Below are 55,514 nucleotides of genomic sequence, written 5' to 3' on the forward strand. Positions count from 1 at the left end.
GCACGCCCGGGTTCAGGTATTGGTACGGATGGCCCCACGGGTCTTTGGGCAGGCGTTCCAGATAGCCGCCGCCTTTCCAGTTGTTGGGGATGGGCTCGGTGGTCGGCTTGGTGACCAGCGCGCTGATGCCCTGCTCGGTGGTGGGGTAGCGGCCGTTGTCCAGGCGATAGAGCTTGAGCGCCTGCGAAATGGAAGCGATGTCCTGCTTGGCGGCGATGATGCGCGCCTCGTCGGGGCGGCTCATGATCTTCGGCACCACCAGCGCGGCGAGGATACCCAGGATCACCACCACCACCATGATTTCGATCAGGGTGAAGCCGCGCGCGGCATGTCGGGCGAGGGCACGCTGGCGGAAGGAGGAGCGAAGTTGGCCTTGCATCATGGCGACAGAGTTGGCAATAAGGGGAAGAGACACAGTATATCCGTGAGATATGACCATATATTGCGCGGCAGGGTCATGCTGTGTTGGCTCTAGAGCCGCCCCTCCAAGCTGTTCACCGAACCGGCATGAAGGGCGGATAGAATCGGCGTATTCCTACGGTGCCTCGCCCCATTTCATGAACGCTCGACAGTCGTCCCGCCTGCTCAGCCTTGTACTGTTTGCTGCCCTGTGTGCGCTCCTGACGCACTGGGTGCTGACGCTGTCGTCGCTGCGCTCGCTGGGCGCGCCGCGTGAGGCCCGCGTTGCGCAGACCGATGCGCTGGAGACCGGCGCGGCCGTCACGCTCTTCGGCGGTGGCCCGCAGAACGGCCCGCGCGATGTTCAGGTGATGGGCGTAGTGGCCGATCTGGCCGATGGTTCGGGCGCGGCCATCGTGTCGGTGGATGGCGGCGCACCGCAGGCCGTGCGGGCCGGCAAGTCGCTGTCGTCCAATCTGAAGCTGGTGGAAATCAAGGCCCGCTCGGTGGTGATCGAGCGTAACGGCGCGCGCCAGGAGATTCCGCTGCCGGCCAGCGCCGTGGCAGGCGTGTCCCCGGCCAATCGCAATGCGCCGACCATGCCGCTGCCGCCCGCAGGCGCCGCAGCACCGCTGTCCACGCCGCCAGCGCCTCCCGCACCGGCGGTGGCCAACAACCCGGCCAACACCGCCATGCCGGGCGCCATGCTGCCCATCGCGCCCGCACAGATCAATACAGGTGACGAGCCTGCCAACCAAGGCGGCGGCATCGTGGGCCCGCGCCACCGCGCAGCGGCCGCTGCACGCAAGGGCGATACGCCCCCGCCGGGCGCCGACCAATAAGCATGGCGCCCGTGTCCTGACCGGCCATGCGCGGGCGGGCGCATATTACAGCGGGTGTCAACGGGGTAACAGCGTGTAAAAGCCGGCAACGCGCCGGCATTGTCGGGTTCTAATCGGCTACACAGTCCATGTGAAAAGGAGCTGACCATGACCAACAAACGTGCTGTCCAAGCCTTCCTCGCCACCTCGGCCCTGTTCCTGGCCATGTCGGGCATGAACGCCCGCGCCCAGGATGCCAGCGCCCCCGCCGCCAGCGCACAAGCGCCGGCCGCCTCGGCACCGGCCGCGCCGCAAACGACCGCCCGCGCAGGCAAGCCGGGCCACCACGGTGGCTTCAAGGCCATCGACACCAACGGCGACGGCCAGATCTCGCGTGACGAGGCCAAGGGCCATGCGTGGCTCGAGAAGAACTTCGACCAGATTGACGCCAACCACGACGGCCAACTCAGCAAGGACGAGCTGGCGGCGTGGCACAAGGCCCACAAGGGCGAGATGCATGAAAAGATGGCGCAGCGCTTCGACGCCAAGTTCAAGGCGGCCGACAAGGACAACGACGGTAGCCTGACCAAGGACGAAGTGCAGGCCGGCATGCCGCGTCTGGCCAAGAACTTCGACCAGATCGACGCCAATCACGACGGCAAGATCACCGAAGACGAGATCCGCGGCTACATGAAGGCCCGTCACGACGCCCGCAAGGCGCAGATGAATACCCCAGCGGCGGCAGCCATGCCGGGCGGCCCGTCGGCGACCAAGGGCGAGTGACGCCTCGTTTGAATTTCCGTACGCAAGCGGCGCCTTCGGGCGCCGTTTTTATTGCCTGTGCCCATCCGTATCCTCAATGCTTCGCAAGACCGGTGTGGGTCGGTTTGGCGACGGGGCCATGTCAGTGCCGCATGCGCGCATGCCGCAATGCCCATAAAAAAACACCCCGATGGCGAACCATCGGGGTGCGGGTACAGCACGCCTGAAGTTTGAGGGTCTTCAGGCCGGCTGATCGTCGGCCTTGAGCACGCCGCGGCGCATCTGGTCGAGTTCGATCGACTCGAAGAGCGCCTTGAAGTTGCCCTCGCCAAAACCTTGGTTGCCCTTGCGCTGGATGAACTCGAAGAAGATCGGGCCAAGCTGGTTTTCCGAGAAGATCTGCAGCAGCAGGTCGCCCGGCGCGCCATCGATGAGGATCTTGCGCTTCTTCAGTTCCGCCACGTCTTCGCCATGGCCGGGGATGCGCTTGTCGACCAGTTCGTAATACGTGTCGATCGTGTCGAGCAGCTTGATGCCATTGCTGCGCAGCGCATCCACCGTGTTGAACAGGTTGGTCGAACCCAGCGCGATGTGCTGGATGCCCTCGCCGTGGTACATGTCCAGATACTCCTGGATCTGACCGGCCTTCTCCGTCCCTTCCTCGTTGATGGGGATGCGGATGTTGCCGCACGGGCTGGTCATCGCCTTGCTCTTCACGCCCGTGACCTGGCCTTCGATGTCGAAGTAGCGCACTTCACGGAAGTTGAAGAAGCGTTCGTAAAACTCGGCCCATTCCTTCATCCGGCCACGGTAGACGTTGTGCGTCAGATGGTCGATGTAAGTCAGGCCGTGCCCGGTGGGGTTCGGGTTGGCGCCCGCGATGGGCACGAAATCGACGTCGTAGATGCTGATGTTGCCGATGTCGCCGGCCTTGGCGTCGTTCTTGCCGGTCCAGCGGTCGACCAGGTAGATCAGCGAATCGCCGATGCCCTTGATGGCCGGAATGTTCAGCTCCATCGGGCCGCTGTGGGTGTCGAAGCCCCAGGCGCCCAGTTCCAGCGCGCGCTTGTAGGCGAACGCGGCGTCTTGCACGCGAAACGCGATCGCGCAGATCGACGGGCCGTGCAGGCGCGCAAAGCGCTGCGCGAACGAATCCGGCTCGGCGTTGATGATGAAGTTGATCTCGCCCTGGCGATACAGCGTCACGTTCTTGTGGCGGTGCTTCGCGATGGCGGTAAAGCCCATGTTCTCGAACAGCTGGCCCATGGCAACGGGGTCCGGCGCGGCATATTCGATGAACTCGAAGCCGGCGGTGCCCATCGGGTTTTCCCAAGGCGTGAATTGCATGGTGAGTCTCCTGCGGGGCGGGCGCCGTTAGGGCGCTCAGGTCTTTGACGATCCTCGCAGTGTAGGAGTGTCCGTCCAAGCAAAAATTGCGAAGTTGTGCCCACCTTGCTAAATTTGCGCAAGAAAATTGCCGAATTAATTGGTGCGGAGCAACAAAATGAATAAAGTGGAACTCGACAAGATCGACCGCAAGATCCTGGAAGTCCTGCAGAACAACGGCCGCCTCACCAATCTGGAAGTCGCCGAGCGGGTGAATCTGTCGCCCAGCCCGTGTTTGCGACGCATCCGGCGCCTGGAAGAGTCCGGCGTCATCCGCCAATACGCCGCGCTGCTCGACCCGACCAAGATCGGGCTGGGGCTGTCGGCGTACATCAACGTTCGGCTGGAAAAGCAGGGCGGCGCGCCCAAGGGCAAGGGGCCCTCAGACATCTTTCGCGCCGCAGTGGCGACATGGCCCGAGGTGGTCACGTGCTACGCCATGACCGGCGAGATGGATTACCTGCTCAAGGTGTTCGTGGAAGACATGGAGCACTTCGCGCGCTTCATCCGCGACCAGCTGCTCGCCCACCCGGCGGTGATCGATGTAAAGAGCAGCTTTGCGTTGGAGCGGATCAAGGATACGACGGCGTTGCCGGTGGTGGTTTGAGGGATTGCCCTCCGATTAGCGCTTCCTGAGAGGCGGGCGTCGGTGCCGAGTTTACGGAGCCTGTTCGTAGAAAGGCTTCAACGCGTTGTGTACATGAGAAGCGACGGTCGGCTCCGCACTCACATACTGCGTCCCTTGCCGATAGCGCGCCACCAAGGTAAGCGTTGCGCGCAGTTTTTCCGGCTCCAACCCTTTGTCGAGAATGCCAGCCAGACCGATGACATCGCCATCAAGGCCGCTTTCTAACTGCTGGACGGCTTTTTTGATGTCGGACGCTTGCAGGGCTTTGAGGACATAGACTCGTGTTCTTGCCTCAGCCATCAGGCTGGATTCATAGGTGCTTTGGATAAACATCAAGCCGAACGTGCAGACGGTCCAAGCGCCCATCGCCAAGCCGATGACGAGCGTCGACAGAGCTAGGAGAATCGCGTTCCGTTTGGTCATGCTGTGGCCTCGCTCATCACCAAATTCGCATCCCGCACCAACCGCCACTTCCCATCCGCCTCTTTCCGCAGAATCGTCAACGTCTGCCCCGAGCGTCGCACCTCCTTTCCATCCGGCATCGTGATGACGATGCGCAGCGCGTTGCGCAAGTAAGCGATGTCACCAAACACCTGCACCTCCTGAATATCGCTCGTGCCATCCATGTGCACGTCCTTCATATCGCCCGACATCTTGGCGAAGGCCTCTTTGCCGAAGGGCGGCTGGCCCGGCGTGAGAAACAGCACGTCGTCGGTCATCAGGCCGAGCACGGTATCGATGTCGCCGGTTCTGCTGGCGGCGAGCCAGGTGTCCACCACGTTGCGGATGGCGCGTTCGTCGTCGGTCATGGCGATGCGGGTGTCGGTGAAGGAGGCGGCTTTCACTCTACACCGCAGGTTCGACCGGTGGCGCCACGCGGCGCTTGATGAAGACGGCGGGAGATAACACCGGAATATGCCGAGCCCGCAGCGTGACGAGCCAATCGCCTACCGCGTCTTCGCAGGTGACGCGGAAGTGATTCGCGTCGATCCACTCCACCTCATTCAGCCAGAACGTGTAGTACGCCGCGCCGATGGTGCCGGTGCTGATGGCACGTGAAAGGTCGGGGGCGACGAGGGTGATGGAGACGGCCTCTTCAAACGGGCAGTCGTAATTGGTGATGAGGACGAAGCCGAGATTCGTCTGATATTGCCGCAGCAGCTCGTAGCCGGGGATGGCGAGCGTGGGGTGCGGCACGCCGTCGACGATCACACGCGTGCGCATGGGCCACTGCTCATACGGGCCGCTGTGTTTCTCCAGGGCGAAGCGTTGGAGCGGCTGCATGGCGGCGGCGCGTTGGCTGCGCTATTCCTTGCGCATGCCGCACAGGGCGATCTGGCGGGCAGGGTCGGCGGAATCCTTCCAGCCGGGTTCTTCGCGCTTCTGGTACGCCTCCATCGTGGGGTAGCCCTTTACGCTCCACGAGAACTCGCTGTAGCGCGAGACCTCGATGACGGCCAGGCCGCAGCGCTTGCGGTGGTCTTCAATCTTGAACGCCGCGTGCGGATGCTCGCCTGACAGGTCTTGCTCGATCACCTTGTAGCGCGTGGGGCCGCACTTGAAGAAGCTGGCATTCCACTCGATGGTCTTCGGGCGGACGAACAAGGCGCCGTAGCAGGCACGGCCATCGCCGCGGAACGTTCCGGTCAATGCATCTGAGGCCATGGCCGATTGCGCGGCCAGCAGCGATACGGCGATGAGGAGGCGGCCTACTTGCATGCGGCGGTTCCGATCTTCGGGATGAGCGTGAGCACGTAATCGAGTTTCCGGATGTACGCCACGTCGCCGTGGTTGTACAGCACGGCAATGTTCTGCGTCGTCACGGGCCGCCAGCCGGTAATCACCTTGCGCATGGCGGCCTTGCGGTATTTGATCACCTGTCCGGGTTTGAGTGTTGCGGCATTCGGATTGAGCGCGCGCATCTCCGCCAGGGTCGAGCCTTGCGCGCGGGCGATCTTGTCAAAGCTGTCACCTGCCTTGACGGCGACTTCGTAGACCTTGTCGTCGGCATCGCGCACGCTCCGGACGTCGAACTTGGCCATGCGCGTGAGCAGGTAGCCGACGCCGGCGCGAATGTTCCACGCCGGCACCGTTCGGGCCAGGCCGGCGTTCAACCGGGTGCGGATGGCTGGCGGAACGATCAGGTCGCTGCCCTCTTCGCCGCGCAGCAGGGTATTCAAGGCGGGGTCGCCCAGGTTGCCGATCTGCATCGGCCGGGTGGACCACGCTTCCGAATCGGCTCCGGTCTCGACCCACACCATCGCCTTGACGATCTGCCAGTCCAGCGGCAGATAGCCGGCGCTGCCCATCAGGTGGCGGTTGTATTCCGCCACCGCCGCCTGGATGTCGCAGTCGTAGCCGTTCCAGCGGTCGGGCTGCTGGGCCGCGGTGTTGATGTAATCCTGCCAGCGCTCGAAATCGGTTTTGGGCTTCGCCTGGGCCTTGGTGACCATCTGCCCCTCCGTGGTTGCTTGACCTGTGGAGGGGCATGGTAGCCAGCGCCCGTCGGCGGCGTGTTAACGGCTGTTTATGTACCTTGCCGGCGGCTGGCGATCATCGACGCTGGCGCGTCAGGCTTCACTGCTTGGCCGACGGATCGTCCTGCGGGTTGACGTATTTGACGTCCAGCGGCCCCGTGCCATGAATCTGCACCACCGTTGCCGTCTTGGTGAAGGCGTAGTGATGCATGCCGCCTGGCAGGTTGTGAAAGCCGCCGGTCTTGAGCGCATGCGCGGCGCCCATGTCCATGGTGTCGCCGCTGCCCAGATAGAGGGTGCCCGAGATCACCGTGAGGTTCTCCGTCTGGGTGTGCCAGTGCGGCGGCACCTTGTAGCCGCCCGGCGCTTTCAGGCGGACGACGTAGGGGCCGTCTTTGCCCGGGTCACCGTAGAGCACGGCCAGCTTGGCGCCCTTGGGCAAGCCGGGCGGCGCGTCGACCCACTTCAGGGCCGATGGGTTGATCATCATCATGTCGCCCATGGCGGCGTCCTGTGCGGCAGCGGGCGCAGCGCCCAGGCAAAGCAGCATGGCCGTGGCCAGCAGCATCGATTGCGCGGATGGTGTCTTCATCGTCGTCTCCTTCTTGCCTCGGCATCGGCTCGCGGGCGACGCGGATGGCCGCCACATTGAGGGCGAGCGTGCCTTGGAAATCAGCGTAGTGAGGCGTGCGCCAGGCTGACAAGGAGGCAATCGCTCTAGGCGGGACGCGGGTTTGTGTCGGGTGAAGCAGACTTGCGCAGGGGGCCGATCAGTCCGTCGTGAAGCGGTACAACCGGTACGCGCGCGGTGCGAGGGTCGACAGGTAGCCGTGCACGGCGTTGCCGACCAGGCGCCGCAATGCTGCGGCATCCAGATGTCCGGGCATGGCCATCAGTGCTTGCGACACCAGGCTGTAAGCCATGGCGTGTGAGGCGAACGCCGCCTGTTCAGCATCGGCGCCGGCAGGCCAGTCGGCGCCGGCGGAAAGCGCTTCGGCCCACAGCGCCACGAACTCGCCGTACATGTGCCGGAAGGCCTCGATGCCCGACACCTTGCGTTCGACCAGGAACAGCGCCGCCCACTGTTCGGGTTCGGTCAGCGCTGCGGCGGATTGCGCATCGAGCAAGGCATCGACGCGTGCCGGCAGAGGCTCGGCACGGTGGGCGTCGATGCTCGCGCGCATGTCTGCCGCAATGGCCTTGATGCGCAAGTGAATGCACACCGCCGCCAGCGCTTCCTTGCTCGAAAAATATTCGTAGAAGCTGCCGATGCCCACGCCCGCCAATCCGATCACTTGGCGGATCGAGACCTTCTCGTAGCCCTTTTCAACCAGCAGTTGGACGAACGCCTCGCGGATGGCGTCGGCCGTGGCGCGCGCTCGGGATTGTGCCGGCCGGCGGCGCTGCGTCTTCGTCGTCTTGAGGGCGGAAGCGGGGGTGTCCTTCATGTCTCCAAAATCCGAACACCTGCGGGCGGGCTCATTTTTATACTCATTGCGACCAGCAAAAACCGGCTTTGCCTGCCGCCACACACGGATGTCGCTGCACGTGTAGAGCCGTTGCCTCAATCAAGGAGACACGTCCATGAACTGGAGCACGCACGACGTCACAAACGTGGTGACGGAGTTGCAGGACTATAACCTCTACACCACCGACCACGCGCTGCAGGAGGCGGTGCGGCGGGCCGGTGGCGCCGCGCACGAGGCCGAACTGGCCAGCTATGGCGCGCGCCTGGGCAGTGCAGAGACCATTCGCATGGCCGAAGAGGCCAACCACTTCAAGCCCGAGTTGCATACCTTCGACCGCCAGGGCCGCCGCATCGACCGCGTCGAGTTTCACCCGAGCTGGCATGGCGTGATGCGGATGGCGCGCGAGCAGAACCTGGTGGCGCAGCCGTTCTCCGATTCGCGCCCTGGCGCCTGGGCGGCCTATGCAGCAGGCTTCTCCATGCACGGCCAGATCGAGGCCGGATCGCAGTGCCCGAACTCCATGACCTTCGCCTGCATTCCGGTGCTGCAGCGCGAACCCGAACTGTTTGCCGCACTTGCGCCCAAGCTGTACTCGCGCACCTACGATGCGCGCGACATTCCGCTGGAGCAGAAGGATTCCATCCTGGTCGGCATGGGCATGACCGAGAAGCAGGGCGGCTCCGACGTGCGCGCCAACACCACGCGTGCCGAGCCTGTGCGCGGCGAAGGTCGCGGCGGCGAATACGAGATCACCGGCCACAAGTGGTTCTTCTCGGCGCCGATGTGCGATGCGCACCTGGTGGTGGCTCGCACCGAGAGCGGCCCGGCATGCTTCTTCGTGCCGCGCTACCGGCCCGACGGCACGAAGAACGCGGTGCACATTCAGCGCCTGAAAGACAAGGTCGGCAACCGCTCGAACTCCAGCAGCGAAGTCGAGTTCCAGGGCGCGTGGGGCCGCATGATCGGCGAGGAGGGGCGCGGCATTCCGACCATCATCGAAATGGCGACCTTCACCCGGCTGAACTGCGTGATGGGCAGCACGGGCCTGATCCGCCAGTGCCTGGTGCAGGCGATGCACCACACCAGCAAACGCCACGCCTTCGGCAAGCGCCTGATCGAACAGCCTCTGATGCGCAACGTGCTGGCCGACATGGCGCTGGAGTCCGAAGCCGCGACCCAACTGATGATGTGCCTGACCGAGGCGTTCGCACGCGCCGACGAAGACCCGCTGCAGCGCGCCTACAAGCGCATCGTGACGCCTGCGGCCAAGTTCTGGCTGGCCAAGCGCAGCATCGAGCTGTCCGGCGAGGCGATGGAAGTGTTCGGTGGCAACGGCTACATGGATGAGGGCCCGATGGGCCGTCTGTACCGCGAGACGCCGGTCATCTCCATCTGGGAGGGCTCGGGCAACGTCATGGCGCTCGACATGATGCGCGCCATCGGCCGCGAGCCCCTGGCCATGCAGGCACTGCTGGACGACCTGACGCCGTTCTGCCAGAGCGACGCCCGCCTGCGCGAGCCGGCTGCCGCGCTGACGGCAGGGCTGCGTGCACAGGGCGACGCCTCGGAATGGCTGGCACGCCGCCACGCGCAGCAACTGGTCTTGCTGGTGCAGGCGCGCCTGCTGCGCGAGCACGCGCCGGCAGCCATGGCCGACGCCTTCATCGCCAGCCGCTTCGACGGCCAATGGGGCCGCGTATTCGGCCTGCTGCCGGACGGCATCGACCATGCCGCCATCCTGGAGCGTGCTTGGCCGACGTAAGCCATCGCCATACCGCGCGGCGGCCTCGATGCCCCCGCGCGTAACGACAAGATCTGTTGGAGACGACCCGCCATGAATATCGTTGCGCTGCTGGACAGCAACGTTCGCAAGACCCCGGACAAGCCGTTCCTCCGGTACGCCGGCCAGTCGATCACCTATGCCGAAATCGATGCGCAGTCGCGTCGCGCCGCCACCGTGTTCGCCGCGCACGGCGTGCAGGCGGGCGACCGGGTCGCGGCCATGTGTTTCAACACGCCCGGCTTTGTAGCGGCAATGCTGGGTGCCTGGCGCCTGGGTGCAGTCGTGGTGCCCATCAACCACAAGATGCAGGCGCCGGAAGTTGACTACATCCTCGCGCACGCGGTCGTGAAACTGTGCGTGTTCGACGGCGATCTGACGCCGATCGTCACCCGTCTGCAGACGCCGGTGACTTTGCTGAGCATCGGCGCTGCCTCGCCAGGGGTGGCCTCGTTCGACGCGCTGCTGGCATCGGCCGCGCCGCACGATGCTCCGCCTCCGGCGGACGACGCGCTGGCCGAGATTCTCTATACCTCCGGCACCACCGGCCGGCCCAAGGGTTGCCTGCTGAGCCACCGCAGCGTGTGCATCGCCGCCATGACCTCGGCACTGGCGCTGTCCATGCACCGCGACGAACGCACCCTGATGGCGATGCCGCTGTGGCATTCGTCGCCGCTCAACAACTGGATGCTCGGCACGCTCTATGTGGGCGGCACGGTCATCCTGCTGCGCGAATACCATCCGCTGCATTTCCTGCAGGCCGCGCAGGACGAACGCGCCACGCTGTACTTCGGCGCACCGGTGTCGTACCTGCTGCCGCTGCAGATGAAGATTGACGTGGCGGCGTTCGACCTGAGTTCGGTGCGCGCATGGATTTACGGCGGCGGCCCCATCGGCGCCGATACCGCACGACAACTCGCCGCGCTGTACCGCAGCGACCGCTTCTATCAAGTCTTCGGCATGACCGAGACCGGCCCCTCCGGCACCGTGCTGTATCCGGAGGAGCAGATCGCCAAGGCCGGTTCGATCGGTCGCGTGGCCACGCCCGGCGTGGACATGCGCGTGGTCCGCGAGGACGGCGCAGACGCTGGCCCCGGCGAGATCGGCGAGATCTGGCTCAAGGCCGATTCCACCATGCAGGGCTATCTGGACAACGACGCGGCCACGCGCGAAGTCCTGCGCGACGGCTGGTACCGCAGCGGCGATCTGGTCCGACGCGATGCCGACGGCTTTCTGTTCGTGGTCGATCGCACCAAGGACATGATCATCACCGGCGGCGAGAACGTTTATTCCAAGGAGGTGGAGGACGTGCTGGCGGCGCACCCCGACATCCAGGACGCCGCCGTGATCGGGCGCCCGCACGACCAATGGGGCGAGACCGTGGTGGCCGTGCTGGTGGCCAAGCCCGGCACGCAGCCGGACCCCGAAGCCATCAAGGCGTTCGTCGCCGAACGCCTGGCGCGCTACAAGGTGCCGCGCGAATTCGTGATGCGCGATGCGCTGCCGCGCACGCCGACCGGCAAGCTGATGAAGCACGTGTTGCGGTCGGACGTGACCTAGCGCGGCAGCGCGCGCGTGCTGCCTCCTGCGCCGATGAGCTCGCGCGCCGTCTCGCGGTCAGTGCGTAGCGGCAAGATGAATGCAGTGACGACGATCAGGCCCACGTCGATCATTAACGAACCGTTTGGCGGAGATTGAGCGAACTATATTGAGTTGCGCAAAAACGCCCGGTCAAAGCCGGGCGTTTTTATCTGGGTGCTGTGCAATCAGACCGTGCGCTTTTGCGGCACCAGTGAGCGCCAGAAGCGCTGGCCGAAACGGCGCACGTCACGCAGGTTGCGCTTGAGCATGTAGTCGAGATCGGCGACTTGTTCGTCGATGGCTTCGGTCAACAGGCTCATCGTGTCGGCGGGCGGCAATTCCAGATAGGCATCGGCCTCTCCGTAGGCGTATTGCACGCGCATGCCGGCTTTCTTGGCGATGTGCATCATGGCCGCGTTGCGCGACAGGCAGTGCATGTACAGCGTGCGCACCTTGGTGTTCTGGCCATGCATGGCGGCACGCTGGAACAGCGCGCTGCCCACGCCCTTGCCGCGCGCCGATTCCGACACCGACACGCCGAACTCCGCCACGCGCCCTTGCGGGTTGTCGCGCAGGTAGGCGAGGTGGCCCACGCCGGTCAGTTCCAGACGCTCGTTGTAGACGCCGAAAACCTTGTCGTGGTCGAAATCGATGCTGTCGACGTACGCCTCGATGACGTGATCCCGCACCACCTGGCCGAAACGCAGCAGGCGGTCTTCCTCGCCCAGGGCAAGCAGGTGTTTGAGCAGGCGCGACCGGTGATGCGCAGCAAGCTCGCGCACCAGTACGGTGGAACGCGGCGCGCCTTGCGCAGCTTCCGTTTTGTCGATGTCGTCCTGGGTGACGACGCCGATGGCCTTGCTCAGTTCGAGCGGGTTCACGACACGGTTCCTGTTCTGATCGCGCCCGTCAGTAGAGGGCGGCAAAGTGGTGAGTCGGAGGTGCGGATGGCGCCTCCGGGGCACTCAATCGGGTGCAACTGAGTGTTGTGCAATGCACCATGCTATTGTAGTGCAATCAGGGTTTCCCCGTAAGTCTGGCGTCAGACTTTCCACAGGATTTCCCGATAAATCATTGATTTAGCGCAGCCGGGCGCAGCTCTCGGGGTTGTGGCGTCCTGACAACGCCGATGCTGCGTCGCGCAAAAAGAGCGCAAAGCAGCGCTTTGCCACGTGCCCTCCCCGTGGCGGTACCGTGCCAGCCGCCGTCCCGCCCCTAACGCCCGAAACGCCGCTCAACAATAGCCGTGCGAAGATGCGCCATCAAGCCGCCCCAGCCTCCTGATTTTCCATGACGTCCTCGCGCATTCTTGTGATCTACGCGCATCCTGCGCCGCGCCGTTCACGCGCCAACAAGCCGTTGGCGCGTGCGCTGGCCAGTCTGCCCGGCGTGGCCATGCATGATCTGTACTGGCATTACCCCGATTTCGACATCGACGTGCGCGTCGAACAGGAGGCGGTGGAAGCGGCGGAGCTGATCGTCTTTCAGTTTCCGGTGCAGTGGTACGCCACGCCGTCGCTGCTCAAGGAGTGGATCGACGTGGTGCTCGAGATGGGCTGGGCCTACGGGCCGGGCGGCACGGCCCTGCGCGGCAAGCATCTGATGGTGCTGGCCACCACGGGCGGCCGCGCACATTCCTATAACGCCGACGGCATTCACGGCCACACGTTCGACATGTTCCTGCTGCCGCTGCAGCAGACGGCAGCGCTGTGCGGCATGCAATGGCAGCCGCCGCATGTGCTGCACGACGCCGACGATGCATCCGCCGAGACCATCGACGCCCATATCGCGCAGGTCCGCGCCGGGCTGCAACCCTGGCTCCCGACCGACGCCGACGCCTGACGTTTCCCGATCTCTTCCCTGCCCATGCAATCGCACGATCTGCTCGTTAATTTCGTCATCTACCTGGCTGCCGCGGTGGCGGCGGTGCCGCTCGCGCGTCGCCTGGGGCTGGGTTCGGTGCTCGGGTATCTGCTGGCCGGGGTCATCGTCGGGCCGTGGGGCCTGCGGCTCATCACGAATGTGCAGTCGATTCTGGATTTCTCCGAATTCGGCGTCGTGCTGATGATGTTTGTCATCGGCCTGGAGCTGGAGCCGGCGCGGCTGTGGTCGCTCCGGCGCAGCATCTTCGGATACGGCGGGCTGCAGCTCGTGGTGTGCGCACTGGCCGTGGGGCTGGCAGTCATGGCGGTGGGTCATCCCTGGCGTGCGGCGGTGGTGGCCGGCCTGGGACTGGCGCTGTCGTCCACGGCCATCGCGCTGGCGACGCTGACCGAGCGCAATTTGATGCGCACGCCGGCGGGCACGGCCAGCTTCGGCATTCTGCTGTTCCAGGACATCGCGGCGATTCCGATGATCGCGCTGCTGCCGCTGTTGGCGACGGACGCCGGCGATGCCTCCGGCGGCCATAGCTGGGTGGCGGCGGCCAAGGCGGTGGGCGTGGTGGCGGCCGTGATCTTTGGCGGGCGCACGTTGCTGCGGCCCGTGCTGCGCGCGATTGCCCGCACCAACATGCGCGAGATGTTCACTTCGTTCTCGCTGCTGCTGGTGGTGGGGATTGCACTGCTGATGCACAGCGTCGGCCTGTCGATGGCGCTGGGTGCCTTTATTGCCGGCGTGCTGCTGGCTGATTCGGAATACCGTCACGCGCTCGAAACCGACATCGAGCCGTTCAAGGGGCTGCTGCTCGGCTTGTTCTTCCTGGCCGTGGGCATGTCGATCGACTTTGGTGTGCTGATGCGCCAGCCGTGGGCCGTGATCGGCCTGGTTGCGGTGTTCCTCGCCGTGAAGATCGGCGCGCTGCGTCTGCTGGCCACGCGCTTTGGCATTGCGCGCGGACAGGCGTGGCTGTTTGCCTTCCTGCTCTCACAGGGCGGCGAGTTCGCGTTTGTGGTGTTCGGCCCCGGCGTGGCCGGCAACGTGCTGGGCGACGAGACGGCCGCCGCCCTCAACCTCGTGGTGGCGCTGTCGATGGCCGCCACGCCGTTGCTGCTCCTGCTGCACGACAAGGTGCTGGTGCCGCGCATGATGGACGGCAAGAAGCGCGCGCCCGACGCCATCGAGCCGCAGGACAACCAGGTCATCATCGCGGGCTTCGGGCGCTTTGGGCAGATTGTCGGCCGCATGCTCTACAGCCAGGGCTATAGCGCTACCGTGCTCGATCACGATCCGGATCAGATCGACATGCTGCGCCGCTTCGGCTTCAAGGTTTTCTACGGCGACGCGACGCGCATGGACCTGCTGGAAACCGCCGGCGCGGACAAGGCCAGCATGATGGTCGTCGCCATCGACGACATGGAAACCAACCTGGAAGTGGTCGACCGCGTGCGCGAGCGCTTTCCGCACCTGAAGCTGTACGTGCGGGCGCGCAACGTGTCGCACGTCTACCAGCTGCGCGACCGAGGCGTAGAGGTGATCGAGCGTGAAATGTTCGAAGGCTCGCTCATGCTGAGCCGCCGCGTGCTGGAAGGCCTGGGCAAGGAGCCGTACGAAGCGCACCGCATCGCACAGACGTTCCGCCGCCACACGCTCAATTCAATGGAGCAGGTCTACCCGGTTTACCGCGATCAGAAGAAGCTCGTGTCGCTTGCACAGCAAGGGCGTGATGAGCTGGCCGAAATGTTCCAGCGCGACCGCATGCAGCGCAAACGCCTGCGCGAATCCGGCATGCCGTGGGGCGAGGGGGATGTCCATAGCGACGTGGAAGACGCCCAGCCCGATGGCGATCTTGCCAACGAAGTCGATGGCGGCGATGCGGAAACCCCCATCGATTGCCCGGCGCGCGCGGGCATCCGGCGCGACGGCTGAGCCGCTTCGATGACGAACGGGTTTTAAGGGCAGGCGCCGCCATCAAACAAAAAGGAGCGCTTTGGGCGCTCCTTGGGGCAGACGGGCAGGCTGCGTAGCCCCTATACAGCCACGCTCACATTGCGCCGCAGCTCGCAGGTGCTGAGCGAATCGGCTTCGCCGCGCAGCAGCAGTTGCCCGTTGCCGACCAGTTCGCGGCAGCGCCAGAAGACGAACCAGTCGCTCGCGAGCAGCCCGTCGATGGCGCCCATGATGCTGCCCACCACGTCGCGAGCGCTGGCCCAGTCGGTCGGAACGTGCTCCAGGATCACTTCATCGACCGTGCCGTACGACACCGGCACCAGCGTGTTGCCCTTCCACAGCCGCGTGTCGGCGTTCTCGCGCACGGTCTGCTGCCATTCGTAGGCCAGGCGGCCGATGCGCAACACCGACACCGGCGCGATGGTCGAAAACCGCCGTGCCAGCCGGGCGCCCGAATACATGCCGATGGTCGTCAGCGGGCCTTGACCGTTGGGGGCCTCAAGTTCGCGCACATCCATGCCGACTTCATTGATGCGCTGGGGCGATTGGTGCAGATGGAACGCCACCCGGCGCAGCATGAGCTGGTCCGACGCGCTTTGGCCGTGCCAGATGGCGACTTCCGTGGTGGCATCGCGCAGGTCGGCGAGCGACGCCAGTGCGTCGCGCATCTCGGCGGCGAAGTCGATGTTGCTGTTGGGCGCCACGCGCTGCCAGAAGCCGGAGCGGGCCATGGCGACACTGTCGACGTCGACCAGCGGCCCGACGGCGAGATCGTCGCGCAGTACGACTACGGAATCGGGGCGGCCAGCCTGTGCGAGCGCCTGCTTGAGCGTGGCGCCGGCAACATCGCCGTTGACGACATGGATGTATTGCATGGCAGCAATTGTAGCGAGAGTGTCAGCCCAGCGCTTTCGTTTTGCGCATCTCTATCAGTATTCCTTTGCGCGGTGTCATGCGCCTAGCCAAAGGGGGGATGGCCCTCGGGCAATCCTCAGGCGGGCGTGAGAAAATCGCCGATTTGTTGCAGACCATAACTAAGAACAGGTGAGGAAACATCCATGAGAGCCCCGTTGTTGCCCAAGGGCGTGCGCCCTGCAGTGCTGGCCGTTGTCGCATTGGTGGGTGCGCTGGCTGCAGGCCAGGCCGCCGCCGTGCCGCCGGCTGAAATCTACAAGCGCGCCCAGCAGGAAAAACCCGCGCTGATCGACACCATGAAGACTTTGGTCTCGATCGAATCGGGCAGCAAGGACATCGAGGGACTGGACAAGATCGCCGGCGTGATCGCCGAACGCCTGCGGGGTTTGGGCGGTGATGTCAAGCTCATCGACCCGAGCGACCACGCCTACCGCATGGCCGACACGCCCGAGAAGATCGGCAAGATGGTGCTCGCGCGCTTCAAGGGCGAGGGCAAGCGCAACATCATGCTGATCGCGCACATGGACACTGTCTACCTGAAGGGCATGCTTGCGCAGCAGCCATTCCGCATCGACGGCGACCGCGCCTACGGGCTGGGCATTGCCGACGACAAGAACGGCGTGGCGGTCATCCTGCACACGGTGTCGATTCTGCAGGCCGTCAACTTCAAGCAATACGGCACGCTCACGGTGCTGATCAACGGCGATGAAGAGATCAGCTCGCCCGGCGCGCGGGCCATGCAGGCCAAGCTGGGCGCGGAGCAGGACGCCGTGTTCTCGTGCGAAGGCACCCGCGTGACGTCGGACAAGCTGTCGCTGGCGACCAGCGGCATCGGCGCGATCCTGCTGGATGTGAAGGGCAAGGCTTCGCACGCGGGCGGCGCGCCGGAGCAGGGCCGCAACGCGCTGTACGAACTGTCGCACCAGGTGCTGCAGATGCGCGATCTGTCCAAGCCCGAAACGGGCCTGAAGGTGAACTGGACGGTGGCGCAGGCCGGCACCAACCGTAACGTGATCCCGGCGGTGGCCAGCGCCCAGGCCGATGTGCGCCTGCTGCGCGCGGCCGACGCCGACAAGCTGGAAGAAACCGTCAACGAACGCATCAAGAACAAACTGATTCCCGATACGCAGGTCACGGCCAAGTTCGAGCGTCGCCGCCCGCCGCTGGAAGCGACGCCGGCCTCGCGCGCGCTGGCCGAGCACGCCCAGAAGATCTACGGCGAACTGGGCAAGACGCTGGAGATTGACGACAAGGCCGAAGGCGGCGGCACCGATGCCGCGTTTGCCGCCTCGAAGACCAAGGCGCCCGTGATCGAGCGTTTTGGCCTGGCGAGCTTTGGCGCGCACTCGAACGACGCCGAATATGTCGACCTGAACTCGATCGTGCCGCGCCTGTACCTGCTGACGCGCATGGTCATGGACGTGTCGCGCGACCGCGTCGGCCTCACCAAATAACTGCACTGCAACGCGGCGCGTAAGCCTTACACGCGCCGCAGCACATCTCCTGCGCGAAGCCGCTGTCCTGCGGCTTCCCACTGCCCGGGTGCCGGGTATTCCGCTTGCTTTCCCCTGACGCATGTCCCCAGCGACGGCCGCCCGGCCGGTGGAGCGCGCGTCATGTCCGAACATCCCTCCGCAGCCCCAAACGACCCCTCCCGCGAATCGGATGGATCACCCGCCCGCCCCAGCCGGCGTGGCTTTTTGCAGAGCGCGGCGGCCGCGGCGTCGGCGTTGGCGCTCCCGCATGAAGCCGCCGGCGCACGCCCTCAGGCGCAGGGCGCGGCCCGCTCCGCTGCCTTGGCGCCGGCGCGGCCGGTCTCGCTCAATATCAATGGCAAGCCGTATGCGCTGTCGCTGGAGCCGCGTGTCACCTTGCTCGACGCGCTGCGCGAGGTGCTGGGGCTGACCGGCACCAAGAAAGGCTGTGACCGCGGCCAGTGCGGCGCATGCACCGTCCTTGTGAACGGCCGGCGGATCAACAGCTGCCTGACGCTGGCGATCATGCATGAAGGCGAGGCCATCACCACCATCGAAGGCCTGGCGCCCGCGCACGACGGCGTGGTCGACCGTGCGGCGCTGCATCCGGTGCAGGCCGCTTTTCTTGAACACGACGCGTTTCAGTGCGGCTATTGCACGCCGGGGCAAATCTGCTCGGCGGTGGCGGTATTGGAAGAGGCGCGCCGCGGCATGCCGAGCACCGTCACGTCGCCCGAGGCACTCGGCGCAGACGGCCCGGTTGCGCTGACCGAAGACGAAATCCGCGAACGCATGAGCGGCAACCTCTGCCGCTGCGGTGCGTACCCCAACATCGTGGCGGCGATCCGCGTGGTGGCTGCCAAATCCGGCAGCACGGTTTAAGGAGCCGCCATGCAATCGATTGCCTATGACCGCGCGTCTTCCGTCGAGGCTGCCGTGCGCTTGGCCCAGGAGCCGGGCGCACGCTATATCGGCGGCGGCACGAACCTGCTGGACCTGATGAAGGGCGGCGTCGAGCAGCCGCAGCGGCTGGTGGATGTCAGCCGCCTGCCGCTGGCGCAGATCCGCGCGTTGCCCGACGGTAGCCTGAGACTTGGCGCGATGGCACGCAATGCCGATACGGCGGCGCATCCGCTGGTGCGCTCGCGCTATCCGCTTCTGACTGAGGCGATTGTGTCGGGCGCGTCGGGCCAGCTGCGCAACATGGCCACCAACGGCGGCAACCTGATGCAGCGCACGCGCTGCCATTACTTCTACGACACGGCGTACCCGGCGTGCAACAAGCGGCAGCCCGGCTCGGGCTGCGCCGCGCGCGAGGGTTTCAGCCGCATGCACGCCATCCTCGGTGCGAGCGAGGCCTGCGTGGCGACGCATCCATCCGACATGGCCGTCGCGCTGGCCGCGCTGGACGCCACGGTGGTTGTGCACGGCACGCATGGCGAGCGGCGTATCCCGATCGAAGCCTTCCATCGGTTGCCGGAAGCGCATCCCGAAATCGATACGGCGCTCGGGCCTGGCGAGCTGATCGTCGCCATCGATCTGCCGCCGCCCGTGTTCGGCTCGCACGTGCATTACCTGAAGGTGCGCGACCGCGCCAGCTACGCGTTTGCGCTGGTGTCGGTGGCTGCGGCGCTGGCCTTGCAGACCGATGGGCGGACGATTAGGGAGGCGCGCATTGTGCTCGGTGGCGTCGCGCACAAGCCGTGGCGGGCGCATGCGGCCGAGCAGATGCTGGCGGGCCAGGCGGTGGATGCGCAGTTGTTTGCCCAGGCGGGCGCGCTGGCCGTGCAGGGCGCCCAGCCGCTGCGCGACAACGGCTTCAAGGTGCCGCTCGCACAGCGGGCGGTGGCCCGGGCACTCACCATCGCGGGCAATCTCGCCAATCCCGCGAATCCCGCCAACCCGACAGGAGGTGTGGCATGAGCAACGTCGGCCAACCGCTGGACCGCACCGACGGTCTGCTCAAAGTCACGGGCCAGGCGCGCTACTCAGCAGAGTTCCAGGTGCCGCGTCTGGTGCATGCCGTGCTGGTGCAGAGCACCGTGCCGGCCGGTCGGATCACGCGGGTCGATACCCATGTCGCGCAGGCCATGCCCGGCGTGCTGCTGGTGATGACGCAAGAGAACGCACCGCGCTTGCCCAACGGTGGCGAGCCCGCGCTGGAACCGCCGGCCGGGCGCGTGCTGTCGCTGCTGCAGGACGATCAGGTGCATTACAACGGCCAGCCCGTCGCGCTGGTGGTGGGCGACACGCTGGAACATGCGCAGGCCGCAGCGCGCATGGTGCGCGTGGAGGTTGCCCAGCAGCCGGCGCGGCTCGATTTCGAAACTGCCCGCGCCGATGCGCACTCGCCCGGCAAGGTGCAGGGGCAGTCGGCCGACACCACGCGCGGCGACGTGGTTGCCGGCATGGCGCGGGCGGCGCAGCGCATTGAGGCCGTCTACGGTACGCCCATGGAAACGCACAACCCGATGGAGCCGCACGCGACCATCGCCGTGTGGGAGGGCGATTCGCTCACGCTGTACGACAGCACGCAATACGTCTCGGGCGTGCGCCGCACCGTCGCAAAGACGCTTGGCCTGTCGCCGGACAAGCTCCGTGTGGTGTGCCCGTTCGTGGGCGGCGGGTTTGGCTGCAAGGGCTCGGTGTGGTCGCACGTGGTGCTGGCGGCGATGGCTGCTCGGCAGGTGGGGCGGCCCGTCAAGCTGGTCCTGGAGCGGCCGCAGATGTTCGGCCCCGTTGGCGGCCGCCCGCGCACCGAGCAGCGCATCGCCCTGGGCGCCGCCAGCGATGGCCGCTTCACCGCCATCTCGCATGACTCGCTGACCACCACGTCGATGATCGAGGATTGGACCGAGCCCTGCGCCATCGTCACGCGCATGCTTTACGACACGCCCAACCAGCGGACGACGCATCGGCTGGCGCGTCTGAACGTCGGTACGCCCACCTTCCAGCGCGCCCCCGGCGAAGCCACCGGCACGTTCGCGCTCGAAGTCGCGCTGGACGAGATGGCCTACGCGCTCGGCATCGACCCCGTGGAACTGCGCCTGCGCAACGATGCCGCCCAAGACCCGGAAAAACGCATCCCGTGGTCGAGCAAATCCCTGGCTGCGTGCTACCGGGCGGGCGCCGAACGCTTCGGCTGGGCGCGCCGCAACCCGCAGCCGGGCAGCATGCGTGAGGGCAACACACGCGTCGGCTGGGGCATGGCCACGGCCACGTACCCGGCCAATCGCAGCGCGGCCGCTGCCACGGCGCGCTATCTGCCGGACGGTACGGCGCAGGTCGAATCGGGCTCGCAGGATCTGGGCACCGGGACCTACACGGTGATGACGCAGGTAGCGGCCGACGCCATGGGCATGCCCGTCGACCGCGTGCACTTCAGCCTGGGCGATACGCGCATGCCGGAAGCGCCGGTGTCGGGCGGCTCGCAGAGCGTGGCTAGCGTCTCGCCCGCGGTGCAGGCCGCCGGCCAGCAGGCGCGCGATGCATTGATTGCCGCGGCCATTGCCGACGCCAGTTCCCCGCTGCATGGGCTGGCCGCTGGCGACATCACTGTGGCCGACGGTGTCCTCACCGCACGCAGCGGTGCGCGGGAACCGGTGGCTGCCGTGGTTGCGCGCCATGGCAGCCCCATCGAGGCGACCGCCAAGGTGCAGCCGGGGGAGGAAAAGCAGAAGTTCTCAATGCACTCGTTCGGCGCGGTATTTGTCGAGGTGCATGTCGATGCGGATCTGGGCGTGGTCCGCGTCCCGCGCATCGTCGGCAGCTACGGCGTGGGGCGGTTGCTCAATGCCAAGACGGGGCGCAGTCAGCTCATGGGCGGCATCGTCTGGGGGATGGGCATGGCGCTGTTCGAAGAGAGCCTGCTCGACACGCGCTACGGCCGCATCGTGAACAACAACCTGGCGGAATACCACGTGCCCGTCAACGCCGATGTGCCCGACATCGACATCCTCGTACTCGACGAGGCGGACGCGTACGTCAACCCGCTGGGCGCCAAGGGCATCGGCGAGATCGGCATCACGGGCGTGCCGGCGGCCATCGCCAACGCCGTCTACCACGCCACCGGCCGGCGCGTGCGCGAATTGCCGATCACGCTCGACAAGCTTATCTGAGCGCGCATGAAAAAGCCCCGCTGGCGCATCACCGGCGGGGCCCGAGTGGGCCAAGAGGCGGAAAACGGAGGATGCCTGGAGACCGGCCCGTAACTGATCAATGCGTAACGGCTGTGTGACGGCCGCGTGACGAACGCGGTGAATGCCGTTCAGCGCATCAATTCGGAACCGGATACCCGTAGACCGTACCGCCGCCCTCGCGGGCGCGGCCGGCCGGGTCGCTGCGCATGCCTTCCGAATACGGATCGAAGCGGCCTGCGCGCGCGCCTTCTGTATACGTATCGAAGCGTCCGGTGCGGGCACCGTCGCTGTAGACGTCGAACCGTTCGGCGCGTGCATCCTGCCCGAACACTTCCACGCGGCTGGCCTGCGCCCAAGCGCTGCCCGCCGCGAGGGCCCCGACCGCCAGCATGGCGGCCAACCCCATCTGCTTGAGTCGCATGGCGAACTCCTTCTTCAACTGATTTTCGGTGCTGTTTTTAAGCGTGGTCATTTGATGTCTTGCCACGGTCTACAGCCTAGGTCAGGGGGCATACCGTATCCACGGTGGTGCGACGAACGGTTCGTTGTCGGCGCTGAAATGATGCAAGTCAGCGTGAACGGCGCTGAAAAGCGCGCCAATGGCGTAACGCGTCCTGCAATCTCCCATCCTTTTTGTCTAATCAAGAGACGGGGTGAAAGCCGGCGCCCGGCGTTGATGCACCACAGCAGGGCGCCACGCGCCGGCAAGCCTTGCCATAGGCCGATTTGGTGCAGCGCATCAAAAGCGATGCGCGCTTACCACACTTGGTAGAACGATTCCGTGAATTGCTTTGCCGCGCATATGGGCTTTTGTTAAATTTGCGCGGCACTTCCGACACGGAAGTTAAGGAAACGGAGGAGCCCAACCTCATGCACACGGGGTCGGGCGGTTTGAGACAACTCTTTTTATTACGAGCCCACATGAAAAAGTCTGCCATTCTGGTTGCCGTTGGCGCCCTGTTCGCAGGTTCTGCCTACGCCCAATCGAGCGTGACGCTGTACGGTATTGTCGATACCAGCATTCACTACATCAACAACGCCAACCAAGCTGGCAACAGCGTGACCCAGATGGAAAGCGGCGCTGTGTCGAACAGCCGCTGGGGCCTGAAGGGCTCGGAAGACCTGGGTGGCGGCAACAAGGCACTGTTCGTGCTGGAAAGCGGCTTCAACTCCGACTCGGGCACGATGAGCAGCAAGGGTACGCTGTTCAACCGTCAATCGTTCGTGGGTCTGTCGAACAAGGACCTGGGCACCATCACCCTGGGTCGTCAATACAACTTCGGCTTCACGACGGGCGGCAACTTCGACCCGCTGGGCGTGGGTAACTACGACGGCAACTCGTGGATGTACTACGGCCTGACCGGTCTGCGTGAATCCAACATGCTGAAGTACGAAGGCAAGTGGAACGGCCTGTCGGTCGGCCTGGCCTACGGCTTTGGCGAAGTGGCTGGCGCTGCTAGCCAGAACTCGTACGTTGGCGGCACGGTGGCCTATGAATTCGGCCCGGCCTACATCGGCGCATTCGCACAGCAGCACAAGGACGTTGCTGGCAACAAGCAAACCGTTTGGGGTATCGGTGGTAACTACACCATCGCCGCAGCCAAGCTGTTCGCAGGCTACATCGACAGCAGCGACGCCACGGGTTGCGTGAACAGCTCGGCTAACTGCGTCGGCGGCAGCGCCTTCGGCCTGAACATCTACGGCAACGCCACCTCGGGCGCTGGCCTGACCCCGGGCGCCACGAAGCGTCGTGACCACGTCGGCATCCTGGGCGTGACGTACAACGTCACCCCGGCTCTGGCTCTGACGGGCGCGTTCTACTACGACAGCATCAAGAACGCTGCTCTGACCGCCGGCAACGACGGCAAGCGCTACACCGGCGTGCTGCTGGCCGAGTACGCCCTGTCCAAGCGCACGCAAGTGTACGGCACGGTCGACTACAACAAGGTCAAGGACGCAGCTCTGCCGGAACTGTCGGGTGGCGGCAACGCAACCGGCGTTGGCAAGTCGAACCAGACGAGCGTTGGCGTGGGTATCCGCCACATCTTCTAATCGACACTGTCACGCGATTGGGAATGGAAAAGGCGCCTTCGGGCGCCTTTTCTTTTGCCTGCTGTTTTTGTACGTCGCCGGGGCGAGCTTGCCTGGGCATCGGCCTACAATGTTCCTTTCCGTTTCTTCCCCCTGACATTGCGCCATGACTTCCGCACGTACCGCCCGCCGTCGTCTGATTGCTTCTGCCGTGATGCTGTGCGCCGGCCTGCCGCTGCTGGCCTCTGTGCCTGCCCAGGCGCAGGACTATCCGGCCAAGCCGATTCGCATCATCGTCGCGTATCCGACCGGTGGCATTTCCGACAATGTGGCGCGTGCGCTGGGTGAAAAGCTGTCTGCGCAACTGGGCCAGCCGGTGGTGGTGGAAAACCGCGCGGGTGCCGGTGGCAGCATCGGCATGGACGCCGTAGCCAAGTCGGCGCCCGATGGCTACACGCTGGGCTTCTCGTCGGTCAGCCCGCTCACGCTCAATCCGCATTTCGGCAAACTGCCGTATGACCCGCAGAAAGACATCGCGCCCGTAGCCAACGTGATGTACGCACCGATGATCCTGCTGGGCACGCCGTCGTTCACCGGCAAGAGCTTTGCCGACATGCTCAGCCAGTCCCGCACCAAGCCGGGTTCGATCCGCTGGTCGACATCGGGCCTCGGTACGGTGGGGCATCTCGCGCTGGAGCAGATCAAGTCGCAGGCGCGCGTGGATATCACGCTCATCCCGTACAAGGGCGGCGGCCAGCAACTGACGGATGCGCTGGGCGGCCAGGTGGAAGTCATGTCGACCAACGTCGGTCCGACCTTGATGCAACACATCACCAGCGGCAAGCTGCGCCCGCTGGCGGTGGGTGCGCCGCACCGGCTCGATGCGCTGCCGAATGTGCCGACCTTCACCGAACTCGGTTACGCCAAGGCGAACATGGCCTCGACCTTCGGCGTGTTCGCGCCCGCCAAGACGCCGGCCCCCGTGATTGCCCGATTGAACGCCGAGATCAACAAGGCGCTGGCTGCGCCCGATCTGCGCGAGCGCCTCACGCAGGCCGCCGTGGTGCCGGTGGGCGGCACAGCCGAGCAGTTTGCCGCGGCCATTCGCGCCGAATATGACAGCAACGGCCGCATCGTGCGCGCCGCCGGCATCAAGGAGCAGTGAACCGGCTTATGCCGTGAAGCGGTACCCGACGCCGACTTCGGTCAGCAGGTGTTCGGGGCGCGCGGGGTCGCGCTCCAGCTTGTGGCGCAGATGGCCCATGTAGATGCGCAGATAGTGGCTGCTGTCGGAATGCGCGGGCCCCCAGACTTCGCGCAGCAGCTCGCGGTGCGTCATCACGGTGCCGCGTCGGCCGAGCAGCACCGCCAGCAGCCGGTATTCGATCGGTGTGAGATGCACCGCTTCGCCGTTGCGGCTGACCAGGCGGCGTGCCAGGTCCACTTCCACCTCGCCGAAGCGGATGACGCTGCCGCCGTCTTCGCCGCGCTTGGCATGTCGCCGCAGCAGCACGCGCAGGCGCGCAACCAGCTCGCCCACGCCGAAGGGTTTGGTCAGGTAATCGTCCGCGCCCGCATCGAGCGCGTCGATCTTGTCGCGCTCATCCACGCGCGCCGAAAGCACGAGCACCGGCACTTCCGTCCAGGTGCGCAGCTCGCGAATCAGCTGCATGCCATCGCCATCGGGCAGGCCCAGATCGAGGATCACCGCGTCCGGCTGGCGTGTGCCGGCTTCGATCAGGCCGCGCTCGACGCGGTCGGCTTCATGGACTTCGCAGCCTTCCTCCTCCAGTGCGGCGCGCACGAAGCGTCGGATGTGCGGTTCGTCGTCGATGACGAGGACGGTGGGTGTGAATGTGAACGGCATGGCACGCATTGTAGAGCGAGTGCCCATGAAAAAACGGACCCCGCAGAGTCCGTTTTTTCATGGGTGCGATACCGTTTCGCTCAGGCCTTTTTGGCCCAGGCGCTGCACCAGCCCTTGTTGGCGACGTCCTTGCCGGCGAACAGCGGGCAACCGCCTTGCGCAGCCGCACCGCCTTGGTACAGGGCGCAGTTGCCGCAGTGCTGATCCGGCGTGTGCTTCGGGAACTTCGCCTTGTCGGCCTTGGTGGTGTCAGCCACGTAGCCCAGCGCCTTGGCTTGCGGGTCGCTTTCCGCCACCATCGGTGCAGCCAGTGCCAGGTCCGACATCGACATGACGGCGCCCGCGGCGGCCACGATGGGGATGCTCTTCAGGAATTGACGACGATTGGACATGCTGATTCCTTTTGTGGGAGTGTGTTGTGTGGCGTCCCGTGCCGCCCGCGCAGTGCTCAGGCTCGCCCTAGGGGACAGCGGACGGCGTCGGCGCGCCGTTTACCCGCTCGTGCATTCTGGCACAGCAATTGGCCGCCGGCATCTGCGTACGGTCAATGTTCCCCATACCTGCGCGCAGTAATCGCTGACTTTCGCGGCCCTCCATCCACATCGCGCCCTGACGCGCACGCACCGTGTGGTCGAGGCCTGCAGCAATCAGCGCGGGGCGCTGTCCACCGAACGACGGGCGGACCCCGGTGGCAATTTGCCGCAGACGCCCCCGTACTTATTTCAGCAGCCCACGCAGCGCATTTAAGAATGCGTCGCATTCATCGTCGGTGCCCACGGTGATGCGCAGATGCTGGTCGATGCGTGCAAGCTTGAAATGGCGCACGAAGATGGCCTGCTCTTTCAGACGCGCCGCCAGCGTGGCTGCATCGTGCGCCGGATGCCGCGCGAAGACGAAGTTCGCCATCGACGGCACGACCTCGAACCCGAGCGACTGCAGCGATTGCGTCAGCCGCGTGCGACTCGCCATCACGCGTGCGCACGTGGCGCGGAAGTACGCATCGTCTTCGTAAGCCGCTTGCGCCGCGGCCTGCGCGAGGCGGTCCAGCGGATACGAATTGAAACTGTCCTTCACGCGGTTGAGCGCTTCGATGAGCGCCGCGTGCCCAAACGCAAAGCCCACGCGCATGCCGGCCAGCGAGCGCGACTTCGACGTCGTGTGCACCACGAGCAGATTCGGATAGCGGTCGATGAGCGCAATGGCAGACTCGGCCCCGAAATCGACATAGGCCTCATCCACCACGACCACCGACGACGGATTCGCAGCGACGATCCGTTCGATCTCTGCCAGCGGCAGCGCGTGGCCGGTCGGCGCGTTCGGGTTCGGGAACAGCACGCCGCCCGCGTCGCCAAGATAGTCATCGGCGCGGATGGAGAAGTCGTCCGCCAGCGGCACCACTTCGCACTGCACGCCGTACAGCCGCGCGTAGGTCGGGTAGAAGCTGTACGAAATGTCGGGAAAGCGCAGCGGCTTGTCGTGCTTGAGCAGCGCGTGGAAGACGTGCGCCAACACTTCGTCCGACCCGTTGCCCGCAAAGACCTGCTCGGGCTTGAGGCCGACCTGCGCGGCGACGGTCTCGCGCAGCCGTCGCGACAGCGGATCGGGATAGCGGCGCAGGCTGTCGCCTGACGCTCCCAGCTCGGCAGAGATTGCTGCCACCACACGCGGCGACGGCGGGTACGGATTTTCGTTCGTATTCAGCTTGATGGGCCGCGCGATGGCCGGCTGCTCGCCTGGGACGTAAGGCACCAGCTGCTGAACGATATCGCTCCAGTAACGGCTCACGGTTCGACTCCTGATGGGGGATTGTCAGCGTGCCCGCTGCGCGATCGAGCAATCGAAATGGCAGGCACCAGAAATGGTTCGAAAACAGGCAAACCGCCACGTCGCGGCAGAAGCGCGGTTCTGGCAGGGAAAGCCGTGCAGGTTTGGGTGGATCTTCGATGTGTGGCGCGCCCGGCTGGGATCGAACCAGCAACCCCTGCCTTCGGAGGGCAGTACTCTATCCATTGAGCTACGGGCGCATATCGGCACAGAACGCACCGAAAGAGAAGCCCCGCAGGATAGCGCATTTGGGCGCAAGCGTCCATCGGGCGCCCGTGAACGGCCCGGTACGGGGCGTGCTGCTGCAACGTTTCGTTGGGTTTTTGACGCAGGTCGAAAAGCGGCGCCTAGGGCTGTCCCGCGTGTCAAAGGCCCAGGCATTGCGGATATAATCGCGCGTTATTTGCCAGAAGAAAGACGGGGACAGGTCTGTCTGGGCCGACGCGGCGACTCAATCGCCATGGTCTTCCTGCCCTCATCGCGATCCAATGCGGCCCCCATGCTCTGCCGGCGATGCTCGTGACCTTGCCGGCGGCGCTCCGAGGGCTCCAAGAGCGGTTCCACCATCCTGAGAGTTGAGCATGAGCGACGCGCAACACGACGAACACGAGCCTCTGATCAAGACCCCCAAGCAGCTGATCATCGCGGTGATCGCCGCCTTTGCCGTTCCCATCCTCATCATCATCCTGCTGGCCAATTACGTTGGCCTGGGCGCCAAGGAAGGCGCGGGCGGCTCCGGCATGTCGGAAGAGGCCGTCAACGATCGCATCAAGCCCGTTGCGCAACTCGAACTGAAAGATCCCAACGCACCCCGCGTCTACAAGACCGGCGAGCAGCTCTATAAGGAAGTCTGCGCGACTTGCCACGCAGCAGGCGTGGCTGGCGCGCCCAAGTTTGGCGATGCGGCCAGCTGGGGCCCGCGCCTGTCGCAGGGCCTGGATGGCCTGACGAAGGTGGCGCTGGCCGGCAAGGGTGGCATGCCCGCACGCGGCGGCACGTCGCCGGATGATGTGAGCGACTATGAAATTGAGCGCGCCATCGTCTACATGGCCAACTCCGCGGGCGGCAAGCTGCAGGAACCGGCCGCCCCGGCCGGCGCGGGCGCAGCACCGGCTCAGGCGGCTGCACCGGAAGCATCGGCCCCGGCGGCTGCACAGGCTCCGGCCGCTGCTGCGGCGGCACCTGCTGCGGCGGCACCGGCCGCGCCCGCCGTAGCGGCCGCACCGCAAGCAGCTGCAGGTGAGGTTGGCAAGAAGGTCTACGATTCGACGTGCCAGATGTGCCACGCTGCCGGTGTGGCCGGCGCGCCGAAGTTTGGCGACAAGGCTGCCTGGGCGCCGCGCATTGCCGAAGGCAAGGCCAAGATGTACGACATCGCGCTGCACGGCAAGGGCGCAATGCCGCCCAAGGGTACGTATGCCGGCTCCGACGACGACGTGAAAGCCGCCGTCGACTACATGGCCGCCGCTGCCAAGTAAGCCGCCCCCCATCCCGAAGAAGCCCGCCCTGTGCGGGCTTTTTTGTTGTCTGCCGGGGCAGCGGCGCACCCCGGGGCATGCCGTTTGCTACGTCGAGTTTTGATGTGCGGAGAACGATGCAGTGGTGCTGCCACGCCGCACATACGTCTGTGCAATGAGGCAAACGGAGGTTGTGATGCGAACGGAACGAACGACGCTGATCTACTGGGTGGCTGCTGCGCTGGCAATGGGCAGCTCGATGGCCATGGCGGCCGACAACTGGGTCAAGCTGGCCCCGCTGGCCAACAACAGCGGCTCGCTCTATCTGGACAAGGACTCCATCGAGCGCAACGCGGATGGCACCGTGCGCGCCACGACGCGCGACGCCTATGACGCGCCGCGCAAGCTCTCAGACGGCAAGGCGTATCAGTACGATACGCGCACGTCCGTCTACGACTGCAAGGCGGGGCGCATTCTGCCGGTCAGTGCGCTGATCCAGGATAGCCAGCACGGCACGGTGCTCACCAAGACCATCGACGGCCCCCGCTGGGAAGCCGTCGTGCCGCGCTCAGAGGGCGAGGCGATCCTGCGCGCCGTCTGCCAAAAGTAGTGCGCTGACGATGGCGTCACTGGACGGCCGCCGCCGGCGCGAGGTCGACGCGCAGCGTGCCGTCCGCGTCCATGCGCGTGGTGCCGCGCGCGGCGGCCTCGCGGTAGTGGTACAGATCGAAGCGCAGCGGCCCACGCGTTGACGTATCGGTCACGAGAATGCGGCTGTTGGCCACCAGCACGTTGTACATCTTCAGGTCGCCGGACTGGATCCAGATGCGGCTGGCGGCGTCGGTTGGCGCAGGCGCGCACATGGCGGGCGCGGGGCCGAAGCCGAGCACCAGCCCGTCGGGCGTGACACGCGCCGTCTTCATCTGACCGATCAGGCGCGGCGGCGGAAACACCGTGTATTGGTCCAGCACCATGTCGTTGCCGTCGAGCCTGGCGCCGGGGCGGTTGAGCGGCGCAAGCTGCGACAGCTCCAGGCCCATCCCCTTGAGCAGCGCCAGCGTCTGGATGCCCATCACGCGTGCCTCGGTGGGCGTGTAGACAAGGTAACGCGATTCCTTGAGCGCCAACGTGCCGCGCATGCCGAACGGCAGCCACACGCCGGGAAAATGATTGCGCAGCTTGAGCCCGCCCGACACGTCGAGCACGCCGTCGCCGGGTGTGAGCGACAACGCGTTGAGCGAGCGCGGCGAATAGTCGAGCAGATACCGGTTGAACAGCGCGTCGAGCGACTCCTTGGGCACCGTCACTTCGCCGCCAAGGATGCGGATGTCGAACTGGCCCGGGTCGTCCATGTCGACGGGCTGCCCCGGCTTGTGCGCCACGAGCTGCGCGGTCAGTTGATGCACGTGGAAACCGATGTCGCCGGTGATGCGGAAATCCACATCGCGCATCTGCACGACGGGCGGTGCGGTACCGGAATCGCGCGCGGCGGCCGGGCCGCTGGCGTTGGGCGCGCCCGAGGACGGGTCGCAGCGCTGTGTCCATTGCTGGCGCACCGTGGTCAACTCCTTGCGTTGGGCGTTGGCCATTGGCGGCTCCGCGGCGCGTGCGAGCGCACTGGCCAGAAGGCCGGTCAGGCCGAGCGTCACCAACGCCAGGCGCAACATCACAGCAGCGAAAGCGAAGGCGGGGGCGATCATGGCGCGGTCCTCTTGGCGAGTTGCAGGGCAGGCTTGCTCGTCTTGGCAACCGCAGTTGCCTTGGCGGCCTTGGCAGCGGCCAGCCTGTCGAACGACGGCATCAGCACGCGAATGCCGCCATCCGGCGAGAAGCGCAGCGACCCCGCCACGAGCTGATCGCGATAGCGGTACAGGTTGAAGACGAAAGGCTTGGCCGGGTCGGCCACGATGATATCGATGCGCGCGTTCATCGGCATCGAGCGCATGAAGCGGATGTCGCCACCGCGAAAGAGGATGTACGGGCGCTGCGCGTCGGCGGCGTTAGCCAGCGGCGGCATCTGCGGATTGCCGTCGCCGATCTGCATGAGCAGCCCGTCGCGCGTGACGCGGATGGCCGAGAGCTTTAAATCCAGCGCGGGCGGCGGAAACAGCTTGGGCACCTGCATGACGATTTCGCTGCCGGCCAATTGCACGGCGGGCGTCGATACCGGCAGCAGATCGGCCAGTTCGATATGCGCCGCGCCCATCAGCGCGCCGGCGTCCTGCCCGCGTACCTTGACCACGTTGGGGCGGAACACGATGGTTTGCGGATCGCGCAGCACCAGCGGGCCGCGCAGCTCGATCGGCACCCACGCGCCGCGCCGGCGCATCTCGGCACGCATGTCGAGCGTGCCGTCGTCGAGCGCGAAGCTGAAGCCGCGCAGCGGCGGATCTTGGCCCGGCCCGCGCGCAAACACGACGGTGTTGAACAGCGCGGCCATGCTCTCGGCTGTGACGCGCACCGAACCGCTCACCGGCTGCAGCGTGTACGACGACACATCGTCGAGCCACACCGGGTCGCCCGGTGCACGCGGCACCATGCGCAGCGCCAGCTGATCGACCAGAAAGCCCACGCCGCCGTCGAAACGAAAATCGACATGACGCAGATACGAGATCGCGTCGGGCTGGCCCGAATCGCGCAGCGTGGCGGGCCGCACCTCGCGCGTGGCGAGATTGCCCGACTGGAATGGCGCTCGCGCCTGCGCGCGTGCATCTTCCAGCTGCTTGGCTTTGTCGGCTTCGATGGCGCCGTGCCCGTCGCCCGCGGTGGCGCAACTCTGCAGCAGCAGTGCCGCCGCCAATGTCCCCGCAGCCCGAAGCCATGGAGCCGGCACCCGCGCACCGATGTTTTGGCCGTACCCGGCCCTAGATGGCGCCTTGGATTTTTGTCGCGGGGAGGAAAAAGAGGGGAGGCTGTTTGAGCGCAGCGAGTTTGCCTCTCCTCCCTCGCCGTGACGAAAATCCAAGGGGAAGTCGCCATCTCGGGCGCGCCTTTCTTTGCTTACCTTTCTTTGGCAAGACAAAGAAAGTAAGTCGGCCCCGGCAGGGGACGAAACAGGGGATAACCGAACAGCGTTCACAGACTGCCAGCCGCGCAGCCAACGCATCATCAAGTCCCACATCGACGGTCTCCTCGTCGTGAGAAACGCACCGGAAACGTTCCGGTCACCGACGCGGTCTGTCGCCGCGCTCGTGTAGAATTTTTTGCATGCCTGCCCGCAAACCAACCGGCGACGCCGGTCCGCCTGCCACTCTGCCCGCCCGCGAATTCACCATCGACGAACTCGCGCGCGCGGCTGAAACCACTGTCCGCAACGTTCGCTCGTATCAGGACCGCGGCCTGATCGATCCGCCCGAGCGGCGCGGCCGCGTGGGCATCTACACGCAGGCGCATCTGGGGCGGCTCAAGCTCATCAACCACCTGCTCGGGCGCGGCTACACGCTCTCCAACATCCAGGAGCTGCTCAAGGCCATCGTCGAAGGCCACGACCTGCGCTCCATCCTCGGGCTCGAATCGGCCATCGCCAGCCCGTGGTCGGACGAGTCGCCCAAGCATTACTCGCTCCTTGCGCTTGCCAAGCTGTTTGGCCGCGCCATGTCGCGTCAGGCGCTGGCACGGGCCATCTCGCTGGGCCTGCTGGAACCCGATGGCCTCGGCTATCTGGCGCGCAGCCCGAAAGCGCTGCTGGCCGGCGCGCAGATGGCGAAGGCCGGTTTCCCGCTCATCGAAGTGCTCGACATCATCGAGCGTGCCCGGCCGCATACGCAGGCGGTGGCCGACGATCTCGTCTCCATGGTCGTGCGCGAACTCGACAAGTACGGCAGCGATCTGCCGCCGGTCGAAGACGTGCCGCGTCTGGTCGACGTGATCTGGCGCATCCGTCCGCTGGCGCTGGTGGCGGTCGAAGCCGAGCTGATGCGCGCGCTTGAGACGGCCGCCAACAAATACCTGGGCGACCGCGTGGCGCAGGTCATCGAGCACATGCATGAACCGCCGGGCAGCGCGCCCGGGCCGGACAAAGGCTAGTGTCTCCGGCGCGCCCATGCGTGGGGCGCGCCTTATCTATTTCTAGTTTGATCCCGATACGACGGGTGCTGCAGGCGTTTTGAATGCCTGCTCAAGATCCGGCGGCACCCGCCGCCGACAGCTTGCGGCGGATCGACGGCGACGGCGCTTCGCCGTTCGCTGCCGCATACGCTTCGATTTCCGAGATCAGCTTGGGCAGGCGTTCAAGTGCGTCACGGTTGTCTTCATCCCACGGGTGGAATGAGGGCCGGAAGAAGTCGAAAAACTCCGGGATGATCTTGCGCAGCGGCGCCGGGTGAATCCACAGGAAATGGAACGCCTTACCGAGGCCGAGGAATTTATGCTTGACGGTGCGATCCGCAAAGATCAGCCGCAAGTGCACGTAGAACACCATCGCCCAGAAGGTAACGGTCGTCACCAACATCGTCAGCGTGCGCGTCAGGTAGCGGCCCACGCCCGGCTTGATGGCCAGGTTCCATACGTCGTAGCTGACGGCCTTGTGCTCGGTCTCTTCCATGGCGTGCCACAGCCAGACCTGGCGATAGCCGGGTTCCGAATTGCGGCCCAAGCCATCTTCATGTGAAAGCACCTGACCGGCCAGCATGGCGGTGTAGTGCTCGAGCGCCACGGTCACGGCCAACTGGTGCGACTTGGGCGTGTATTTCCGCAGCACGTTCAGGAACTTGCCAATAAACCGGTCGATGCGTGTGGCAGGCAGACCGGCGCGATCGAGCAGGTCGTTGTACAGCACGTGTTCGCGTGTGTGCATGGCTTCCTGCCCGATGAAACCGGCCACGGCCTGCTTGAGTTCGGGATCGGTCACCAGATGGCGGTAGTTGCGCACGCTGTCCATGAAGAAGCGCTCACCGGTCGGGAAGAAGATCGACAGCGCGTTCAGGAAGTGGGTCACGTGCGGGCCTCGCTCGTGCCAGTTGCTGATGCGATCAGCCGGCAGGTGAGGATGCACGTCGCGACGGACTGGCATCATGGGCGGTTCTCCTGGAATGTGGTTTCTGAAAGGCGCGTCGATGCGCGCCCCTGATCGAGGAATGCACAGAGGTCGGTCCCCACGCGTACGGGGTCTTCCTCCATCGGGATATGGCCGAGCGCCGGGTACATGCGCAGCGTGGCGCCGGGAATGCGGCGGGCGAATTCGCCGGCATGCGCGGGCGGGATCCACCGGTCGCGCTGGCCCCAGAGAATGAGCGTGGGCACTCGGATCGAGGCCAGCCCGCTGGTATCGACATCGTCAAAGCGGAACTTCGGCACCATCTTGCCGATGGCCTGTCGTGCGCCGTCGGCATAGAAGAAATCGGCGTAGCGGCGCAGCGTGGGTTCGGACACGCGCGACGGGTCGCCATACACATCACGCGTGGCGGCGCGGATGATCCCCTCAGGCAGCATCCACGGCGACGTCATCCGCACGCCAATGTGATTGAACAGATCGATGTAGATCGGCAGCTTCATCGGGAAGCCGGCGGAGTCGATCAGCACGAGCTTCTCGACGCGGCCCGGGTGCCGCACGGCAAAATCCCACGACACCATGCCGCCCAGCGAATTGCCGATCAGCGTGAGTTTCGACAGGCCGAGCGTGTCGACAAACGCGTCGATGAAGTCGCGGTACAGCGGCAGCTCCATCGTGCGCGGGCGGCCCTGTGCATCGCGCAACGGGCCGGTGATGCCGAACGGCGGCAGGTCGAGCCGGATCACGCGGTAGCGCCGCGTGAGCTGCGGCAGCACGCCGTCCCACGTATGCAGCGACGCGCCAAAACCGTGGATCAGCAGCAGCGTGCCTTCGGCGTTGGCAGCGCCTTCGTCGGTGTAATGCACGCGCGTGCCCATCAACGGCAGGTAGCGCGATTGCGGCTTGGCGTAGCGTGCGATCAGCACATCGCGGCCGATGCTGCGCAGGCCGATGCGGCCGGGGCGCAGCATGGCGCGTGCAACGTTGAGCAGGTTCGCGCGCGGGGGGCTGGCGAACAATTCTCCGGTGGTGGCCGTGTTCATCGGCGGCCTCCTACTTTGCGCGGGCGGTGGCCGGCGCCGTATCGTCGCGCAGGGCCTTCTTGCGCGAGCGGCGGGCTTCGCGCACGACCAGCGCCTGGTATGCGGCCGGCAGCAAGCGGGCCATCACATCGGCAGCGTGGGCGTCGGGGCCGATCAGCACGCGGCGCTTGTTCTTGCGCACGCCGTCCAGGATCACCTCCGCGGCCTTGTCTGCCGAGGTGATGAAGAATTTCTCGAACTCGGCCTTGCCCTGCTGTTCGTCGCGCACCAGGAAGCCGTGCATGCTCGGCGAGACGCGGCTCGACTTGGCAATGTTGGTCTTGATGCCGCCCGGATGGACGCACGTGGCCGACACGCCGCAGTTCATCAGATCCAGTTCTTGCCGCAGTGCCTCGGTGTAGCCGCGCACGGCGTACTTGCTGGCGTTGTAGGCGCCCATGCCGGGCTGCGCGAAGATGCCGAAGATGCTCGACGTATTGATGATGTGGCCGTTGCCGGTTGCTTTGAGCAGCGGCAGGAACGCCTTGGTGCCGTGCACGACGCCCCAGAAGTTGATGTTCATGATCCAGGCCAGCTCGTCGTCTTCCATGCCTTCGATCGTGCTGGACAGCGCCACGCCCGCGTTGTTGAAGATCAGGTTGACCTTGCCGTGCGCAGCGGCCGCTTCTTCGGCCCAGCGGTACACCGCGCCGCGGTCGGCCACGTCGACGGCATGCGTGGTCACGCGGATGCGGTCGCCTTCATGCGCGCGCACCAGTTGCAGCGTCTGCGCGAGCGCCGCTTCGTTGCGATCGGCCAAGGCGAGGTGGCAGCCTTCGCGCGCCAGCCGCAGCGCAAGCGAGCGGCCCATGCCCGACGCGGCGCCCGTGATGGCGGCAACCTGGTTGTTGAATGACTTCATGGCGTGGTCTCCGTGGGGCTGACGCGCGTCAGACGCGGTCGAGCGCTTCTTCGTTGGGGGTGTTTTGGGCGGCCGGCACCGTGCGGGCGGGTACGCGGAGCGGCACACCCTTCGGTACGGTCATCGGGCGCGTGCGGTAATCGGCCAGCCGGAAATGCGCGGTCGCGCGGCGGAACTGCCACGTAAATCCCGGCCACAGCGTCGTGTTCTTGCCGGTCTTCGGATCGAGGTACCAGCTCACGCAGCCGCCCGCAGACCAGATCGCATTCGACAGCCGCTTCTGGATGCCGTCGTTGAAGCGGCGCTGCACGTCCGGGCGTACGTCGATGGCGGCCACGTTGTGCGCACGCATCGACTTGAGCGCGTCGACGATGTACGCCACCTGCGACTCGATCATGAACACCATCGACGAGTGGCCGAGCCCCGTGTTCGGGCCCACCACCATGAAGAAATTCGGGAAGCCGGACACGGTAGTGCCCAGGTAGGCCTCGGCGCCGTGCTTGTCCCACATGTCGACAATGTCCACGCCCTGGCTGCCGAGCAGCACACCGCGCGGGAACGGGTCTGTTGCGTGAAAGCCCGTGCCGAAGATCAGGCAATCGACTTCGCGCCGCGTGCCGTCGGTGGTGACGATGGCGTTGGGCTCGACGCGTGCGATGCCCGAGGTGATGACGTCGACGTTGTCGCGCGTGAGGGCCGGGTAATAGTCGTTCGAAATCAGGATGCGCTTGCAGCCGATGGTGTAGTTCGGCGTGACCTTCTCGCGCAGCACGGGGTCGGCAATGCGGCGCTTGATGTGGCCGCGCGCCATGCGTTCCACCGCCTTCATCAGCTTCGGGTGGATCACAAAGCCCAGCACGCGCGACTCCAGCATCCAGTAGATGCCGGTGCGCATCAGCTTTTGCGTGAACGGCAGGTGGCGGAACAGCCAATGCTCGGCGCGCGAGACCTTGCGGTCGGGCTTGGGCAGGATCCACGGCGGCGTGCGCTGATACAGGTCGAGCCGGCCGACCTTCGGCGCAATCTGCGGCACGAACTGGATGGCCGACGCGCCGGTGCCGATCACGGCGACGCGCTTGCCGCGCAGGTCGTAATCGTGTTCCCAGAGCTGCGAGTGGAAGGCCTTGCCCTGGAAGGTTTCGATGCCGGGAATGTTCGGCCAGGCCGGACGGCTCAGGCCGCCCATGCCGGAGATCAGCGTGCGTGCACGGTAGCGGCGGCCGTCGGCCATTTCCAGGTTCCACACGCCTGCAGCGTCGTCGAACGCCGCGCGCGCCAGCTCGTGATGGAAGCGCACATGCGGGCGCACGCCAAACTCATCGGTGCAGCGCTCCAGATACGCGCGGATTTCCGGTTGCGGCGAATACATGCGCGACCAGGCCGGATTGGGCGCGAACGAAAACGAATACAGGTGCGATTGCACATCGCACGCGCAGCCGGGGTAATGGTTGTCGCGCCACGTGCCCCCGACGGAGCCCGCCTTTTCGAAGACGAGGAAGTTGTCGATGCCGTGCTGCTTGAGCTGGATCGCCATGCCCAGGCCGGCAAAGCCCGTCCCGATGATGGCGGCATCGATCAGGGGCGGGGCGTCAGGGCTGTGCGGGGCCGATGCAAAGGCGTCGGCGCGCGGGAAGTCGGTCCGTGCGTTCACGTGGTGTCTCCGTGGGCACCACTTGGGCGCCTCTTAATGTGACATTGGTCGATGTCATCGTAGGAGGCTGCCTAGACCGAGTCAATCGGCCGATTGGAACCGTTCATCTAAAAGCGGTGCATGCACCGCTTGAAACGGTTTTCCCTTATGAATCCGTCACTTGCGTGCGGTGCACAACGTCGGCGGCGCCGGATCCGAAGGCGCTTAGCAATCCGTTGATGTGCGTCAGAAGCCTCATCGTGCGCGCCCCGGCTGCGCGGATGGCGTTCGCACTGCCGTCCTCCAAGGCATGGCGGAAGGCTTCTGCCACGGCGTCCACGCCCGGGTTGTGCAACAGCGCGAGGGCGCCACCGGTGCGATGGGCCCACCGGCGCAGTGCTGCAAGGTCCATTGCATCCAGCAGCGGCTGGAGCCGCTGGGCGTCATCGGCCAGCGACGAAAGGAAGACCTGCGCCAAACCGACCGCGGCGGGGTCCGTTCCCAGGGCGGCGTGCAGGTCGTCGAGCGAGAGGGCGGGCGGCGCCTCCTCGGCAGCGCCGGCGCCTGCGGGGGCGTCGGTACTCCACAGCGCAGACAGCGCCTCCTGCAGCGTCGCGAGCGTCGTCGGTTTCAGCAGGCTGGCGTCCATGCCGACGGCGCGGCAGCGTGCGTGCTCCTCGGCCAGCGTCGTTGCGGTGATGGCGATGATCGGCAGGCGAGGGCCGTCGCCCTCTTCGTGGCGGATATGCCGGGCCAGATCGAAGCCGTCCATGCGCGGCATGTGGCAATCGGTGAGCAACGCGTCGAAACGGTGTTCGTGTAGACGTTCGAGCGCGACCACGCCGTCTTCCGCCAGCGTTACGCGATAGCCCAGCAGGCGGAGTTGCTTGGCGATCAGTTCGCGGTTGATCGGATGGTCTTCCGCCACGAGGATATGTGCACCGGGCGCTTCTGCAGGCGCGGCGGCCGGCGGTGTGTGGGCCGCCACGCTCGCCACGTGCGCATGCCCGGCTCGCCGCAGCGCGTGCTCGCACGCCCGCACGAATGCGTGCCAGTTCAGCGGATTGACGCTCAGCGCGTTGCCCGGTTCGTCGTAGCCGGCATCGGAGGTGATACGGACCGCGCGACCCTGCGCCTGCGCCGCCGCGGAGAGGAGAATGTCGGCGTCGGCAGCGGCTGCGGGCTGCAGCCCGGCGGCGAGCGCCAACTGCGTAAGGTTGTGCCGTACGGCCGCATCTTCCACGTCGATGGCAACGCTGTGCCCCGCCAGCTGCGGCAACGCATACCGCGCCTCCAGCACGGGCACGGCCAGCCGCAGCGTGACGGCCGTGCCGTGTCCCGGGGCGCTTTCCATGACGAGTTCGCCGCCCATCAGGCCGGCGAGCTGACGAGAGATCGCCAGCCCCAGGCCGGTGCCGCCGTAGCGCCGCGTGGTCGAGCGCTCGGCCTGCACGAACGGAGCGAACAGCGTGGCCTGCACCGCCGGCGAAATCCCGATGCCCGTATCCGTGACGGAGATGACGAGATGCGCCGTGTCGTCGGTGACGCGCGCGCATTCCGCTGAAAGGCGCACGCTTCCGGTGTCGGTGAACTTGATGGCGTTCGAGAGCAGGTTGAACAGGATCTGGCGTAGACGAATGCTGTCGACCGAGACGCTGGCCGGCACGTCGGCGGCCACCGTCACATGCACTGCCAGCGATTTTTCGTGTGCGCGGCTCGCCAGCAAGCCGACCGTGCCGTCAAAGACCGCGCGCAGGTCCGTGGCTGCCGGCGAGATGTCCAGCCGCCCGGCCTCGACCTTTGCGTAATCGAGGATGTCATCGAGGATATGCAGCAGCGCGCGCCCCGAATCCTGCACCAGCGAGACCATCTGCTTCTGCTCGCCTTCGAGCTTCGTCTGCTGCAGCAGTTCGACCAGGCCCAGCACACCGTTCATGGGCGTGCGGATTTCGTGGCTCATCATGGCCAGGAAGCGGTCCTTCGCGTGCAGCGCCGATTCCGCTGCGTTCTTGGCGGCCTCCAGCGCGTCGGCCTGCTCGCGCTCCGTGGTGACGTCGCTCAGGTAGCCGTTCCAGACCGTGCGCCCGTCGGGCTCGCGGTGCGGAATCGAACGTGCGTGCAGCCAGCGCACCGTACCGTCTTCGCAGATATGGCGGAATTGCTGGTCGAACGGTGTCAGCTGCTGCGCTGAGACGAGCACCGTGTCGAGCATGCGTTGCCGGTCGTCTTCGTGGATCAGCAGTGCGGGCGTAGACAGGTATTCCAGCAGATCTTGAGGCTGCGCGCCCAGCGTTTCGTACGCCTTGCCGGCCACGTAGGTGATGCGCCCTCGCGCCTGACCAGGTAGCAGTTCGAACTGGTAGACCAGCGCCGGCAGCGACTCGGTTACCTCCCGCAGGCGCTGCTCCAGGCGTTCGGCACGCGCCTGCGCTTCGCGGATCTCGCTGATGTCGACCAGCGAGGCGACGGTCCCGGCGGGTTGTCCATCCGGCAGGTGGAACGGCTCGATCCAGTACAGCACGTTGCGCGATTGGCCATCCGGCGTGTCGATGACGAGTTCTTCGCGCGTGCTTTCGCTGGTCTGCACGGCGCGCTGGTTGATCTCGGACAAAGGCGACACCTCGCTAACCGAAGACAGCCCGAGTTCCTGCGCCGTGCGGCCGAGCAAGGATGCGCGTGTCCGGCCGAACATGCTGCAGAACGCCGCATTCACCGCAACGTAGCGATGGCCGGCGTCTTTGGCGACGAGCGGAAACGGCACGGCTTCCATCAGCGCGCGCTGGAAGCTCAGTTGCCGTGCGAGCGTTTCTTCGGCGCAGCGGCGCTGATGATTTTCGCGGCGCAGCTGCATCTGCTTGATGAAGAGCGCCACGAGTGCCGCCAGTACCAGCGCCGCCACCGGCCCAAACTTGCCGAGCACGGCCGATGCCGACGGGCCGAGCTGGTAGCTGACCGACAGCCACTTGTTGCGGATGCTGACCTGCTCGCCTTCGGGCATGGCGAACAGCGCGCGGTTGATGAGCGGAACCAGCGCAGCGTATCGGGCCGACACGCCCACGCCGATGCTCTCGGTCGTGTTGGCCGAACCCGTGACCTTCAACTCGCCCGGAAAATGATGGCGGATCAGCGCGTCGGCCACCGGCAGGTTGATGATGGTGAAATCGGCCTCGCCCGCACCCACCATGGACAACGCATCGTTGACGGATCGGGCGGGCAGGATGCGGATCTTCGGGACGTTTTCGTGCAGCCGCGTGGTGAGCGTGTCGCTCGTCGGCAGCGCGACCGTCTTGCCGGAGAGTTCGGGCAGCGCTGCCACCGTGAGCGCGTCGCTGCGCCCGACGATCACCATCGGTGTGGCGTCGATCGGTTGCGTGAGCGTGAAGCCGGGCGGCTGGGAATCCTGGTCGGACATGCCGAGCAGGATGTCGATCTCGCCGTTGCGCGCCTTGGCCAGTGCGTCGGCCCAGTCGCGCACGGTCACACGCTCGAAGCGCAGGCCGAGCGTGCGAGAGAGGAAGTTCTGGTATTCGGGGAAGATGCCGAGAATCCCGCCGCCCGAGCCGTTGAAGGTGTACGGCATGTAGTCGGGATCGGCGGCGTAGCGCAGTGGCGGGAGCGAGGCCAGCATGGCGCGCTCATCGCCCGACAATTGCAGCCCGACGGAAGACGCGCCGCCTTGCGTGATCCACCGCGCGCGCAGCTCGCTCATGGTGGCGTCGGGCAACTGCGCGAGATGGCGGTCCAGATAGCGAATCAGCATCGCCTGGTCGTGCGGCGCGGCAAAGTGCAGGGCGTCGACCTGCTGATTCACCAACTGCACGATCGACAGGCGCCGGTAACGCGGCTGCGACATCAACTCCCGCGTCGGGTAGGTCACCCCTACGTAAGCGTCGGCCGCGTCGTGCAGCACGGCATCGAGGGCGTCGGCCGCCGTGGGCGTACTGATGAGGCGGATGCTCGGATATTGCGCCGACAACTCTTCTTCGAGCGAAGAGCCTTGCTCGACAGCGATGCGCGCGCCGGGGGCAAACGGATTCTGCGCCACCTGCGTGTTGTCGTTACGCGCGACCACCGCGGTGGGGCGCTCGAGGTACGGCGCGGAATAGAGCAGGCAGTGATCGTATTGCGAGCGGGGCGCCACGCTCATGATGATGTCGACATCGCCCCGGCAAGCTGCCTTGAGCAGGTCGTCACGTCGCGCAAAGACGTGCGGGATGACGCGTACCTGATCCTGCGGAATCAGATGCATCAGCAGATCGCCGGAGAAGCCGCTGAGCCGGTCGGCTTCCACGCCTTCCAGCGGTGCCATGGCGTCGCTGATGACGCCCACTGTCACCTTGGGCGGAAACTGCGTGAGCCGCTGAACCGAGCGCGCCGCGTCTTCTGCATCGGCATCACGCGAATCGCCCAGCCAGGCCAGGGCGGCCACGCAGGCAAGCAGCCCGGCACCGATACCGATGCGCAGACGTGCGGCCGCCGAAAGCGTGACCCTGGCCATCATGGCGTCAGGCCTCGCCGCTGCCAAGCAGCCCGTGGCGCACGGCAAAGTCGAACAGCGCCGCCTCGGTGCCGAGTTGCAGCTTGCGCATGGCGGTCTGCTTCTGTGCGCTGATGGTCTTGACGCTGCGGTTGAGCTGCTCGGCAATCTCGCTGACCGTCTTGCCGGTCACATACATGCGCAGCACTTCCAACTCGCGCTTGCCGAGCTTGTTGATCGGGTCGTCGGTGGGAAGCGGTTCGAGCGTGCGGCGGATCAGCTTGGCATCGAGTTGCGGCGAAAGGTAGATGCGATCGTTCACCGCCGCCAGCATGCCTTCGAGGATGTGTTGCGGCTCGTCGGCTTTGCTGACGATGACTTTGATACCCGCGCGCAGGATGTTGCTCACCAGGACGCGGGTCTCCAGCATGGTGAGCACCATCACGCGCAGATCGGGGTGGCGGCGCGCGAGGAATTCGAGCAGAAAGATGCCGTCGCCATAGCGGCTGCTGGGCATGGCGTAGTCGGTGATGGCGAGATCGCAGCGCACGCGGCCCAGCAAGGCGAGTAACTCATCGGCGTCGCCAGCCTGACCGACCACCTCGAACCCGTCGACCGACGAGACGAGATGCCGCACGGCGGCCACCACGCCGGGGTGATCATCTGCAATGACGAGTTGAATGGGGGCTTGCATGTCGACGTGTCTCCAGCGTGTAACGTGCGGCAACGTGTTTGCCGCATTGCTGAGAATCGCCGATGCGGAAAACGGAGAACATCGGAAAAGTCTTATTAATGCGCCCCGATCTGCGCTCTTCTGGTGCAAATTTGTCGCAGCGCGTTGTGATCGTGGCCATCGGTTCGAACCGAATCGGCGCGTCACTGCGTGGCACAATGCTCGCGATGTCTTTCCCCGCCTCAGCACTCCGATTTCCATGACGCCTACATCGCCGACAACCCTTTCTGCGGCCGCGCGCCAGCAGAGCGCCGAACGCTCCACGCTGGTGAGCGCGGGCGTCAATTGCCTGCTCTCGGCAGGGCAGATCGCGGCGGGGCTCTGGTCGCATTCGCAGGGCCTGGTGGCCGACGGGCTGCATACGCTGTCGGATTTGATCGCCGACGGCATCGTCTTCATTGCCAACCGCAACAGCCACAAGGGGCCGGATGAAGACCACCAGTACGGCCACGCGCGCTACGAGAACGCCGCGTCGCTGGGGCTCGGCCTGCTGCTGGTCGGGGCGGGCGCCGGCATGATCTGGGCCGCGGTGGAGAGCCTGCGCTCGCCGCAGGGGCCGGCGCCGGTGCATGGGCTGGCGCTGGTGGTGGCGCTGATCGCGCTGGGCGCCAAGGAGGGGCTTTTCCGCTACATGCTCGCCGTCGCCAAGCGCATCAACTCACGCATGCTGATTGCGAATGCGTGGCATGCGCGTTCCGATGCGGTGTCGTCGCTGGTGGCGGCCGTCGGCGTGGCGGGCAACCTGATGGGCTATCACTGGCTCGACCCGCTGGCCGCCTGCGTCGTCGGGCTGATGATCGGCCGTGTGGGCGTGCGTTTCGGCTGGGAAGCGCTCAATGACCTGATGGACCGCGCTTTGCCGCCCGCGCAGGTTGAGGCCATTCGCGCCAGCCTCGAAGCCACGCCGGGCGTGATCAACGTGCACGACCTGCGCACGCGCGTGACCGGAGACCAGGCATTGGTGGACGCGCATATCGAGGTGGATCCGCGCGTTTCCGTGAGCGAGGGCCATGCGATTGCCGTGCGGGCTCGCACCAACGCGCTGACGGCGCATACGGCCATGGCCGTGCTTGATGTGCAGATTCACGTCGACCCGCGCGAACGCATCGCAACCGATCCCGTGCCGCTGCCCGACCGCGACGCGCTGCACGCCGTGCTGGCACAGCTGCTGCCGCCCGGCACGCCGCTCGACGCGCGCCACTGCGTGCTGCATTACGTCGACGGGGCGGTGGAGGTCGACTTGATCTTGCCGCCCGCGCTGGCTGGCGAACTCGGCCGCATTGCCGATGCCGTCCACGCGCGGTGGGATGGTCTCGTGCGCCTGCGCGTGCTTGTTACCGACGCTTGAGCTTTCGCACTAGCGGCATTGATCGACCGCATTGGCGGGCTGCGTTTTTGCGGGGTCGAAGTGCAGTTGCTCCAGCCCCTTTTCCGTCAGCGACATCCAGTCGATTGCGCCCGACGTGCGCAGCAAACCGGTGCTGCCCACCGGGCGCCATTGCACGCGCTTGCCGTCGGTATTCAGCAGCGTGGCCGATAGCGTGAGCGAATCCGGCCCCGCCTGCAGTTGCAGCAGGCGGCCATCGGCGGCGGGCGTATAGGCGGTGTTCTGGTTCACGGTGATGCCCGCTTCGCGCACCGTTGCCGGCATGCAGGTAATGGACGCGCGCACCTTGCCCGTGGTGTCGATCAAATCGGCAAAGCCGTTGCCTTTGGCCACGCCCACCAGCAGATACCGCTCAATCGCCGGCATCCACGTGACGTTGTAGGTGTAGTACTGCAGATGCTTGTGCAGCAGCTGCTCGCCCGTCACGCGTCCGCTGACGGGGTCAAAGACGGCGATCTTCAGATTGGCTTCGGTCTGGCCCGGCACGAACTGCTGCCAGGCCAGCAGCGCGTTGGTGCTGCCGCCTGCCACCATGGGCCACCATTCGCGCCGGCCATCGGCAACATCGACGTTGTGCAGGCGGCGTCCGCGCCCGTCGTAGACCTTCAGGTAGACGCCGTTGCCGCTGCCGAGGTTGTCGACGCCGCCGCCGGTGACCCAGCCGTCGGAATAGAACACCACGAAGCGGTCGCCCACGGCCGTGATATGGCCGGAGTGCCCACCGGATTCCACCTGTTGCGGATACGGTTTGATGGGCCGCAGCGCGGCGTCGTAGATGCCGAAGCGCTGGTTCACGTTTTCCGGCGCATTCCAGCCGTCTTCAAACGACACCATCACCTGGCCCGCGCGGTTGCGGGCCACCGTCACGGGCTCCTGCGCTTCGGGCTTCTGGATGAAGACGCGCGGGGCATCGAGCACGCCCGTGTCGGCATGCCACTGCGCGACATAGACATCGTGCGGCCAGCTTCCGGTGCGATCGGCGCCGCGCGGAGGCAGACCCGAGCTACTGAAGAACACGTTGAAGGTGTTGGCCGTTGCGCCGGGCACCGCGCCGATGCCGTGCATGTATTGACGCGGGTCGGGCGCGCCGGCGGTGGCGACGGCGGGCAGGGCCAGCGCGCACGCGAGGGCCAGCACGGTACGGCGCAGCAAAGACAGTCGAGACACGTGACGTTCCATCTTCATCGTTAGCTAGGGGGCGGTTTCAGAACCGAATTGGGCCACAGGCACCCGCTGAAGTTGCTGCGCGAATGGGGGAAGCCGTTTGGCGGAGTCGCGGCGGGTGGCACCCCATCCGGGGCAACCGGTTTACCCCCCGCCGCGGCAATCAAGTTTCAGTTCCGTGTGCCGTTCTTCACAAGCAAGAGCGGAACCCATTCCGCCAATCCCTTCCCAGCGCGGCCAGAGTGGGCACAAGCCCGCCGCCCACCGCGCCAGAACCGACCCGACGAGAACAACATGACCCAGCGACTCGACGCCCGATGGCGAAGCGAAGTGACGGAGGCTCTACGTACCGTGGAGGCGCAGTTCGGCGTGGCACCGCAAAGCCTGCCGCGCGACGCGCTGATTGCGGCCCTGACCGACGCGATCTGGGCACAGCGTGCCGCTTATGCGCAGATGCGCCAGACGCTGGTTGCGTGTCGTGAGCTGGCAGACGAATCGATGTAACGGCGTGCCAGGTGCCGCCGCTGTTTTCAAGAAGGTGATGTGATGCGGTACTGCGGTTCGCTGGATCTGGACCATCTGCTGCGCCAGCCGTTTGGCCTCCTGGGCCGCCTGGTGCGCGATGAAGACTCGGGGCAGCACCTGCCTCCGGTGGAAGTCGCCGCGCGGGCGGTGTTGCTGCGCGCTGCCGGCTACGAGGTGATGCCCACCTGTGGGCACCATGACCGACGTGGCTTCTGTCTCGGCCATGCGGACCGGATCATCGGGATGTAGGCGCCGCGCCTACGACGCATGCGCCACCTGCGCGCAGCCTTGCGCACACGCTGTTGCGAACGCGCATCAGGGGTTGTAAAAACGGTGCGCGCGCGTGGTGCCTGAAGCACCTGTAAAGCGTTGACTGGCGCACCTTTGCGGGCAATCCGTTGCCAAAAAGCAAACGGTAAAAATGACTTACATTCCGGTCCTTTTTCGGCCCATGGTTCTGGTGCATCCTGAACCAAGATAGATCGCACGGATGGCAGATGTGCGACGTCGGACGCAACGTCAAGCCGGAAGTCGGAAGTAAATCGAATCGGCGACGCCTGCAATCTGGGGTCAGGGGAAACAACATGAAGACGCAATATCTCAGCAAGCAAGAAATCTACGACGGCGCAGTCCGTCATCTGTTCGGTCAGGGCGGCGCGGCCATCCTGCCGCGCGGCGGCGCTGCGTACCACGGCCAGGGCGGACGCTGCTGCCCCATCGGCAACCTGATCGGCGTGCGCGACTACACGACGTCGATGGAAAGCGTGCCGGTGCGCTACATCCTCAAGCCCACCAACGAGATTCCGCGCTACATGGATGCTGGCGTCATCGCGTTGCGCCGTGCGCTCAAGCGCGCGCGCATCGACGTGGACGACCGCGACACCGTGGAGCTGCTCTCCAAGCTGCAGAACGCGCATGACGTGTTCGGCACGTGGGAGTGGAAGGAACGCCTGCAGTCGATCGCACGCCAATTCGGCCTGAGCGGCGCTCTCGTCGATACATTCTGACCGACCGGCCGGTCACAGATCACCCTAAAGAAGGTGACGCCATGAAAGGGAAGGGGACGTTCCTCGCCATCGAGGACATTTTTGAACGCGTGCGCACGCACCTGCTCGCACAGCAATGCCGCTCCGAAGACGCCGACGGCGAGCCGCGCTACCGCGGCCTCGACAACCGCCGCTGCGGGGTCGGCATCCTGATCGACGATGCGTTCTATTGCAGCGCCATCGAGCGCCTGGGCGTGAGCCTGCTGCGCGTGCCGGGCGAGGATGCGCTCGCGCGTGCGCTGCGCAGCTCCGGCGTGAATGTCGACGACGATCAGGTGGTGGATCTGCTGATCGATCTGCAGGACATCCACGATCTGGCGGCCATCGAAAGCTGGCCGGCGGCGCTGGAAGACATCCGGCGCCGATTGCTCGCTACGCCGCTGGCAGCCTGAACCACGCATCCACCGCGAACCCGGCCCTGCGCCGGGTTTCGTCATTTCAGCGCGTCGAGTTCCGGATAGTGGCGGAAGATGCCCATCGTGTTGAACGGAATGCGACGCGGCGATTCCAGATACGCCGCGATGTTCGGCTGCGCCGCCACGCGGTCATGCAGCGCCGCCAGATGCGGCAAGTCGCGTTCGTAGCGCTGCATGTGGCGTGGGAACGCGTAGCGCAGCCCGGCCACGATCTGGAACAGCGACAAATCCACATACGTCAGCGCATCGCGCACCGCCCATGTGGGGCCGGCGGGGTTGCGGTCGAGCACGCGCTCGAAGTAGTGCAGGAACTTGGGCGCGCGATTGTCGAGAAAATCCTGCGTGCGGCGCTTGGCCTCGGCGCGCTGGTCTTCGTAGTACTCGCACGACGCGATGGGGTGGTGCGTGTCATGAATCTCCACCACGAAATCGGCAATCGTCAGTTGCAGGCCGTGCGTCCACAGGCCGCCGGCTTCGTCGTGCGGGGCCAGGCCGTAGTGCTGGCCCAGATAAAGCAGGATGTTGGCCGTCTGCGCGATCACCAGCTGGCCGGCCACCAGGAATGGCGGCGCGAACGGCGGCGTCGGAATGCCGGCATCGTCCAGAAACGCTTCGATGGCGGCTTCATCTTCGCGGCCGAGATCGGTATAGGGCACGGCGGCCTGCTCCAGCGCGAGCCGGACGAATTCGCCGCGGCCCTGGATTTCGGGCCAGTAATAGAGCGTGGTTTCCATGGTCGGGCGGGGGAACAAGGTGATGGCTGCGAAGCAAGGCGGATGCCGCATCGCAGCAGGAACGATGCCTGCGAACGATAATAGGCGCTTGCCTCTGCGCCTGTTCCAACCGCCCGCCGTGAACGCTCCGCTTTCTCCTTCGCCCGCCGTCGAACCCGCTGATCCGTCGCGCTGGCTGGTCCGTGGCCATCCCGGTTATCTGCGCGCCAATCTGGCGCTGTTTGCGGCGGGTTTTTCGACGTTCTCGCTGCTGTATTGCGTGCAGCCGCTCATGCCGCTGCTGGCGCACGACTTTGGCCTCACGCCCGCGCAGACGAGCCTGGTGCTGTCCGCATCGACGCTGCTGCTGGCCTTTGCGATCCTGTTTGCGGGGCTGCTGTCGGAGTCGATCCATCGCAAGACGCTGATGGGTGTGTCGCTTGTGCTCTCGTCGGCGCTCACATTGGCGGCGGCGGTGCTGCCGGGCTGGCACGGGTTGCTGGCCACGCGGGCCTTGCTGGGTGTGGTGCTGGGCGGCGTGCCGGCGGTGGCCATGGCGTATCTGGCCGAAGAGGTACACCCGCAGGGGCTGGGCATGGCGATGGGCCTGTACGTTGGCGGCACCGCATTCGGCGGCATGGCGGGGCGCGTGCTGACCGGCGCCGTGGCCGACCATTTCGGTTGGCGCGCCGCCATCGGCTTTACCGGCATGCTGGGTTTGCTCGCGGCGCTGGCCTTTCTGTGGCTGCTGCCGCCGTCACGCCGGTTTGTGCCGCGCAAGGGCGTGGCGCTGGGCGACCTGTTCGACACGCTGGGTGCCCATCTGCGCGAGCCGGGCCTGCGCGCGCTGTTCGCCATGGGCTTTCTGCTGATGGGCGGCTTCGTCACCATTTACAACTACGCGAGCTTCCACCTGCTCGACGCGCCCTACGCCCTCAGCCAGACGGCGGTGGGCGGCATCTTCATGGTGTATCTGCTGGGCATTGGCGCCTCTGCATGGTTCGGCCGATTGGCGGATCGCCATGGCCGGGGCCGCATGCTGCTGGCGGGCACAGCGCTGATGTCGACGGGCGTGCTGATGACGTTGGCGGGCCCGCTGGTGCTGGTGATTGGCGGCATCGCGCTGCTGACCTTCGGTTTCTTTGGTGCGCACGCGGTGGCCAGCGGCTGGGTCGGGCGCCGCGCCCAGCGTGCCAAGGGGCAGGCCGCGGCGCTGTATTTGCTGGCGTATTACCTGGGCTCCAGCCTGATCGGCACGACAGGCGGCAAGCTCTATGCGCCGTGGGGCTGGCCTGGCGTGGTGGCGTTGGTAATGGGCTGCATGGCCTGTGCGCTGGGCACGGCGGCTTGGCTCTGGCGGCGGGCTCCCATGCCGCCGGGCGCCAAGCGCTGAGGTTGTGCGCCCCGGGAATTCGCGTATCGTGCCGTGATCGATGTCTGCACGATCGCTTTCCCTGTCATGCGTACTCATTTCCTGTTCTGCACGCGGCGACTGTGGCCGCTCGCATCGTTCCTGTTTCTGCTGATGATCGGTATGGCCCGCGTGGCCGATGCCGCGCCGGTGTCGTTTGCCAAGCTGGCCGGGCTGCCGACTTCCACCGCCAGCGCATCGGCGCCGGCGGCGGACCCTGCGCAGACGCGCCAGTCGCTCGACACCGTCATCACGCTGCTCAACAACGACCAGCAGCGCACGGCCCTCGTCAATGAACTGAAGCAGCTGCGCGATGGCATGAGCGCGCAGCAGAAGGTACAGGCCGAACAGGCGCCGGGCCTGTTGGGCGCGGTGGCGTCGCTCATCGAGAACGGCTCGTTGCAGGCCGATGTGGAGGCCGGTGCGCCGCGCTACTGGCTGCGCCGCATCGAAGCCGCCAGCGGTAACGCGAGCCTGCTCGTGGCGCCCGAGCGGCGTATGCCGCTGGTCGCCGACTTTGCGAGCACGGTTGGCATCTGGGCCGCCATCGCCGCTGGCCTGCTCGGCTTGGGCTGGCTGATCCGCCGCATGTTTGGCCTCACCGCGGGCCTCGGGCCGCATCCGACCACGCGCGCGCTGTTGATCGATGCACTGCGCAAGATCGGCCCGTGGGCGATTTCCTTTGCCGTCATCATGTGGCTCGACCGAGACGCCTCGCCGGGTTTTGTGCTGGCGCTGGTGCTGGCCTACGCCATCGTGTGGGGCGCGATCATCACGGCGGGCGTGGCGATGCTGTTCTCGCTGTTTTCCGGCAGTGCGCACCGGCGCGTGGCGGTGGAATATCTGTTCAAGCACGGCATGTGGCCGATCTTTCTGACGGCCAGCCTGGGCGCCTGCGGCGATGCGCTGGTCGATCCGCGGGTTGCGTTGGTGCTGGGCGGCTCGCTCAGTCTGCTGCTGGCCACGGTGTGCAACGTGGTGTCTTCGTTGATGCTGGCGGTGGGCGCGTTGTGGGCGCGGCGGCCCATCGGCCAGTTGATCGCCAATCGCCCGCTGGAACTGCGCAGCGGCGAACACACGGGCAACCAGGTCCGCCGGCTGCTGGCGGCGTTCTGGCCGGTGCCGGTGCTGGTGCTGGCCGGCGCCACCGTCATGGCCACGTTGACGACGCCGGATAACGTTGACGTCGTGGCACGCCGTGCCGTGATGACGTCGCTGCTGCTGGTCGCGGCGTTCTTCCTGTCGGCCCTGGTCCGCCCCCGCGCGAACTGGCGCTCGCATCTACGTCTGGCGCGCAGCTCGCCTTATCTCGAGCGGCTCAAGCATTTCGTCGGTGCGCTGATCAAGCTCGTCATCTGGATCGCCTTTCTCGAACTGGTGCTGCGCGTGTGGGGCCACACGCTGGTGGAGGTGGCGCACAGTTCGGTCAACGGCAAGCGCATCGCCGATGCCCTGGTGGGCCTGATCGGCACCGTGTTTGCCACCTGGCTGGTCTGGATCCTGCTCGACACGGCGATCCTGCGAGCGCTGTCGCCGGCGTCGGCGCGGGCGCAGCCGAGCACGCGCGCGCTGACCATCCTGCCGCTGCTGCGCAATGGTCTGAAGGTGACGCTGGTGGTGACGGCCAGCATTGGCGTGCTGGCCAACCTGGGCGTGAACGTGACGCCGCTGGTGGCCGGCGCCGGCGTGATCGGCCTGGCGGTGGGCTTTGGCGCGCAGTCGCTGGCGCAGGATTTCATTACCGGCATCTTCATCCTGATGGAAGACACGATCAGCGTGGGCGATGTGGTGGACGTGGGGGTGGCCACGGGCTCCGTCATCAACCTGACCATTCGCACCGTGCGGCTGCGCGATGGCACGGGCGCGGTGCTGTCGATTCCGTTCAGCCAGATCAAGACCGTGCGCAACCTCTCGCGCGATTACTCGTTTGCCGACTTTGAAGTGCGCGTGGCGATGGAGGCCGAACCGCAGCAGGCGATCGATCTGGTACGCGCGGCGGCCGACCAGATTGCGGGTGAGCCGCGCTTTGGCTACACGTTGCTCGGCGGTGCGGAAATCTTCGGGCTGGATCGCTTTGAAGGTGGCGCGATGATCGTCAAGGGGCGGTTCAAGACGCGTCCGCAGAAGCAGGCGGATGTGCTGCGGGCGTTCAACGTTGTGCTCAAGGATGCGTTCGACAAGGCGGGCGTGCCGCTGGCGGCGCCGGGGACGGTGTTGCGGACTTCTGCGGCGTTGGAGGAGTGGATGACGCGGATTGGTGGGCCGGATGAGCGGAAGGTGCCGCCTACGGCCGAGCCACCCGCTGCGGGGGCGCCGGCTTAAAGGTGTGTTGCTGGTCCATCCCGCGTATCGTCCCCTGCCGGGGCCGACTCACTTTCTTTGCCTTGCCAAAGAAAGTAAGCAAAGAAAGGCGCGCCCGAGATGGCGAAAGACTCCTTGAATTTCTGTAACCGTGCGGAGAAGGAGGCAAACTCGCTGCGCTCAGACAGGCCTCCTTCTTTTTTCCGCCCGCTTACAGAAATTCAAGGCGCCATCTAGGGCAAGGAAAGTCAAAGGCCAAACCGGCTGGGCGCGGGTGTTGGCGCCCAGGCCGTGTCTCGTTTTAGAAACCGTGGCGCATGCCGACCATGACGCCGGTCTGCGAGGCTTTCGGCAGTGCGGCTGCCAGGACGGTGCCGGCGTCTTTCTGGTGGGTGTAGTCCATGCCGACGTACAGCCACGTGCGCTTGCTGACCACGTAATTCATGATCGCGTAGGCGGTGTAGCGCAGGCCGTCGGGGTCGCGCTGGCGCGTGGCCATGCCGCCCACCACGAGGTTGTACTGACCGCTGAAGTCGTACTTCACGCCGCCGAGGATGAGGTCGTTCTTGGTGGGCGTGCCGTCGCGGTAGTTGATGTAGCCGAGCATCAGTTTGGCCGGGCCGACCTGCACGCTGCCGCCGGTGGTCCACGTGCGGGTACCGACCGATTGCAGGTCTTTCTGCTGCTCCCACGCGCCGCCGAACGCGAACGGGCCGCTGGCGTAGTTGAGCGACAGCGCGCTGTAGTTGCCTGCAGAGAACGCGCCCGCCTGCTCGCCCATGCCGACCATCACGCCCGGGCGCCAGCCGTTGAAATCGCCCACGTACTTGACCGAGTTGTCGATGCGCACGCCGGTGGCGGTGACGTGCCACGCCGTTGCGCCGAGGTTGCCGATGGAAAGCGCGTCGTATTGGCCGGCCGTGTTGAAGACGAGGTTCTCCTGCCGGCCGAACGTGAGCGAGCCGAACCCGCCTTCCAAGCCGACATACGCCTGGCGCCCGAACAAGCGCGAGGTGGCGGGCGTGGTGGGTTTGTAGCCGCCCAGGCCCATGTCGTTGGTGGAGCCCACGCCGGTGTCCGGGGCGAAACCGCTGACCAGATGAAACACGGCCTTCAGGCCGTTGCCCAGGTCTTCCGAGCCGCGAATGCCGAAGCGGCTGCCGCTGTAGTAGCCGCCCGCCATCTCGGCCTTGCCGTGGCCGTCGGCGTCGTTGTTGGTGCTGTAGCGCAGGCCGGTTTCCATCACGCCGTACAGCGTGACGCTGGATTGCGCGTGCGCGGCGCCGCAGGCCAGCAGCGCCGACAGTGCAACGGCCGATAGCGGAATGGAACGGATCGAAGTGGTCATGTGGCTCCCTTATTGTCGTCACGACTGTTGTGTCGGCCGGAACGGGTTTTCCGGCCTGGCTCGGGGGCCGACTCTCAGGCAAGTCTGCGCTGTAAGGGTTGAAGTTACGCATGCACCGGCAAAGCGCCGCACACGTCGCGCCGGTTGGGGCATTGCCCGCTGAAGGGGCATTGCGCGTAAACCGCGGGCTTACAGATTCTTGGGGGTTTTCCCTCGGCCAGGCGGCGCGGGGCAGGGCTGCCGCTACACTGGCGACGCTGATTTCCGTTTGCCGCCTACGTACCTGCCATGCCTTCGTTCTCCGTTCCGCTGCTCAACGCCCTGCGCGACCAGCTGCCCGCGCTCTCGCCGGCGCAGCAGGGCGTGGCGCGCTTGATCCTGGAAGCGCCGGAGCTGTCGCTCGAACAATCCGTCGAGACACTGGCCGTGCGCGCCGGCGTGTCGATGCCGACCATCGTGCGGATGTGCCAGGCGCTCGGCTTTGAAGGCCTGCGCGAGTTCAAGGCCACGCTGGCCGCTGAACTCGCGCACGCGCAGCCGACGCCGCCGGGCCATGTCGGCCGGGCGGACCCGCCGGCGCTGGTCGCCAGCAAGGTGATCGATGGCGCCACGCGGGCGCTGGCCAAGCTGCGCGAATCGCTGTCCACCACGCAGGTCGACGCCGCCGCCGAACGCATCGCCCGCGCGCGCCGCGTCGATTGCTATGCGGCCGGCGCGGCCTCATCGTTCATGGCGAACGATATGCAGGCGCGGCTGATGCGGCTGGGGCTGGCGTCCAACGCCTACTTCGATGCGCATCTGCAGCTCGTGTCGGCGGCCATGCTGGGCGCGTCCGACGTTGTGGTGGCGTTCTCGCACGTGGGGCGCATGCCGTATCTGCTCGAGTCGATCGCCTATGCGGCCGAGCAGGGCGCCTGCGTGATCGCCATCACCCAGGCGGGCACGCCACTGGCCGAGCGCGCGCAGATCGCGCTGACGGTGGACGTGCCAGAAGATGCGGTGATGCGGGTCGGCACCGAGGCGTACCTCGTGCATCTGACTGTCATCGAGATCCTGATGACGTGCGTGGCGCAGCGCCGCGATGAGATGGTGCGCTCGCGCATGCGGGCAATCCAGCGCCTGCTGACCGAGCGCAGCGTCGATCGCCCGTAAGCGACGGCAACGAAGCCGCGAAGGCAAAAAAAATGGCGCCACGCGGGCGCCATCCACAACACATGCGGTGCTCAGAGCCGCGAGATCGCCAGCCCGATCGCCAGCAGACTTCCCAATCCGAAGATCGTCCAGCCGACCGTGCGGCGCTTGGTGGTCATCACCCACAGCCACAGGCCCGAGATCGACAGGAAGATCAGGCAGCCGGCCAGCGTATCCACCAGCAGAATCCACGGCACCGTCATGCCGACGCCCTTGTGCAGGTTCATCAGCGTGCCGAGGAAACCGTTGTCGGTCTGGCGGATCGCTACCGAGCGGTTGCCGGCCCAGTATTCGGCCTGGATTTGCGTGGTGGCGCTGCCAAAGTTGAAGGTCCATTGCTCGGGCTGCATCAGCGGCTTGGCGGCCGGTTCGCGCGGTGCGTCGACGTTCTTGCCGTCCTGGGCGCCTTCGCCCTTGGCCGGGCGTTCGGCCCAGGCCACGGGCTTGGCCTTCTCCACGCGCGTGCGGGTGGCCGGCTCCGGCGTGTTCAGCGTTTGCTGGAGCCACGCGGCCATCGCTTCGGGCGTGGCCGGCACGGGGTCGGGCAGGGCGATCTGCGTATTGATGCGCTGTTGCGCCACGGGCAGCTTCAACACCGCACGGTGGTTCAGCCAGATGCCCGACACGCCAAAGATCAGGCCCATCACGGCGCCCCACAGGCCGAACCAGCCGTGCGTCTTGCGCAGCCAGCGGACGATCGTGGCGCGGTGGTTGGCCGGGTGTTCAGATTTGGCCTTGGCCGGGCGTGCATTGGCGGCCGGCTCAGCCGAAAGTGGGGGTTGGGACAGGTCGGTCATGAAGCACAAGGCGGCGCAACGGCCGCCGGAGGGAGGCAAATCGACCGGCCAATATAGATGAGAATGATTCTCGTTGCAATCAGGTGCAACTTACAGCGTAATACGCTCCAACGCCCGCCGCGACGCCTCATCCGCCGGATAGAAACACTCGATGCGCATCTCCTGCAGCCCCGCATCGCGCGGTGTGCCCAGCGTGGTGAGCGTGGAGAACAGCGAGATCGTCACGCCGTCGCGCTGCAGTGAGATGGGCAGGAAGGGCGGCGGATCCCCGGCATCCTGCGCGGGCGTAGCGTGGGCTGCCGGCGCATCCGCCGCATCGAACAGCGCCGGTTGCATCGCGCGGATGTCGTGCAGCAGCCGCTGCGTCGCCGGGTCGATGGCTTGCAGGGCCAGTTCCTGCCGCACGCGCCGGGCCAGGTAGCGGCCGACGGCATCGCGGTTGGCGATGGCCGGCCACAGCGCGGTCGGGTCGAATACCAGCTTCATCATGTTGACGGCACCCGGCGCGCCTTCGGACCGGTCGTCGCCGATGGCCCAGCGCATCAGGCGGCGATGCGCGGCATTGGCGTCGAGCACGTGCCAGAAACGGTCCAGCACGATGG

The 55,514-nt window shown here is 65.9% G+C and carries 53 protein-coding genes and 1 tRNA gene (2 of these 54 only partly in view); 24 read left to right on the forward strand and 30 right to left on the reverse strand.

What is annotated here, in order from left to right; all coding sequences use genetic code 11:
* Window positions 1-382, reverse strand: the 5' portion of a protein-coding gene (gene gspG, locus R2676_RS22235) for a type II secretion system major pseudopilin GspG (protein ID WP_009239680.1). 89 nt of this gene lie to the left of the window's left edge; 382 of the gene's 471 nt are visible here — the first part of the coding sequence; its start codon is at window positions 380-382; its stop codon lies off the left edge, out of view.
* Window positions 383-557: 175 nt separating this feature from the next.
* Between gspG and R2676_RS22240 the strand changes: the two genes are divergently transcribed.
* A complete protein-coding gene (locus R2676_RS22240; protein ID WP_206272544.1) occupies window positions 558-1,241 on the forward strand; it encodes a type II secretion system protein N in 684 nt (227 codons plus the stop codon).
* Window positions 1,242-1,388: 147 nt separating this feature from the next.
* Complete coding sequence (locus R2676_RS22245; protein ID WP_206272543.1) at window positions 1,389-2,003, forward strand: EF-hand domain-containing protein; 615 nt, start codon at window positions 1,389-1,391, stop codon at window positions 2,001-2,003.
* A 219-nt stretch (window positions 2,004-2,222) separates the two neighbouring features.
* Here R2676_RS22245 and hppD read toward each other — a convergent pair whose 3' ends face one another.
* Window positions 2,223-3,329: a 4-hydroxyphenylpyruvate dioxygenase gene (hppD, locus tag R2676_RS22250; RefSeq protein ID WP_206272542.1), complete on the reverse strand. Its 1,107-nt coding sequence runs from the start codon at window positions 3,327-3,329 to the stop codon at window positions 2,223-2,225.
* Window positions 3,330-3,486: 157 nt separating this feature from the next.
* On the opposite strand from hppD, the gene R2676_RS22255 reads away from it, so the two are divergent.
* Window positions 3,487-3,975: an Lrp/AsnC family transcriptional regulator gene (locus R2676_RS22255; protein ID WP_027680403.1), complete on the forward strand. Its 489-nt coding sequence runs from the start codon at window positions 3,487-3,489 to the stop codon at window positions 3,973-3,975.
* Between the two features lie 51 nt (window positions 3,976-4,026).
* Here the strand turns inward: R2676_RS22255 and R2676_RS22260 are convergent, their stop codons facing one another.
* The 7 genes from R2676_RS22260 to R2676_RS22290 form a co-directional block, all read right to left on the reverse strand.
* Window positions 4,027-4,419: a hypothetical protein gene (locus tag R2676_RS22260; RefSeq protein ID WP_206272541.1), complete on the reverse strand. Its 393-nt coding sequence runs from the start codon at window positions 4,417-4,419 to the stop codon at window positions 4,027-4,029.
* On the reverse strand, window positions 4,416-4,805 hold the full coding sequence (locus R2676_RS22265; protein WP_206272655.1) for an SgcJ/EcaC family oxidoreductase: 390 nt from the start codon (window positions 4,803-4,805) through the stop codon (window positions 4,416-4,418). The genes R2676_RS22260 and R2676_RS22265 overlap by 4 nt, the downstream gene beginning before the upstream one ends.
* Window positions 4,806-4,842: 37 nt before the next feature.
* The gene (locus R2676_RS22270) at window positions 4,843-5,280 is read right to left on the reverse strand and encodes a hypothetical protein (protein WP_206272540.1); all 438 of its coding nucleotides are present in this window, start codon (window positions 5,278-5,280) and stop codon (window positions 4,843-4,845) included.
* 21 nt (window positions 5,281-5,301) lie between these two features.
* Entirely contained in the window at window positions 5,302-5,715 is a 414-nt protein-coding gene (locus tag R2676_RS22275; RefSeq protein WP_206272539.1) for a hypothetical protein, read from the reverse strand.
* On the reverse strand, window positions 5,706-6,449 hold the full coding sequence (locus R2676_RS22280) for a LysM peptidoglycan-binding domain-containing protein (RefSeq protein ID WP_206272538.1): 744 nt from the start codon (window positions 6,447-6,449) through the stop codon (window positions 5,706-5,708). The genes R2676_RS22275 and R2676_RS22280 overlap by 10 nt, the downstream gene beginning before the upstream one ends.
* A gap of 124 nt (window positions 6,450-6,573) precedes the next feature.
* Entirely contained in the window at window positions 6,574-7,065 is a 492-nt protein-coding gene (locus tag R2676_RS22285) for a cupin domain-containing protein (protein ID WP_206272537.1), read from the reverse strand.
* A 178-nt stretch (window positions 7,066-7,243) separates the two neighbouring features.
* Window positions 7,244-7,921 (reverse strand): TetR/AcrR family transcriptional regulator, encoded by a 678-nt coding sequence (locus R2676_RS22290; protein ID WP_206272536.1) that lies wholly within the window; start codon window positions 7,919-7,921, stop codon window positions 7,244-7,246.
* 136 nt (window positions 7,922-8,057) lie between these two features.
* Between R2676_RS22290 and R2676_RS22295 the strand changes: the two genes are divergently transcribed.
* Complete coding sequence (locus R2676_RS22295; protein ID WP_206272535.1) at window positions 8,058-9,704, forward strand: acyl-CoA dehydrogenase family protein; 1,647 nt, start codon at window positions 8,058-8,060, stop codon at window positions 9,702-9,704.
* A gap of 72 nt (window positions 9,705-9,776) precedes the next feature.
* The gene (locus R2676_RS22300) at window positions 9,777-11,282 is read left to right on the forward strand and encodes a class I adenylate-forming enzyme family protein (protein WP_206272534.1); all 1,506 of its coding nucleotides are present in this window, start codon (window positions 9,777-9,779) and stop codon (window positions 11,280-11,282) included.
* Here the strand turns inward: R2676_RS22300 and R2676_RS22305 are convergent.
* Both R2676_RS22305 and R2676_RS22310 read right to left on the reverse strand, forming a co-directional pair.
* On the reverse strand, window positions 11,279-11,395 hold the full coding sequence (locus tag R2676_RS22305; protein ID WP_206272533.1) for an adenylyl-sulfate kinase: 117 nt from the start codon (window positions 11,393-11,395) through the stop codon (window positions 11,279-11,281). The two genes, R2676_RS22300 and R2676_RS22305, sit on opposite strands and share 4 nt — an antisense overlap.
* A gap of 93 nt (window positions 11,396-11,488) precedes the next feature.
* Complete coding sequence (locus R2676_RS22310) at window positions 11,489-12,184, reverse strand: GNAT family N-acetyltransferase (RefSeq protein WP_027680412.1); 696 nt, start codon at window positions 12,182-12,184, stop codon at window positions 11,489-11,491.
* Window positions 12,185-12,593: 409 nt separating this feature from the next.
* Between R2676_RS22310 and kefF the strand changes: the two genes are divergently transcribed.
* On the forward strand, window positions 12,594-13,145 hold the full coding sequence (gene kefF / locus R2676_RS22315; RefSeq protein WP_206272532.1) for a glutathione-regulated potassium-efflux system oxidoreductase KefF: 552 nt from the start codon (window positions 12,594-12,596) through the stop codon (window positions 13,143-13,145).
* A 24-nt stretch (window positions 13,146-13,169) separates the two neighbouring features.
* Window positions 13,170-15,110 carry a glutathione-regulated potassium-efflux system protein KefC gene (gene kefC, locus R2676_RS22320; protein WP_102063940.1) on the forward strand — a complete coding sequence of 647 codons (1,941 nt, stop codon included), beginning with the start codon at window positions 13,170-13,172 and terminating at the stop codon, window positions 15,108-15,110.
* Between the two features lie 101 nt (window positions 15,111-15,211).
* Here the strand turns inward: kefC and R2676_RS22325 are convergent, their stop codons facing one another.
* Window positions 15,212-16,006 (reverse strand): DUF1835 domain-containing protein, encoded by a 795-nt coding sequence (locus tag R2676_RS22325; protein ID WP_009239689.1) that lies wholly within the window; start codon window positions 16,004-16,006, stop codon window positions 15,212-15,214.
* A 183-nt stretch (window positions 16,007-16,189) separates the two neighbouring features.
* On the opposite strand from R2676_RS22325, the gene R2676_RS22330 reads away from it, so the two are divergent.
* From R2676_RS22330 to R2676_RS22345, 4 genes are all read left to right on the forward strand, one after another.
* Complete coding sequence (locus tag R2676_RS22330; protein WP_206272531.1) at window positions 16,190-17,500, forward strand: M20/M25/M40 family metallo-hydrolase; 1,311 nt, start codon at window positions 16,190-16,192, stop codon at window positions 17,498-17,500.
* A 162-nt stretch (window positions 17,501-17,662) separates the two neighbouring features.
* A complete protein-coding gene (locus R2676_RS22335) occupies window positions 17,663-18,403 on the forward strand; it encodes a 2Fe-2S iron-sulfur cluster-binding protein (protein WP_206272530.1) in 741 nt (246 codons plus the stop codon).
* Between the two features lie 9 nt (window positions 18,404-18,412).
* Window positions 18,413-19,444 (forward strand): FAD binding domain-containing protein, encoded by a 1,032-nt coding sequence (locus R2676_RS22340; protein WP_206272529.1) that lies wholly within the window; start codon window positions 18,413-18,415, stop codon window positions 19,442-19,444.
* Window positions 19,441-21,639, forward strand: coding sequence for a xanthine dehydrogenase family protein molybdopterin-binding subunit (locus R2676_RS22345; RefSeq protein ID WP_206272528.1), 2,199 nt, complete (start codon window positions 19,441-19,443; stop codon window positions 21,637-21,639). Before R2676_RS22340 ends, R2676_RS22345 begins: the two co-directional genes overlap by 4 nt.
* Before the next feature lie 157 nt (window positions 21,640-21,796).
* Here R2676_RS22345 and R2676_RS22350 read toward each other — a convergent pair whose 3' ends face one another.
* Complete coding sequence (locus R2676_RS22350; RefSeq protein WP_027680419.1) at window positions 21,797-22,081, reverse strand: hypothetical protein; 285 nt, start codon at window positions 22,079-22,081, stop codon at window positions 21,797-21,799.
* Between the two features lie 500 nt (window positions 22,082-22,581).
* Here R2676_RS22350 and R2676_RS22355 point away from each other — a divergent pair, with 500 nt between their 5' ends.
* Both R2676_RS22355 and R2676_RS22360 read left to right on the forward strand, forming a co-directional pair.
* On the forward strand, window positions 22,582-23,712 hold the full coding sequence (locus R2676_RS22355) for a porin (protein WP_206272527.1): 1,131 nt from the start codon (window positions 22,582-22,584) through the stop codon (window positions 23,710-23,712).
* Between the two features lie 145 nt (window positions 23,713-23,857).
* The gene (locus R2676_RS22360) at window positions 23,858-24,856 is read left to right on the forward strand and encodes a Bug family tripartite tricarboxylate transporter substrate binding protein (RefSeq protein WP_206272526.1); all 999 of its coding nucleotides are present in this window, start codon (window positions 23,858-23,860) and stop codon (window positions 24,854-24,856) included.
* Between the two features lie 6 nt (window positions 24,857-24,862).
* Here the strand turns inward: R2676_RS22360 and kdpE are convergent, their stop codons facing one another.
* From kdpE to R2676_RS22380, 4 genes are all read right to left on the reverse strand, one after another.
* Window positions 24,863-25,567 carry a two-component system response regulator KdpE gene (gene kdpE, locus R2676_RS22365; RefSeq protein WP_206272650.1) on the reverse strand — a complete coding sequence of 235 codons (705 nt, stop codon included), beginning with the start codon at window positions 25,565-25,567 and terminating at the stop codon, window positions 24,863-24,865.
* Between the two features lie 71 nt (window positions 25,568-25,638).
* Window positions 25,639-25,950, reverse strand: a complete 312-nt coding sequence (locus R2676_RS22370) for a high-potential iron-sulfur protein (RefSeq protein ID WP_027680422.1) — start codon at window positions 25,948-25,950, stop codon at window positions 25,639-25,641.
* Between the two features lie 325 nt (window positions 25,951-26,275).
* Window positions 26,276-27,343: a histidinol-phosphate transaminase gene (hisC, locus tag R2676_RS22375; protein WP_206272525.1), complete on the reverse strand. Its 1,068-nt coding sequence runs from the start codon at window positions 27,341-27,343 to the stop codon at window positions 26,276-26,278.
* 163 nt (window positions 27,344-27,506) lie between these two features.
* Window positions 27,507-27,582: transfer RNA gene (locus R2676_RS22380), tRNA-Arg, on the reverse strand.
* 381 nt (window positions 27,583-27,963) lie between these two features.
* Here R2676_RS22380 and R2676_RS22385 point away from each other — a divergent pair.
* Together R2676_RS22385 and R2676_RS22390 are read left to right on the forward strand one after the other, a co-directional pair.
* Entirely contained in the window at window positions 27,964-28,860 is an 897-nt protein-coding gene (locus R2676_RS22385; RefSeq protein WP_206272524.1) for a c-type cytochrome, read from the forward strand.
* Between the two features lie 175 nt (window positions 28,861-29,035).
* Window positions 29,036-29,449, forward strand: coding sequence for a surface-adhesin E family protein (locus R2676_RS22390; RefSeq protein WP_027680425.1), 414 nt, complete (start codon window positions 29,036-29,038; stop codon window positions 29,447-29,449).
* 16 nt (window positions 29,450-29,465) lie between these two features.
* Here R2676_RS22390 and R2676_RS22395 read toward each other — a convergent pair whose 3' ends face one another.
* A complete protein-coding gene (locus tag R2676_RS22395; RefSeq protein WP_206272523.1) occupies window positions 29,466-30,539 on the reverse strand; it encodes a DUF2993 domain-containing protein in 1,074 nt (357 codons plus the stop codon).
* Window positions 30,536-31,672, reverse strand: a complete 1,137-nt coding sequence (locus tag R2676_RS22400; protein ID WP_316857557.1) for a hypothetical protein — start codon at window positions 31,670-31,672, stop codon at window positions 30,536-30,538. The genes R2676_RS22395 and R2676_RS22400 overlap by 4 nt, the downstream gene beginning before the upstream one ends.
* 374 nt (window positions 31,673-32,046) lie before the next feature.
* Between R2676_RS22400 and R2676_RS22405 the strand changes: the two genes are divergently transcribed.
* The gene (locus R2676_RS22405) at window positions 32,047-32,865 is read left to right on the forward strand and encodes a MerR family transcriptional regulator (RefSeq protein ID WP_206272522.1); all 819 of its coding nucleotides are present in this window, start codon (window positions 32,047-32,049) and stop codon (window positions 32,863-32,865) included.
* Between the two features lie 91 nt (window positions 32,866-32,956).
* On the opposite strand, the gene R2676_RS22410 is transcribed toward R2676_RS22405, so the two are convergent.
* From R2676_RS22410 to R2676_RS22435, 6 genes are all read right to left on the reverse strand, one after another.
* Window positions 32,957-33,853: a metal-dependent hydrolase gene (locus tag R2676_RS22410; protein ID WP_206272521.1), complete on the reverse strand. Its 897-nt coding sequence runs from the start codon at window positions 33,851-33,853 to the stop codon at window positions 32,957-32,959.
* Window positions 33,850-34,872 carry an alpha/beta fold hydrolase gene (locus tag R2676_RS22415; protein WP_206272520.1) on the reverse strand — a complete coding sequence of 341 codons (1,023 nt, stop codon included), beginning with the start codon at window positions 34,870-34,872 and terminating at the stop codon, window positions 33,850-33,852. The genes R2676_RS22410 and R2676_RS22415 overlap by 4 nt, the downstream gene beginning before the upstream one ends.
* Before the next feature lie 10 nt (window positions 34,873-34,882).
* A complete protein-coding gene (locus R2676_RS22420; RefSeq protein WP_206272519.1) occupies window positions 34,883-35,773 on the reverse strand; it encodes an SDR family NAD(P)-dependent oxidoreductase in 891 nt (296 codons plus the stop codon).
* Between the two features lie 28 nt (window positions 35,774-35,801).
* Window positions 35,802-37,424, reverse strand: a complete 1,623-nt coding sequence (locus R2676_RS22425; protein WP_206272518.1) for a flavin-containing monooxygenase — start codon at window positions 37,422-37,424, stop codon at window positions 35,802-35,804.
* A gap of 145 nt (window positions 37,425-37,569) precedes the next feature.
* The gene (locus R2676_RS22430) at window positions 37,570-41,901 is read right to left on the reverse strand and encodes an ATP-binding protein (RefSeq protein WP_206272646.1); all 4,332 of its coding nucleotides are present in this window, start codon (window positions 41,899-41,901) and stop codon (window positions 37,570-37,572) included.
* A gap of 7 nt (window positions 41,902-41,908) precedes the next feature.
* The gene (locus tag R2676_RS22435) at window positions 41,909-42,574 is read right to left on the reverse strand and encodes a response regulator (RefSeq protein WP_206272517.1); all 666 of its coding nucleotides are present in this window, start codon (window positions 42,572-42,574) and stop codon (window positions 41,909-41,911) included.
* Between the two features lie 238 nt (window positions 42,575-42,812).
* Here R2676_RS22435 and R2676_RS22440 point away from each other — a divergent pair, with 238 nt between their 5' ends.
* Window positions 42,813-43,961 (forward strand): cation diffusion facilitator family transporter, encoded by a 1,149-nt coding sequence (locus R2676_RS22440; protein ID WP_206272516.1) that lies wholly within the window; start codon window positions 42,813-42,815, stop codon window positions 43,959-43,961.
* 9 nt (window positions 43,962-43,970) lie between these two features.
* Here the strand turns inward: R2676_RS22440 and R2676_RS22445 are convergent, their stop codons facing one another.
* On the reverse strand, window positions 43,971-45,185 hold the full coding sequence (locus R2676_RS22445) for a hypothetical protein (RefSeq protein WP_206272515.1): 1,215 nt from the start codon (window positions 45,183-45,185) through the stop codon (window positions 43,971-43,973).
* 273 nt (window positions 45,186-45,458) lie between these two features.
* On the opposite strand from R2676_RS22445, the gene R2676_RS22450 reads away from it, so the two are divergent.
* From R2676_RS22450 to R2676_RS22465, 4 genes are all read left to right on the forward strand, one after another.
* Window positions 45,459-45,668, forward strand: coding sequence for a hypothetical protein (locus R2676_RS22450; protein ID WP_206272514.1), 210 nt, complete (start codon window positions 45,459-45,461; stop codon window positions 45,666-45,668).
* Window positions 45,669-45,710: 42 nt separating this feature from the next.
* Window positions 45,711-45,938, forward strand: coding sequence for a hypothetical protein (locus R2676_RS22455; RefSeq protein WP_206272513.1), 228 nt, complete (start codon window positions 45,711-45,713; stop codon window positions 45,936-45,938).
* A gap of 335 nt (window positions 45,939-46,273) precedes the next feature.
* The gene (locus tag R2676_RS22460) at window positions 46,274-46,696 is read left to right on the forward strand and encodes a hypothetical protein (protein ID WP_012436616.1); all 423 of its coding nucleotides are present in this window, start codon (window positions 46,274-46,276) and stop codon (window positions 46,694-46,696) included.
* 41 nt (window positions 46,697-46,737) lie between these two features.
* The gene (locus R2676_RS22465) at window positions 46,738-47,127 is read left to right on the forward strand and encodes a hypothetical protein (protein WP_206272512.1); all 390 of its coding nucleotides are present in this window, start codon (window positions 46,738-46,740) and stop codon (window positions 47,125-47,127) included.
* 41 nt (window positions 47,128-47,168) lie between these two features.
* On the opposite strand, the gene R2676_RS22470 is transcribed toward R2676_RS22465, so the two are convergent.
* Window positions 47,169-47,885 (reverse strand): glutathione S-transferase, encoded by a 717-nt coding sequence (locus R2676_RS22470; RefSeq protein ID WP_027680437.1) that lies wholly within the window; start codon window positions 47,883-47,885, stop codon window positions 47,169-47,171.
* A gap of 118 nt (window positions 47,886-48,003) precedes the next feature.
* Here R2676_RS22470 and R2676_RS22475 point away from each other — a divergent pair, with 118 nt between their 5' ends.
* Window positions 48,004-49,257 (forward strand): MFS transporter, encoded by a 1,254-nt coding sequence (locus tag R2676_RS22475; RefSeq protein ID WP_206272645.1) that lies wholly within the window; start codon window positions 48,004-48,006, stop codon window positions 49,255-49,257.
* A 66-nt stretch (window positions 49,258-49,323) separates the two neighbouring features.
* Entirely contained in the window at window positions 49,324-51,597 is a 2,274-nt protein-coding gene (locus R2676_RS22480) for a mechanosensitive ion channel family protein (RefSeq protein ID WP_206272511.1), read from the forward strand.
* Window positions 51,598-51,877: 280 nt separating this feature from the next.
* On the opposite strand, the gene R2676_RS22485 is transcribed toward R2676_RS22480, so the two are convergent.
* The gene (locus tag R2676_RS22485) at window positions 51,878-52,924 is read right to left on the reverse strand and encodes a porin (RefSeq protein ID WP_004628924.1); all 1,047 of its coding nucleotides are present in this window, start codon (window positions 52,922-52,924) and stop codon (window positions 51,878-51,880) included.
* 288 nt (window positions 52,925-53,212) lie between these two features.
* On the opposite strand from R2676_RS22485, the gene R2676_RS22490 reads away from it, so the two are divergent.
* Window positions 53,213-54,076 carry a MurR/RpiR family transcriptional regulator gene (locus R2676_RS22490; RefSeq protein WP_316857559.1) on the forward strand — a complete coding sequence of 288 codons (864 nt, stop codon included), beginning with the start codon at window positions 53,213-53,215 and terminating at the stop codon, window positions 54,074-54,076.
* A gap of 71 nt (window positions 54,077-54,147) precedes the next feature.
* Here R2676_RS22490 and R2676_RS22495 read toward each other — a convergent pair whose 3' ends face one another.
* Entirely contained in the window at window positions 54,148-54,912 is a 765-nt protein-coding gene (locus R2676_RS22495; RefSeq protein WP_206272509.1) for a PepSY-associated TM helix domain-containing protein, read from the reverse strand.
* Window positions 54,913-55,002: 90 nt separating this feature from the next.
* A protein-coding gene (locus R2676_RS22500) for a helix-turn-helix domain-containing protein (protein WP_206272508.1) crosses the window boundary here: on the reverse strand, window positions 55,003-55,514 show its 3' portion. It continues 448 nt past the right edge of the window; only the last 512 of its 960 coding nucleotides appear in the window; its start codon lies off the right edge, out of view; the stop codon is at window positions 55,003-55,005.

The organism is Ralstonia flatus (assembly GCF_958439105.1).
In the GTDB taxonomy this organism is placed as follows: Bacteria; Pseudomonadota; Gammaproteobacteria; order Burkholderiales; family Burkholderiaceae; genus Ralstonia; species Ralstonia flatus.

What these genes read in the sequence shown, in the direction of transcription:
- R2676_RS22495 (WP_206272509.1), bottom strand. Translation starts at nt 54,912, where the DNA reads ATGACCGACCTGTCCCAACCCCCACTTTCGGCTGAGCCGGCCGCCAAT.
- R2676_RS22450 (WP_206272514.1), top strand. Translation starts at nt 45,459, where the DNA reads ATGACCCAGCGACTCGACGCCCGATGGCGAAGCGAAGTGACGGAGGCT.
- R2676_RS22295 (WP_206272535.1), top strand. Translation starts at nt 8,058, where the DNA reads ATGAACTGGAGCACGCACGACGTCACAAACGTGGTGACGGAGTTGCAG.
- R2676_RS22240 (WP_206272544.1), top strand. Translation starts at nt 558, where the DNA reads ATGAACGCTCGACAGTCGTCCCGCCTGCTCAGCCTTGTACTGTTTGCT.
- R2676_RS22360 (WP_206272526.1), top strand. Translation starts at nt 23,858, where the DNA reads ATGACTTCCGCACGTACCGCCCGCCGTCGTCTGATTGCTTCTGCCGTG.
- R2676_RS22390 (WP_027680425.1), top strand. Translation starts at nt 29,036, where the DNA reads ATGCGAACGGAACGAACGACGCTGATCTACTGGGTGGCTGCTGCGCTG.
- R2676_RS22270 (WP_206272540.1), bottom strand. Translation starts at nt 5,280, where the DNA reads ATGCAGCCGCTCCAACGCTTCGCCCTGGAGAAACACAGCGGCCCGTAT.
- R2676_RS22355 (WP_206272527.1), top strand. Translation starts at nt 22,582, where the DNA reads ATGAAAAAGTCTGCCATTCTGGTTGCCGTTGGCGCCCTGTTCGCAGGT.
- R2676_RS22445 (WP_206272515.1), bottom strand. Translation starts at nt 45,185, where the DNA reads ATGAAGATGGAACGTCACGTGTCTCGACTGTCTTTGCTGCGCCGTACC.
- R2676_RS22470 (WP_027680437.1), bottom strand. Translation starts at nt 47,885, where the DNA reads ATGGAAACCACGCTCTATTACTGGCCCGAAATCCAGGGCCGCGGCGAA.
- R2676_RS22455 (WP_206272513.1), top strand. Translation starts at nt 45,711, where the DNA reads ATGCGGTACTGCGGTTCGCTGGATCTGGACCATCTGCTGCGCCAGCCG.
- R2676_RS22275 (WP_206272539.1), bottom strand. Translation starts at nt 5,715, where the DNA reads ATGCAAGTAGGCCGCCTCCTCATCGCCGTATCGCTGCTGGCCGCGCAA.
- R2676_RS22260 (WP_206272541.1), bottom strand. Translation starts at nt 4,419, where the DNA reads ATGACCAAACGGAACGCGATTCTCCTAGCTCTGTCGACGCTCGTCATC.
- R2676_RS22490 (WP_316857559.1), top strand. Translation starts at nt 53,213, where the DNA reads ATGCCTTCGTTCTCCGTTCCGCTGCTCAACGCCCTGCGCGACCAGCTG.
- kefC (WP_102063940.1), top strand. Translation starts at nt 13,170, where the DNA reads ATGCAATCGCACGATCTGCTCGTTAATTTCGTCATCTACCTGGCTGCC.
- hppD (WP_206272542.1), bottom strand. Translation starts at nt 3,329, where the DNA reads ATGCAATTCACGCCTTGGGAAAACCCGATGGGCACCGCCGGCTTCGAG.
- R2676_RS22255 (WP_027680403.1), top strand. Translation starts at nt 3,487, where the DNA reads ATGAATAAAGTGGAACTCGACAAGATCGACCGCAAGATCCTGGAAGTC.
- R2676_RS22440 (WP_206272516.1), top strand. Translation starts at nt 42,813, where the DNA reads ATGACGCCTACATCGCCGACAACCCTTTCTGCGGCCGCGCGCCAGCAG.
- R2676_RS22340 (WP_206272529.1), top strand. Translation starts at nt 18,413, where the DNA reads ATGCAATCGATTGCCTATGACCGCGCGTCTTCCGTCGAGGCTGCCGTG.
- R2676_RS22420 (WP_206272519.1), bottom strand. Translation starts at nt 35,773, where the DNA reads ATGAAGTCATTCAACAACCAGGTTGCCGCCATCACGGGCGCCGCGTCG.
- R2676_RS22335 (WP_206272530.1), top strand. Translation starts at nt 17,663, where the DNA reads ATGTCCGAACATCCCTCCGCAGCCCCAAACGACCCCTCCCGCGAATCG.
- R2676_RS22280 (WP_206272538.1), bottom strand. Translation starts at nt 6,449, where the DNA reads ATGGTCACCAAGGCCCAGGCGAAGCCCAAAACCGATTTCGAGCGCTGG.
- R2676_RS22405 (WP_206272522.1), top strand. Translation starts at nt 32,047, where the DNA reads ATGCCTGCCCGCAAACCAACCGGCGACGCCGGTCCGCCTGCCACTCTG.
- R2676_RS22265 (WP_206272655.1), bottom strand. Translation starts at nt 4,805, where the DNA reads ATGACCGACGACGAACGCGCCATCCGCAACGTGGTGGACACCTGGCTC.
- R2676_RS22350 (WP_027680419.1), bottom strand. Translation starts at nt 22,081, where the DNA reads ATGCGACTCAAGCAGATGGGGTTGGCCGCCATGCTGGCGGTCGGGGCC.
- R2676_RS22325 (WP_009239689.1), bottom strand. Translation starts at nt 16,006, where the DNA reads ATGCAATACATCCATGTCGTCAACGGCGATGTTGCCGGCGCCACGCTC.
- R2676_RS22345 (WP_206272528.1), top strand. Translation starts at nt 19,441, where the DNA reads ATGAGCAACGTCGGCCAACCGCTGGACCGCACCGACGGTCTGCTCAAA.
- R2676_RS22370 (WP_027680422.1), bottom strand. Translation starts at nt 25,950, where the DNA reads ATGTCCAATCGTCGTCAATTCCTGAAGAGCATCCCCATCGTGGCCGCC.
- R2676_RS22430 (WP_206272646.1), bottom strand. Translation starts at nt 41,901, where the DNA reads ATGGCCAGGGTCACGCTTTCGGCGGCCGCACGTCTGCGCATCGGTATC.
- R2676_RS22245 (WP_206272543.1), top strand. Translation starts at nt 1,389, where the DNA reads ATGACCAACAAACGTGCTGTCCAAGCCTTCCTCGCCACCTCGGCCCTG.
- R2676_RS22465 (WP_206272512.1), top strand. Translation starts at nt 46,738, where the DNA reads ATGAAAGGGAAGGGGACGTTCCTCGCCATCGAGGACATTTTTGAACGC.
- kdpE (WP_206272650.1), bottom strand. Translation starts at nt 25,567, where the DNA reads ATGCGTGCCATGCCGTTCACATTCACACCCACCGTCCTCGTCATCGAC.
- R2676_RS22395 (WP_206272523.1), bottom strand. Translation starts at nt 30,539, where the DNA reads ATGATCGCCCCCGCCTTCGCTTTCGCTGCTGTGATGTTGCGCCTGGCG.
- R2676_RS22415 (WP_206272520.1), bottom strand. Translation starts at nt 34,872, where the DNA reads ATGAACACGGCCACCACCGGAGAATTGTTCGCCAGCCCCCCGCGCGCG.
- R2676_RS22285 (WP_206272537.1), bottom strand. Translation starts at nt 7,065, where the DNA reads ATGAAGACACCATCCGCGCAATCGATGCTGCTGGCCACGGCCATGCTG.
- R2676_RS22305 (WP_206272533.1), bottom strand. Translation starts at nt 11,395, where the DNA reads ATGATCGACGTGGGCCTGATCGTCGTCACTGCATTCATCTTGCCGCTA.
- R2676_RS22385 (WP_206272524.1), top strand. Translation starts at nt 27,964, where the DNA reads ATGAGCGACGCGCAACACGACGAACACGAGCCTCTGATCAAGACCCCC.
- R2676_RS22435 (WP_206272517.1), bottom strand. Translation starts at nt 42,574, where the DNA reads ATGCAAGCCCCCATTCAACTCGTCATTGCAGATGATCACCCCGGCGTG.
- R2676_RS22300 (WP_206272534.1), top strand. Translation starts at nt 9,777, where the DNA reads ATGAATATCGTTGCGCTGCTGGACAGCAACGTTCGCAAGACCCCGGAC.
- R2676_RS22290 (WP_206272536.1), bottom strand. Translation starts at nt 7,921, where the DNA reads ATGAAGGACACCCCCGCTTCCGCCCTCAAGACGACGAAGACGCAGCGC.
- R2676_RS22460 (WP_012436616.1), top strand. Translation starts at nt 46,274, where the DNA reads ATGAAGACGCAATATCTCAGCAAGCAAGAAATCTACGACGGCGCAGTC.
- R2676_RS22480 (WP_206272511.1), top strand. Translation starts at nt 49,324, where the DNA reads ATGCGTACTCATTTCCTGTTCTGCACGCGGCGACTGTGGCCGCTCGCA.
- R2676_RS22485 (WP_004628924.1), bottom strand. Translation starts at nt 52,924, where the DNA reads ATGACCACTTCGATCCGTTCCATTCCGCTATCGGCCGTTGCACTGTCG.
- R2676_RS22410 (WP_206272521.1), bottom strand. Translation starts at nt 33,853, where the DNA reads ATGATGCCAGTCCGTCGCGACGTGCATCCTCACCTGCCGGCTGATCGC.
- kefF (WP_206272532.1), top strand. Translation starts at nt 12,594, where the DNA reads ATGACGTCCTCGCGCATTCTTGTGATCTACGCGCATCCTGCGCCGCGC.
- R2676_RS22330 (WP_206272531.1), top strand. Translation starts at nt 16,190, where the DNA reads ATGAGAGCCCCGTTGTTGCCCAAGGGCGTGCGCCCTGCAGTGCTGGCC.